43 protein-coding genes and 2 pseudogenes (1 of these 45 running past the window's edge) are annotated in these 57,671 nt (G+C 45.9%); 12 read left to right on the top strand and 33 right to left on the bottom strand.

Going from position 1 to position 57,671, the window contains the following annotated elements; translation table 11 throughout:
• The 4 genes in view from J2Z66_RS35905 to J2Z66_RS35890 are tightly spaced (each overlapping or abutting the next) and all read right to left on the bottom strand, a layout consistent with a single transcriptional unit that may run on beyond the window.
• Positions 1–980 carry the 5' portion of a DUF2357 domain-containing protein gene (locus J2Z66_RS35905; RefSeq protein ID WP_209977687.1) on the bottom strand. It extends 493 nt beyond the left edge of the window, so only the first 980 of its 1,473 coding nucleotides appear in the window; its start codon is at positions 978–980; the stop codon falls past the left edge of the window.
• A complete protein-coding gene (locus J2Z66_RS35900) occupies positions 955–3,228 on the bottom strand; it encodes an McrB family protein (protein WP_209977685.1) in 2,274 nt (757 codons plus the stop codon). Before J2Z66_RS35900 ends, J2Z66_RS35905 begins: the two co-directional genes overlap by 26 nt.
• Positions 3,158–5,635 carry a DEAD/DEAH box helicase family protein gene (locus J2Z66_RS35895; protein ID WP_209977683.1) on the bottom strand — a complete coding sequence of 826 codons (2,478 nt, stop codon included), beginning with the start codon at positions 5,633–5,635 and terminating at the stop codon, positions 3,158–3,160. Before J2Z66_RS35895 ends, J2Z66_RS35900 begins: the two co-directional genes overlap by 71 nt.
• Positions 5,619–5,945 (bottom strand): nucleoside triphosphate pyrophosphohydrolase, encoded by a 327-nt coding sequence (locus tag J2Z66_RS35890; protein WP_209977681.1) that lies wholly within the window; start codon positions 5,943–5,945, stop codon positions 5,619–5,621. Before J2Z66_RS35890 ends, J2Z66_RS35895 begins: the two co-directional genes overlap by 17 nt.
• Before the next feature lie 450 nt (positions 5,946–6,395).
• Between J2Z66_RS35890 and J2Z66_RS35885 the strand changes: the two genes are divergently transcribed.
• Positions 6,396–7,883, top strand: coding sequence for an Eco57I restriction-modification methylase domain-containing protein (locus J2Z66_RS35885; RefSeq protein WP_209977678.1), 1,488 nt, complete (start codon positions 6,396–6,398; stop codon positions 7,881–7,883).
• On the top strand, positions 7,880–8,821 hold the full coding sequence (locus J2Z66_RS35880; RefSeq protein ID WP_209977677.1) for a BsuBI/PstI family type II restriction endonuclease: 942 nt from the start codon (positions 7,880–7,882) through the stop codon (positions 8,819–8,821). Before J2Z66_RS35885 ends, J2Z66_RS35880 begins: the two co-directional genes overlap by 4 nt.
• Before the next feature lie 627 nt (positions 8,822–9,448).
• Here J2Z66_RS35880 and J2Z66_RS35875 read toward each other — a convergent pair.
• From J2Z66_RS35875 to J2Z66_RS35860, 4 genes are all read right to left on the bottom strand, one after another.
• Positions 9,449–11,092, bottom strand: coding sequence for an NERD domain-containing protein (locus tag J2Z66_RS35875; RefSeq protein ID WP_209977675.1), 1,644 nt, complete (start codon positions 11,090–11,092; stop codon positions 9,449–9,451).
• A 121-nt stretch (positions 11,093–11,213) separates the two neighbouring features.
• A complete protein-coding gene (locus tag J2Z66_RS35870; RefSeq protein ID WP_209977673.1) occupies positions 11,214–13,022 on the bottom strand; it encodes an HNH endonuclease in 1,809 nt (602 codons plus the stop codon).
• 131 nt (positions 13,023–13,153) lie between these two features.
• Positions 13,154–13,963, bottom strand: coding sequence for a uracil-DNA glycosylase family protein (locus tag J2Z66_RS35865; protein ID WP_209977670.1), 810 nt, complete (start codon positions 13,961–13,963; stop codon positions 13,154–13,156).
• A gap of 272 nt (positions 13,964–14,235) precedes the next feature.
• Positions 14,236–14,427, bottom strand: a complete 192-nt coding sequence (locus tag J2Z66_RS35860; protein ID WP_209977668.1) for a hypothetical protein — start codon at positions 14,425–14,427, stop codon at positions 14,236–14,238.
• Between the two features lie 101 nt (positions 14,428–14,528).
• Between J2Z66_RS35860 and J2Z66_RS35855 the strand changes: the two genes are divergently transcribed.
• The 5 genes and pseudogenes from J2Z66_RS35855 (at position 14,529) to J2Z66_RS35840 (ending at position 18,505) form a co-directional block, all read left to right on the top strand.
• Positions 14,529–15,596 carry a nucleoid-associated protein gene (locus J2Z66_RS35855; RefSeq protein WP_209977666.1) on the top strand — a complete coding sequence of 356 codons (1,068 nt, stop codon included), beginning with the start codon at positions 14,529–14,531 and terminating at the stop codon, positions 15,594–15,596.
• Between the two features lie 5 nt (positions 15,597–15,601).
• On the top strand, positions 15,602–17,098 hold the full coding sequence (locus J2Z66_RS35850; RefSeq protein WP_209977665.1) for a hypothetical protein: 1,497 nt from the start codon (positions 15,602–15,604) through the stop codon (positions 17,096–17,098).
• Positions 17,099–17,330: 232 nt separating this feature from the next.
• A pseudogene (locus J2Z66_RS43620) lies at positions 17,331–17,426 on the top strand (tyrosine-type recombinase/integrase); the annotation flags it as partial.
• The gene (locus tag J2Z66_RS35845) at positions 17,400–18,176 is read left to right on the top strand and encodes a site-specific integrase (RefSeq protein WP_312894945.1); all 777 of its coding nucleotides are present in this window, start codon (positions 17,400–17,402) and stop codon (positions 18,174–18,176) included. The pseudogene J2Z66_RS43620 and the gene J2Z66_RS35845, both read left to right, overlap by 27 nt.
• An 86-nt stretch (positions 18,177–18,262) precedes the next feature.
• Entirely contained in the window at positions 18,263–18,505 is a 243-nt protein-coding gene (locus J2Z66_RS35840; protein ID WP_209977661.1) for a hypothetical protein, read from the top strand.
• A 457-nt stretch (positions 18,506–18,962) separates the two neighbouring features.
• On the opposite strand, the gene rlmD is transcribed toward J2Z66_RS35840, so the two are convergent.
• The 4 genes from rlmD to J2Z66_RS35820 form a co-directional block, all read right to left on the bottom strand.
• Complete coding sequence (gene rlmD, locus J2Z66_RS35835; protein ID WP_209977659.1) at positions 18,963–20,438, bottom strand: 23S rRNA (uracil(1939)-C(5))-methyltransferase RlmD; 1,476 nt, start codon at positions 20,436–20,438, stop codon at positions 18,963–18,965.
• 93 nt (positions 20,439–20,531) lie between these two features.
• Positions 20,532–21,572 (bottom strand): diacylglycerol kinase, encoded by a 1,041-nt coding sequence (locus J2Z66_RS35830; protein ID WP_209977657.1) that lies wholly within the window; start codon positions 21,570–21,572, stop codon positions 20,532–20,534.
• A gap of 40 nt (positions 21,573–21,612) precedes the next feature.
• Entirely contained in the window at positions 21,613–22,386 is a 774-nt protein-coding gene (locus J2Z66_RS35825; RefSeq protein ID WP_312894941.1) for a sirohydrochlorin chelatase, read from the bottom strand.
• 147 nt (positions 22,387–22,533) lie between these two features.
• Positions 22,534–22,824 (bottom strand): YerC/YecD family TrpR-related protein, encoded by a 291-nt coding sequence (locus J2Z66_RS35820; RefSeq protein ID WP_209977655.1) that lies wholly within the window; start codon positions 22,822–22,824, stop codon positions 22,534–22,536.
• Positions 22,825–23,061: 237 nt separating this feature from the next.
• Here J2Z66_RS35820 and J2Z66_RS35815 point away from each other — a divergent pair, with 237 nt between their 5' ends.
• Complete coding sequence (locus J2Z66_RS35815) at positions 23,062–23,610, top strand: aminotransferase (RefSeq protein ID WP_209977653.1); 549 nt, start codon at positions 23,062–23,064, stop codon at positions 23,608–23,610.
• A gap of 1 nt (position 23,611) precedes the next feature.
• Here J2Z66_RS35815 and J2Z66_RS35810 read toward each other — a convergent pair whose 3' ends face one another.
• Positions 23,612–24,532: an NAD-dependent epimerase/dehydratase family protein gene (locus J2Z66_RS35810; protein WP_209977737.1), complete on the bottom strand. Its 921-nt coding sequence runs from the start codon at positions 24,530–24,532 to the stop codon at positions 23,612–23,614.
• A 9-nt stretch (positions 24,533–24,541) separates the two neighbouring features.
• A complete protein-coding gene (locus J2Z66_RS35805) occupies positions 24,542–25,615 on the bottom strand; it encodes a DUF3048 domain-containing protein (protein ID WP_209977651.1) in 1,074 nt (357 codons plus the stop codon).
• Positions 25,616–25,931: 316 nt separating this feature from the next.
• Here J2Z66_RS35805 and J2Z66_RS35800 point away from each other — a divergent pair, with 316 nt between their 5' ends.
• The 3 genes and pseudogenes from J2Z66_RS35800 to J2Z66_RS44225 all read left to right on the top strand — a co-directional run.
• Entirely contained in the window at positions 25,932–26,429 is a 498-nt protein-coding gene (locus J2Z66_RS35800) for a thiol-disulfide oxidoreductase DCC family protein (protein WP_209977649.1), read from the top strand.
• A gap of 96 nt (positions 26,430–26,525) precedes the next feature.
• Positions 26,526–26,681 carry a hypothetical protein gene (locus J2Z66_RS35795; protein ID WP_209977647.1) on the top strand — a complete coding sequence of 52 codons (156 nt, stop codon included), beginning with the start codon at positions 26,526–26,528 and terminating at the stop codon, positions 26,679–26,681.
• Between the two features lie 756 nt (positions 26,682–27,437).
• Positions 27,438–27,638 (top strand): annotated as a pseudogene (locus J2Z66_RS44225) (group II intron maturase-specific domain-containing protein); the annotation flags it as partial.
• Between the two features lie 572 nt (positions 27,639–28,210).
• On the opposite strand, the gene J2Z66_RS35785 reads toward J2Z66_RS44225, so the two are convergent.
• The 5 genes from J2Z66_RS35785 to J2Z66_RS35765 all read right to left on the bottom strand — a co-directional run bounded on the left by J2Z66_RS35785 (position 28,211) and on the right by J2Z66_RS35765 (position 40,838).
• Entirely contained in the window at positions 28,211–30,382 is a 2,172-nt protein-coding gene (locus J2Z66_RS35785; RefSeq protein ID WP_209977645.1) for a glycosyl hydrolase family 28-related protein, read from the bottom strand.
• 292 nt (positions 30,383–30,674) lie between these two features.
• Positions 30,675–34,763: a DUF4838 domain-containing protein gene (locus tag J2Z66_RS35780; protein ID WP_209977643.1), complete on the bottom strand. Its 4,089-nt coding sequence runs from the start codon at positions 34,761–34,763 to the stop codon at positions 30,675–30,677.
• A 277-nt stretch (positions 34,764–35,040) separates the two neighbouring features.
• On the bottom strand, positions 35,041–37,338 hold the full coding sequence (locus J2Z66_RS35775) for a helix-turn-helix transcriptional regulator (RefSeq protein ID WP_209977641.1): 2,298 nt from the start codon (positions 37,336–37,338) through the stop codon (positions 35,041–35,043).
• A gap of 93 nt (positions 37,339–37,431) precedes the next feature.
• On the bottom strand, positions 37,432–39,513 hold the full coding sequence (locus J2Z66_RS35770) for a beta-galactosidase trimerization domain-containing protein (RefSeq protein WP_209977639.1): 2,082 nt from the start codon (positions 39,511–39,513) through the stop codon (positions 37,432–37,434).
• A 14-nt stretch (positions 39,514–39,527) separates the two neighbouring features.
• Positions 39,528–40,838 carry an extracellular solute-binding protein gene (locus J2Z66_RS35765; RefSeq protein WP_209977636.1) on the bottom strand — a complete coding sequence of 437 codons (1,311 nt, stop codon included), beginning with the start codon at positions 40,836–40,838 and terminating at the stop codon, positions 39,528–39,530.
• Between J2Z66_RS35765 and J2Z66_RS35760 the strand changes: the two genes are divergently transcribed.
• Positions 40,837–41,103 (top strand): hypothetical protein, encoded by a 267-nt coding sequence (locus tag J2Z66_RS35760; RefSeq protein WP_209977634.1) that lies wholly within the window; start codon positions 40,837–40,839, stop codon positions 41,101–41,103. The two genes, J2Z66_RS35765 and J2Z66_RS35760, sit on opposite strands and share 2 nt — an antisense overlap.
• Positions 41,104–41,209: 106 nt before the next feature.
• Here J2Z66_RS35760 and J2Z66_RS35755 read toward each other — a convergent pair whose 3' ends face one another.
• The 14 genes from J2Z66_RS35755 to purE all read right to left on the bottom strand — a co-directional run bounded on the left by J2Z66_RS35755 (position 41,210) and on the right by purE (position 56,736).
• Positions 41,210–42,091, bottom strand: a complete 882-nt coding sequence (locus tag J2Z66_RS35755; protein ID WP_245376102.1) for a carbohydrate ABC transporter permease — start codon at positions 42,089–42,091, stop codon at positions 41,210–41,212.
• A 30-nt stretch (positions 42,092–42,121) separates the two neighbouring features.
• Positions 42,122–43,018, bottom strand: coding sequence for an ABC transporter permease (locus J2Z66_RS35750; protein ID WP_245376101.1), 897 nt, complete (start codon positions 43,016–43,018; stop codon positions 42,122–42,124).
• Between the two features lie 321 nt (positions 43,019–43,339).
• The gene (gene purD, locus J2Z66_RS35745) at positions 43,340–44,599 is read right to left on the bottom strand and encodes a phosphoribosylamine--glycine ligase (protein WP_209977632.1); all 1,260 of its coding nucleotides are present in this window, start codon (positions 44,597–44,599) and stop codon (positions 43,340–43,342) included.
• Between the two features lie 35 nt (positions 44,600–44,634).
• Positions 44,635–46,182, bottom strand: a complete 1,548-nt coding sequence (gene purH / locus J2Z66_RS35740; RefSeq protein ID WP_209977630.1) for a bifunctional phosphoribosylaminoimidazolecarboxamide formyltransferase/IMP cyclohydrolase — start codon at positions 46,180–46,182, stop codon at positions 44,635–44,637.
• Between the two features lie 115 nt (positions 46,183–46,297).
• Positions 46,298–46,915 carry a phosphoribosylglycinamide formyltransferase gene (gene purN, locus J2Z66_RS35735; RefSeq protein ID WP_209977628.1) on the bottom strand — a complete coding sequence of 206 codons (618 nt, stop codon included), beginning with the start codon at positions 46,913–46,915 and terminating at the stop codon, positions 46,298–46,300.
• Positions 46,916–47,956, bottom strand: coding sequence for a phosphoribosylformylglycinamidine cyclo-ligase (gene purM, locus J2Z66_RS35730; protein WP_209977626.1), 1,041 nt, complete (start codon positions 47,954–47,956; stop codon positions 46,916–46,918).
• A gap of 93 nt (positions 47,957–48,049) precedes the next feature.
• Positions 48,050–49,570, bottom strand: coding sequence for an amidophosphoribosyltransferase (gene purF, locus J2Z66_RS35725; protein ID WP_209977624.1), 1,521 nt, complete (start codon positions 49,568–49,570; stop codon positions 48,050–48,052).
• Positions 49,555–51,798, bottom strand: coding sequence for a phosphoribosylformylglycinamidine synthase subunit PurL (purL, locus tag J2Z66_RS35720; protein WP_209977621.1), 2,244 nt, complete (start codon positions 51,796–51,798; stop codon positions 49,555–49,557). The genes purF and purL overlap by 16 nt, the downstream gene beginning before the upstream one ends.
• Complete coding sequence (gene purQ, locus J2Z66_RS35715) at positions 51,776–52,471, bottom strand: phosphoribosylformylglycinamidine synthase subunit PurQ (protein ID WP_209977619.1); 696 nt, start codon at positions 52,469–52,471, stop codon at positions 51,776–51,778. Before purQ ends, purL begins: the two co-directional genes overlap by 23 nt.
• A gap of 24 nt (positions 52,472–52,495) precedes the next feature.
• Positions 52,496–52,735, bottom strand: a complete 240-nt coding sequence (purS, locus tag J2Z66_RS35710; protein ID WP_209977617.1) for a phosphoribosylformylglycinamidine synthase subunit PurS — start codon at positions 52,733–52,735, stop codon at positions 52,496–52,498.
• A 42-nt stretch (positions 52,736–52,777) separates the two neighbouring features.
• On the bottom strand, positions 52,778–53,659 hold the full coding sequence (locus J2Z66_RS35705; RefSeq protein WP_376774542.1) for a phosphoribosylaminoimidazolesuccinocarboxamide synthase: 882 nt from the start codon (positions 53,657–53,659) through the stop codon (positions 52,778–52,780).
• A 25-nt stretch (positions 53,660–53,684) separates the two neighbouring features.
• Positions 53,685–54,980 (bottom strand): adenylosuccinate lyase, encoded by a 1,296-nt coding sequence (gene purB / locus J2Z66_RS35700; protein WP_209977613.1) that lies wholly within the window; start codon positions 54,978–54,980, stop codon positions 53,685–53,687.
• Positions 54,981–55,003: 23 nt separating this feature from the next.
• On the bottom strand, positions 55,004–56,203 hold the full coding sequence (gene purK, locus J2Z66_RS35695) for a 5-(carboxyamino)imidazole ribonucleotide synthase (protein ID WP_209977730.1): 1,200 nt from the start codon (positions 56,201–56,203) through the stop codon (positions 55,004–55,006).
• A 47-nt stretch (positions 56,204–56,250) separates the two neighbouring features.
• Positions 56,251–56,736: a 5-(carboxyamino)imidazole ribonucleotide mutase gene (gene purE / locus J2Z66_RS35690; protein ID WP_209977727.1), complete on the bottom strand. Its 486-nt coding sequence runs from the start codon at positions 56,734–56,736 to the stop codon at positions 56,251–56,253.
• Positions 56,737–57,671: the final 935 nt, after the last annotated feature.

Here is a 57,671-nt window from a genome sequence, read left to right as displayed (position 1 = left end):
AACAATTTCATGACTTGCATAAAGCACCATATTTCGTACAAAGCAAACGTATCCTTAAGTGGAAAGGGATATTCGAATCCAATCCGCTCGTTACCATGCTGATATAAACCATCAAACCACCTATAACACAAACGATAAACCGGATGCTTACGAAATATTGTAGAAACTTGTATAGGTCCCTCATATGAAGTAATCTCTTGGAAAATTCCCTGTCTCAACCAATATCCTACAAGACCCCCATACTTTGCAGCTTTCTCTTCAACATCGCTTAAACCACAGTGCATATACGTAACAAGAAGGCTTTGAATCTCTAAAAGATATCTTTTTATGACCCGGTTTTCATACATATTGTAAGTGTCCGTTCGAACATACGTTAACACGTTAGCTGGAATTACACTCGAGGGATCTTGAGCATAATGTCTTTCAAGCCATTGCGAAGTTCGATTCGTAACGACTTTTATTTGTTCCCTCTTCAGAGAAGTCTCCTGGTCAGTTAATCTTTTTAACGGATGTTCCAGAAAACGCCGAATATATGATACCAAATCTTTAAACCCATGATCGATATAACTCCATTGTGCCCATGAGACATCCCTTTTTCTGCCCGATGTGCTAATTGGAATCGTAAGCCCTGAATGATCAAAACATACGGCGCCTTCATCCAAAATATCAAGCAGCATCATGTCATATTGCTCAGCAGTCATTTTTCGATCATCCGGGTATACATAGGTCCCATATGCATGTTGTTCTACTGTAAAAGTCAAATGCCCACTTTGGAATGGGGTCATAAATTGACCTGTAACTCCACCTTCTGCTTTCCTATACGTTAGAGGCACACCCTGCATAAGTAAAATAGAAAAGGATATATTCTCCCAGAACCATTCATATTCTGTCGCCTCGATTAAATATGCTTCTTTAATCGGGATCCATTCACTGCCTCTAGAACGGACTAAAAAGCTATCTCCAAAACTGAGCGGCTCCATAACGCGCGATCTCCTTTTTCATCCGCTCTACGATGCCTACGGCAGCAGAATTCGATCCAAATTTCGCTTCAAAAACCGGATGAAGTTTAGCTAACATCTCTGAAATGGAGTCATCACCGCGAACTTTAGGCAACACTTTTTCAATAATAACCTTTTCAAGGGCTTCAGTGTCATCCATCTGTATGTTGGCTTCCAAGTCTTTGTTATGTGACAACTTTTGAAGCATTTCATTCATGGAACGATAACCAAAATGAAGATAATAAGGCTTTAGAATATCATGTACTTGTTTCAGAAAGTCAAATTCCATCTGGAGCTTAAACCTTACGCCCTCAGCTGATTTATTCCAGAACGTATCGAAATCAACTTCACTTAACGTCATGAGAAAAGCTCGGTCCAACACTTTATCAGATATTGAATGAGTCGTCTCGTCTACATTTACAGTCCCAATGACATACAGGTTTGGAGGAATTGTAACAGTCTTTGGAATATCAATAAGATCAACCCGGTTATGCAAAAGGATTTCCTTCCTCGACTCCACGCCGCTCAAGTAATCACTAAGATAGTACTCCACTCGCGCCAGGTTCATTTCATCGAATACCACAAAATGCGGTTTCTCACGTTCTTGATGAGCTTTCTGCACCATTCTCAGAAACTCAGGAATCACATATCGATTTTCGAATGAGCTGTAATAACCGAATAAGGAGCTAGAGTCAGTCCAATCAGGACGTACTGGAATCACAGACATGTAGGGGTTGTCAGCCTCATACTCCAACCCGTATACAGCGTTAGCATATAGCCGTGCCAGTTGAGTTTTCCCCGTCCCAGATATGCCGCTCAAGATTACAAAATGCTTATCGTCTAGTGACGTCAAATTCAAATGGAGGTCTCGGATGATCTCTTTAGCAAAAGTAAAGCTGCTGTTAGCGATTAGCTCCAGAATGGAAGTAAGTTGGAAACTCGCCGTGTATTCCTCTTCCTCAAGCTCTCCACTTTGCTCATCACCCTCGTCTTTAATAAGTTCCATATCATCTACTGTTGGTAAGTGTAGCTTTTCACTAGCATGAGCAAATAGCAGTGCAGCAGTAATCAACCTTTTTTTGACGATATCCGCTTCCTCTGTAAAGGTTTCTGAAGCATTGTCATAAGTACCTGCAAGGTATTCGCTCTCTTTAATCTGCAGCCCATGCTGCTTTAACAGATTCATACCTGTCTCCAGTACCTCAGCGTTATTTAAGGACTGCGTGGCAAATAATTTACGGATCCACCAAGCCTTTTTTTCTGTACCGAGCAGGTAACGAACGTTTGTGTAAATATGGTTATGTCCATCCAATTGGATAGCTAAAACTTGATAGGGTGATTGCTTTTCGTGGAATTGATAATAGACAACGTAACCTTTTACGATTAGCTGCTCTTGATCTTTCAAAGAAAATTGCTGCCTGCAGACACCCGCTTTTACTTTCTCTAGAGAACCGTACTGCAGTTGATACGATCTTTGGAACAGAGTTATTCCCTGCTTTGCATCTTCAGTCTGCAGAAGTGTAAGAATATGTGCTGCTTGGACACTGATTCCTTCCTCTTCCTCCAAATAATTACGAACAGGCTCTAAGTAGTCCCAAGCTTCTTTCAATTCATCAAACAATTTTTCATTCGACCATTCACCTTCGAGCGGAAAGCGTTTTGCAAAATACATCCATGGTCTTTTCCTCGGCTTAATGCAAGATTTAATAAAGTCCTCTAGCTCTTGTCGTTGCACCAGTTCTCTTATCGTTGAAACCTTGGATTGACTTGAAACAAGTACATCTACATCAGCATTCAACTTGTTGACAAAGCCATTAATCCTATTCAACCGAACCGCTTCCCAAATCGGATAAAAATTCGTTTCAACAGAAAGTAGAATTTGCTTTTCCATCCCATTAAACTCAAGCGTAAGTGCATTTACCTCAGAGTCCCCGACTTTCTTCATGATCCGAATAAAATACTTCCGGCCGATATTGCTTTCCTTTCTTTGTTCAGCATAGTTAGGATTCAAAGCATCATGGTAAGTAGTCGTTAATGTGACACCATAGGTTTGGAGGTATAGACTAGGATCGTTAAAGCTATCCATAAATTGTTGCACGATTGGCTTTAAGGCAACTTCAATTTGATCAAGTACTCGCCTACAACGTTCGTAAGTAATGTCATGGTTGAAGATTGTTTGATATTCGTTGAGATTTATCATGATAGTTACTCCTCTGCTCTTTTCGCTCAAAATGAAGATGCAGCCGAAACAGACATATCTCCTTTGTCCATTTATGCAGGATGACGCTCTCTTCGGCCGTCGGTTCGATCCTTAAGGAAAACACCCGATCCTCGAAGGCGGTCATGCTGCCCTTGGATGAGCCCCACTTTTGCATCGGCATTCGGGCTATGAGTTGGCTGACACCGTCTTCGTCATAGGTCCAGAGGCGCTGAGCTTCCCGATCCGAGAAATCAATTCGTCTGCGATATTCTTTCTCTGTGAGATACTTATGGAAGAACGGAGCCACCTCTCGTGGTGTTACCGGCTTTGGCCAGCTTTCCACACCGCGTTCAAGCATATATAACAGTACGACCATTTTGTAGCTCTTGGCCATGACTGTTTTTTCCACATCCCGTATCCAGGCCTCATATTTATAAAAGACTTCTTTCTCTGCGGGCTCCAGACATTCTGCCCAATAGAGAAAACCGATATAGGAACCAAATTCATTTCTATACTCCAAGCTGTTGGAGCTTCCATGCAAGTGCAGTTCCAGGTAGGTTGGAACCCTCCCCAACTCGTTCTTTAAATCCAGGAATGACCGAAGTAGTTGATCCCGGTGCGGCAGCCTTCTGCGGCTAAGCTCATCGAGCAGGTTGATGACTTCTGTCTCCAGATTAATTTCACAATCTACAGGTACAGAAGGGATAATCGGCTCTTTCTTGCTGCCTTTTTCTTGCCCTTCCTGCTTGGAGAAAAGCTTTAGCTTCACATCCGCATTACGATAATTCCCAATCAAATCAATAATCGCGCAATAGTTCTTATGATCCGCCAAGCGCAGGCCGCGGCCTATTTGCTGGGTAAATACCGTTAAGGATTCCGTTGGCCGTACAAAAAGAAGCGTGTCCACACTCGGAATATCCACGCCTTCATTGAATAAATCCACTGTAAAAATAACTTCAAGGCTGCCTTCCGTGATACGACGTATCGCTTCTTCTCTTGAAATTCCCACCGTTCCCGAATGAAGGCTTAGCGAAGTAATTCCCTGCTCCTGAAAATAATGAGCCAAATAATCAGCCTGTCGGATAGAAGAACAAAAACCAATCGTCCGGGTTTGCTTATGCTTGTTCCACGCTTCATAAATCTTAGCAGCCTGACTCTCTTGGAGCTGGCTTGCAGCTAACTGCTCCTCATCGTACCTCGTCCCCATCCACCTTATCTTCGTGTAATCCGTGTCATCATAGACACCAAAATAACGAAAAGGCGACAGCCATCCGCGGCGGATCGCTTCAATAAAATGAATCTGATAAGCCACATTCCCCTCGCAGATCGCATATACATCCTTGCCGTCCATCCGATCAGGAGTCGCTGTAATACCCAGCAGGAACTTGGGTTTAAAATATTGAATCACCGTCTGGTAGGAAGCTGCCGCGGCATGATGAAATTCATCCACTACAATCAGATCGAACCGATCTGGCGAAAAAGACTCACGATGCTTCTTCATCCCAAGCGTATAAATGGAGGCAAACACGCAGTCGGCTGCCCCTTCTTTGAACTGGCCGTTGTAAATACCATAAGTGCGATCCGGCATGATGCGTTGAAAAGATTTTTGTGCCTGATGAAGAATTTCCTCACGATGGGCTATAAAGAGCACGCTAACAAACCTTTGCGCAAAAAAACCGGCCAGGTAAGTCTTTCCCAAACCGGTAGCCATAACGACCATAGCTTTATCGTATTCCTCTTCCAGCGTCCGCTCCAATTCTTCAAGAGCCGCCTCTTGGGCTTGCCTTGGCTTGATGGCTGTCCCAGAACCTTCTAACGGCTCGACCTCTTGGTATACATCATCGATGGAACGATACTCAGCCTCTTCCATTTCTATGATTTGACGGATAAGCTCCGGATTCTTTTGGTGATAATGCTTGTATTCATCTTCATAGAGCTGGATCGTATGATCGTTGAGCGGCAGCGTGGATTCGTGGTAAAAATTTTGCATGAACTTCTCGGTGGCCAATTGGAACGTGTAAGGCTCCACCTGGGCATTCATAGCCAAATTCCATTCCATACCCATTCTCATCGCAGACAGCGAAAAATTCGAAGACCCCACAATCAAGAGCCCTTCTCCATTCTCATAATCAAACAAATAAGCCTTCGGATGAAAAGAGGTTCCGGCACTGCGCCATAATCGCGCTTCTAAGCGGTCATCAATCTCTTTCAGCGCCCGAAGACCCTCCGGCTGGGAGACAAACAGGTAGTCCCCGGCAAGCATCCTGACTTCAGCGCCATGATCCAAGGCTCTCTTAAGATGTGGAGCCAATAAGCGGACACCTGAATGCATGACAAAGGATGTCATAATATAAATACCAGAGGCATTCTGCATCCCGGCAATGAGCTCATCTGCCAGATTCTCTGTAATCAGCTTTACGTTAAGCTTCGTCGACATCAATCAAATACACCCGATCTTCGAAGCCGCCGCGTGCTTCTGCTTTTTGGACTCGAATAGCTTCGAGCTGCTCCCAAGTTGCCCCATGGACCCCAGCTAAAGCCCGGATAACTTCAAGCATATCGGCCATCTCTTCCAGAGCTTCAAGCCCATTCTTTGCCTCAAAATACTCTTCAGCTTCTTCCCTAAGCTTGGTTTGCAACTCACTCCTGTACTCCTCGGTACTCAAAACGCGAGTGCGAAACACTTTTCCGTTTGCCTCAATAATCTGCGGAATTTTATCGCGAACAAGTTTGTTGTAAACTGGCATCTCTTCACCTACTTATTGGAAATTCATGATAGGTTCATTTTAACACAGAATAAGAGATTTATTGACAAAATTCTCCCCTATTTTGATAATATCTCAGCTACTCAGGTAACTTTGTCAAATGGTGTCGAAATAACTTCATTCCCATTGCAAGAAACAAAGAAGAAGTAAGCGCAGCCTGTTTATCAGTAATTTTCAGCTAAAGAAGTAGCAATTATAAGTACTTCTCTCCATTTCGATAATCAAGGGGCAATACTGTATTCCGATGTTTCTTCTTGCCAACCCCTATGTAATATAGTAAAATTGTAGATGTCCGAAAGCATCGGCAAAGTCCTCGATGGGAAGCACCCAACGAGGACTTTTATTTTTATAAGCATTGTACTATGTTGAAATGAAGCGCGGACTATTAATATTAAAGTACAGATATAAATAATGCGAGTTAGAGGAGTAAACATGACACAAATTCTTGAGACTATTGAAAAAGAACGATTGGCAGTTAATCCGTTACTAAAACGAAAATCTGAGTTAGGGCAGTTTTTAACTCCCCTAACTGTTGCTAAATTTATGGCTTCACTTTTCGATATGAGTAAGATGTCTAATCCGAAAATACTAGATGCAGGGGCTGGCATCGGTTCATTGACGAGTGCCTTTTTAGATAGACTAATAACTGAACACTTAAGTGATAGTGCTGATGTCAGTGTCGTCGAGATTGATGAGATCTTGCGGACCCGTCTTTTAGATACATTGTCCTTATTTAATGACAAACTAGAACTTCGCAGTCAAGTCATATCTGAGGACTTTATTGAATGGGCAACACGTACACTACTCGATGAAAACAGCCTGTTAGCAAATGTAGAAATCCGTTTTACCCATGCAATTTTAAATCCACCCTATAAAAAAATAATGAGTTCCTCACTACATCGTAAGTTACTGCGTGGAGTTGGAATTGAAACAGTTAATTTATACTCAGCATTCGTCGGATTAACTATAGAATTGATGGAGGAATCTGGACAAATCGTAGCTATCATCCCAAGGAGCTTCTGTAACGGACCATATTTTCGTCCTTTCCGTCAGCTTCTCCTTGAAAAAACGGCTATAAAACACATGCATCTATTTGATTCAAGGGATAAAGCTTTCAAAGATGATGAAGTATTGCAGGAAAATGTGATTATGTTACTTGAGCGAGGTGCTCATCAAACTGACGTAAAAATATCCACTTCAAAGGATGATAGTTTTGTTGACTATACAGAGAACTGCTACCCTTTTGAAAAGATCGTTCAACCGAAGGACACGGAATTGTTTATTCATATCCCTACATCTAATGAAGAGAGCTTTATTGAAAGATTTCCTACAGTTTGCTATTCACTTAAAGAAATTGGTGTGGAAGTTTCAACAGGGCCAGTTGTTGATTTTCGTGTAAAGAGTTATTTGCGTGATACCCCAGAAGAAGGTACCGTTCCACTTTTCTACCCTAATCATTTTGTTGGCACTTTGACAGAATGGCCAAAAGTAATGAAAAAGCCTAATGCGGTATTTGTAGATGAAGATATGAAGAAATGGCTATATCCCATTGGTTTCTATACAGTAGTAAAAAGATTCTCTTCAAAAGAAGAAAAACGTCGAATTGTGGCGGGGGTATTAACTCCAGAAAGTGTTGATTATACTGAGGTGGGATTTGAAAACGGTCTTAATGTCCTTCATTTTCAGAAACAAGGGATACCTGCTGAGTTGGCGTTTGGTTTGTATGCGTACCTAAGCTCAACAGAAGTTGACAAGTATTTTAGAGTGTTTAATGGTCATACACAGGTTAATGCAACCGATCTTAGAACAATGAAATACCCAAGTAGGGAAACTCTAGAAAACTTTGGTAGATGGGTGATGTCCAACTCTGGTACAATTAGCCAAGAAGAGATTGACCAGAAGTTGGAGGAGATTCTATGACAGAGCGTACCCATCCCAATATTGAGAATGCTTTGGAAATTCTCAGAGCTCTCGGTTTACCCAGAGCCCAATTAAACGAACGTTCGGCACTTTGTCTATTGGCAATATTGAATTTGACTGCCGATAAAACTTGGGCAGAGGCTGGGAACCCGATGATCGGTATTACGCCAATTATGGAATTCAGTCGGATAAACTATGGGAAAGAATATGCACCCAACACCCGAGAAACTTTTAGAAGGCAGACAATGCATCAATTTATTGATGCTGGTATCTCATTGTACAATCCTGATAAGCCAACACGAGCTGTAAATAGCCCTAAGGCTGTATACCAGATTGAACCTGAGGTTTTAAATTTGGTAAGAAAGTACGGCGCACTCGAATGGACAACCTCATTGAGCACATATCTTGCAACCAGACAAACACTAATTGATAGATACGCCAGAGAACGTGAGCAACATAGACTTCCAGTACAAGTTGCTCCCGGTAAAGAGATTCAGCTCAGTCCGGGTGAACATAGCGAGCTAATAAAGGCTATCATCGAGGATTTCGCCACGCGTTATGTGCCAGGGGGGATTCTGATATATGCTGGAGATACAGGCGGAAAATATTTCGATGAGGATTTGTTAAGTAACCTTGGAGTTACCGTTGACTCCCATGGCAAGATGCCAGACGTTGTTATTTATTTCCCAGAAAAAGACTGGTTGTTATTGATCGAGTCAGTAACAAGCCACGGCCCCGTTGATGGAAAACGACATGATGAATTAGCGCAGCTGTTCAAAAAATCTTCAGCAGGAATTGTATACGTGACTGCCTTCCCTAATCGTTCAGTTATGGCTCGTTATCTGAGTGTTATAGCTTGGGAGACCGAAGTTTGGGTTGCTGATGCTCCCTCCCATCTTATCCACTTTAATGGGATTCGTTTTTTAGGACCATATTGAGTAGTTATCTGGGTTTATAGAATTAAGTAAGAAAGAATTTTACAGTAGTAGGATTCTAAAAATCGCATTTTTTCTTTGTAAAGTATTAATGCTCTGCCCTAAGTATAGGTTAATTTTGTTTTTGTTTGTTGAGTTAACGAACAGTGTATTCATATATCATACGGCGGATTATTTTGGCCTCTCGAGGGGGACACGCGGATTATGCTATCTTCTTATAATCATTGATAAGTTGTGTTAACATAGCCAATCCGATGGCTTCCGGACTGGCTATGTTATAGACAGATTCTCTAGTTTTTGTTTACGACATTATGTTAGTAGCCCCCATTATTTGTCGATTCGATATATTAACACTACACACTCCACATGCACCGTATGCGGGAACATAGGCTAATTGGTTCCCATTTGCCGCGGAACGCTAAAGCCTTGATTTATAAGGGTTTTCTACATTCGAGTATTGTTTCTGTTTGGTTGCCGTTCACTTAAGAATGACAGCTTTCGTCCCCAATTCGTCCCCAGATTAGTGCTGTTGACTTGAATACCTGTAACAAAACATAACTTTTTCATTATCCGACTTTTTACACCATCTTGACTAAGTTATCCCTAGTTTGGGACTAAGCACTTTGCCTACTATGTCAAGTTTCTTACCCAATCTTGTAATTGTCCATATGAGACTAATTGTATCCCATTCGTATCTACCTCTGAGTCTTGTGTAGAATTATAATTTTTAAAAACAAGAACAGGCACAATTTCTGAAAAGTCACACTTCAAATAATTAATTAACTCTTTTTTGTACAAGTTAACTTGCATAATTTTTCCCTCGAAATGTTTTATAAAATTAATGGTTTTTTTTATATCACTTCTTACACCAGTTGAAGTAAATTTATAATATATATCCTTACACTCAAAAATATACAGTTTCCCCCCCCTTACCCCAATAACATCTATCTGATTATTTAGGTGAACTCTTTTTTTCTTTCCATTATTTATTATTTCAAAATCTTGAAAGTTCCACGTACAATAATCCATTTGTCGTTCAATTTTTTCTTTAACCATCTTTTCAAAATGTTCTTTAACCTTCTTTTCCACTTTACGTGGATTTTTATTCTTACATCCATCTAATAAATCATAAGTCATTTTTGTCTTTAGTATATCAATTGCAAAACGGAAAAGATTATAAGATAGTAAATAGTGCTGATCTTTGTATTCAACAATTGGATGCTCAAAAATTCTGCTTTTTAGTTTTTCTGAGGAATCATATATAAAATCTATTGATAAATCCTGTAATGTAAAATACTTAATTATATTCTCTGCTTCAGGCTTGGAGCAGTACCCTTCTTTTCTGAGTAATTCAACCAACTTTTTATATTCTATAACTATTACCTGCATTTTTTTTCTATTAAATATTTCCGATGAAGACTTGTTCTGAAATATCTTCTCAATTGTTTTAATCTTGAAACCATATTCTTTATTGAATTCAGGCTCTAAGGCACTAATAACTGAGTCATCAAAAAATAAATTTTCTTGTATTGAATCCTCTGACATTTTTTTCATTAGAATCTCTATTTTATTTTTATTCAAATCATTTATAAATTTTATTTCATTCTCTATAATATGGATTTGTCCATTTTTGTAAAATCCGCTTGTAATAAATTCTCTGTCGTTTATTAGAATAATTAAAGAAGCCGCCAATTCATATAGGTCAGAAAAACTTTTTAAATTTAGGGATTCACCCCTAATGCTTTTATTTCTACCGAACCCGTAATAATAAAGCAATGTTTGAATTATAGCCTTATCAAATCCCTTAAATGATCTAAATAAATGCGAGAGTCTATCTTTATTTCCAATAACGTAGAATAAAATTTTCTTCTCATCTTCATCAAAGAACTCGCTATGTAAAATTTTTTCAGGCAGCAGAGAGCCATTTATCGACAGTTCCATATAATAATGTATTTTTGTCATGTATGATGCCACTGAGTACAAAAAAATGACCAATTGATCCTGGTCCGAACTTACAATTACTTCCTTCAACTTATTTGATATGTAATCAATTATAGTGTTATAAATAGATACTATCTCTTTCTTATTACCACTTCTGAAATTAGATAAACCGAGATCTTTAATTGGTTCAGCAATTAATACTTTGAACTTTCTGAAAACAAAATTATCATCTTCAGAGTTAAGCCCCCAGAATTTTGCAAAAAGTACTCCTTTATAAAATTCAGTTGAAATACATGCTAAGGTCTCGTAGTCAGTTATACTATTTAATCTCATACACTTAATCCCTCATTCTTAAGCTTACTTGTACAATTAACCAGTTGTAGACTTAGCAAAACCATTCAATAGTATTTCTGGAATCATTTACACTAAACCAACATTTTTCATAATAAGGTAATCAATATTGAAAATTTAGAGCATACTTTTTCAGCATAACTTCTCTATCATGAACCTCAGTAAAGAAAATAATCTCGTTATTTATGTACTCTATATCCTCTAATGATAAATTTATTTTTTTACTTTGAAGCGCAACTAAGAAGGCTCTGAATAAGTAATCGACGCCAAAACCATTAATAGTTGTATCTTCTATTGATTCTATCAGCCCATTTATTGAATCTATCAGTTCTTCTTTAGAGTGACAATGAGAAACGTTTAATTTGCTACATATATAAAATAAATCCACATTTTTTGATCTTAAGAGACAAATAATTATAGAGTTATAGATACCTATAAAATCTCGTTTTTTAATCCTATATTTTTTATGGGGATTTATATGAAAATATCTTTGCATTAATGAAATGATTTCATATAAATCTTTTCTACAAGTAATTTTTTTGTTCTTACAGTATTGGACGTTTTCAAAAACATTGCTTTCAAAATAATTTTCCTGTTCTTTATTTAATATGCGTTTTGTTACTCTTCTACCAAGTGCTTTTGGCAACAACTCATTTACAAGCCAATTGTAAGCAATTTCAACACTCCAGTTCTCTTTCTCATTGATACTTTCTAACCCTCTTCTATCTAAATCCTCAATATATTCAAAAGTAACACAGACATCTTTTGAGACCAATTCGGGATTTAGAATCATTTCTTCGGAAAACTCCGCATGAAAAAATGCATGGTATCCTAAATCATATTTCGCATGGCTCTCATCCGTATACACTTTAATATAATGATGATTTCTGTCAAAAATATTCCATTCTGAATTTCCTGAATCCACATCATATTTTATTGTAAAATCAATTAGTTTTCTCCAATCATTGTAACTAAGAGCTATAAGTTTATAATTATTTTTTCGTTTCGATAATGAGAATGAATAAGATTTCAATGTATCTTCAATCGCACTAATACACTCGAAATATTTAATAGCATAGGAATCAACTACATCACATAATACATAAATATCCTCGCTTGATAACTTTACCCTATTACTCCCTAGACGGACTTTCACATTATCAAGATCGATTAAATCTTGATTTTTATATTTATATTGATCGAATTCAACAAATCCTCTGGCACCATACCTAGGATCTGTAAATAGCCCATCGAATAGCTGAGATAATACCATTTTATTATCCAAAACCAACATACAATCACGTGCTTTTAGCGTATTAAAATATACTACACATTCTGTTTCGAGATTATCGTACCTTGGCAGCATTGCTTCTAAACCAATTCTTTTTTTATATTTTTTAAATACTATTTCACGTTCTTTGTTATAGACTTCTTCCTGTTCAGTAAATTCATCATTTCCATTACTAATAAAGCTAACAATATCAACCAAAAGCCGCTCTCTTTTTCTCTCATCATTTTCAGAATCTACATGAGTTTTGAGCATTGATAAATGTTCATCGTAATTTCTTTTCTTCTTTAAGCTTAAAATTGTCTTCTCAATTGCAGGAACCTTTTTCTTAACCAAACCAAGCCAGTAAAGTAACGTAACTGTGTTAAATTCCAAGTCACTTTTCCTAATATTATTAAATTTACTAGTAGGTACCAGATTATATAGACTATTTAGCTCGAAAGTGTCAGCAAGCTTACAATCACTAAGAATCCTATGTAATTCATCCGGTTTATCTTGATAACTTGCTGGAATAATATGATCTAACTCCATATCGGAATATTCCAATGGCGACCCAGTATAAAAACATTTCGAATTATAAACTTCCCAGATTGCTCTCCTAATAAATTGATCCTTTAAATTCAACCCCACTGCTCCCTTAACTTAAGATTTTCATTGTCTTGGAGTTTCTACAGTTCTTACAAACAACTTGAAATCTCACTGGTTCACTGACTACAATAGCAAATGACCTTACTAAAATTATGAGAATAAGTCCCCTATTCATTAAAAATTCCCAATAACTTCCGTTTGATCCGTGATTTTAATTCTGGGTAGAGCCTCTTTGATTTTTCGTTTAAATTTGTATTCGATGAGGGATGAAGTTCAGGAATGATAAGGGTAGTCCCTGCTCTGTAAGATAAGTCTCTTTCAATACAATCACATAGGCTAGGAATATCCTTCAAACGTATATTGTTTGAACCAGCAACATCCATAATTCTAACTACCGCATTAAAAGACTTTGCTCCTAACGTGAGAATATATTCAGGTTGAATTGCTTCAATCTGCTCTTTTAAAAATTTTTTACAGTTATTCTTCATTATAGTACTTGGCCCTATAACACCCGTTCCCCTATCGTTAAGTGGTACGCATAGAGATGCATTCGTTAGGTAAAGTTGACTGCAAAAACTCTTGAGATCTACGTCAAGGACATCAGCAACATCACAAAAAACATCATAGAGGAATTCCGCAGAATCCTCCCGCTGAAAGTTGATAAATGTACGATGATAATTAGGCAACTCAAGATCGCTTACTGCATTATACTCAGAGGTAAATGCTATTCCACTGAAACCACAACCATCTAGACCGGGTGCTTCTCCGATTACCATAATCTTAACGTTATATCTAGAAGAAATATAATCTAGAAAAAAGTTTTGCCTATTGAATATGTCTATTTGTGGTCGACTAGATTGATGCCTAGGATTCGCTTCACAGTAAGGATTGAAAAAATTTGTATTATTCCTAGAAGTTCTACACTCAGTGCAGGAAAAAACATTCTGTTGAAAAAGCTCTCTTATCACTGACAACATACTCGCCCACCTCTTCCAATATTATACCATTTTCATATTATTGACAGCTTATTAAATCCGTAAATTAATTTTAGATAATAAGCGGCGGTGTTTCGTTAGTTTTTACGTTTGGGAATATTTATGCAATTGTATTTTAATTAAATTCGCTTTGCAACGCCATTTGCTCCAATATAAATAATGAATCCCCACAGCTTTAGTGGGGGTTTCATTATTTATATTCACAGGTCCTAAGAACTAAAAAACAATAGTACCTGATGGAGAATTCTGGTATATTAGCTATTAGAAAGCTCTTCAAATTCCATGTTTATAAAAGGTAGTTCTTCCTCTTTGAATGAATAATTTTTTATGAGCTCATTTTTTGATGAGCGAGCAAGTTCTAGTGCCATCTCGCCATCACTCGCCTTAAACGTCCCAAATTCTTTCCATGTATCATCGTGCTCAATAAATACTTTGAATTGTCTCATGACAACTTCACCGTCCTTTTCTAATTATTTCCTATTATACTTCGATCCATTAAATCTATACCCGGCGCAAGTTGCTAAATAAGGAGAGAACACAAAAATATATGTTAAAAGTTGAACAGCTTCGAATTCATTCGGCTATGATACACCGCCTTGATAATCAAAAGGAACAAAACGCAGGATTAGATCTTTCCGATCTCCCATTAAATATGGATGACGAATTAAGAACTGTACTTGAGACTCACACCAAGAATGGTTTTGAGGACGGAAGAATCCGTTACGCTTACTTTTCTGATTCAGATATGAATCAAGTATTAACAGAAAGCTACAAAATTCTTGATGACTCACAAAGTCAATTTGTCTCAGGTTCGAAAATCTTGGCTAGGCTCCTTTTTAATGCAATGACTAATAAAACAATATCAGCAGCAGATGTTGCAATTTGTCTTGCGAATTGCAATGGCATTGAATATATTTGTCTGCTTAAACTAGATTATAAGGATAATTACATATCTGAGGCAGTTGATACACCAAGTGGAAGATATATCGGTATCAAGAAATTAGGGAGTGGTTGGCCCCAGTTAGGATCAAAACTTCAAAAAGCTGCATTTATCAAACGATCCAGCGATGAATACCAATTAATTATTCTAGACAGACAAAAGAGCAAATCGGATGAAGCAGACATATCTCAATTCTTTCAAAGGAAATTCCTGAATGTAGAATTGATTGATGACTCCAAAACCAATACCACAGGCTTCATAAAAGGTGTCAGGCAATTTGTCGAAACTGCTGCAATAACTCCTCAAAAGAAAAAATCGATTTTTGACAATGCGGTTAATTTGGTCGTTAACACTGAGAATATAAAAGTAGCCCAATTTGTAGAATCCCAATTTAGCGAGGACTTACCTGAATCAGAGAGAAAGCTATATATCGACTCGTTGATTGCAGAGTTCGAAAGAAATGGTGTTAGACGTTTAGAATTTGTTAAGTCCCAAGAAATCGCACAGGTGTATTCTAGAAAAAGGCAAATATTTCTCGAAGGAGCACGTCTTGAGATTGACCCTGCAATTTACAATGACTCCGATAAATTCATACTAACAAGACGCAGGGATGCCTCGGGTGAAGAAGTAGCTGATATTACTATTAAAGGACTGAAAATAAAGAAAATGGACTGATCTATATGGAATGGTTGGACTTATTAAAAACAACAGGCTTTTCACATAGGAGCGAAACTCGGAGTAACGTTGTTTATTCAAACCGTCTCCAAAAGGTTAAAATTGACCAATTTGTATCTGAGTTCTCAACTGTATGGGGAACAGATTACTCTTTGTACCTTGATGATGAATATATTCTCTTATTACCTTTGGAGAACACATTACTAACGAGTACCGTAGACTTGTGCAGTGACATTGTTGAATTAAAAGTTGAACTTAAGAAATCGGGTATGATCTCTCCAACTCTATCAGCTGATTATAATGTCCACACCTATTCTCAAGGAAGTATATTGTTGGACAACTTACAAGATTTGAGCTTTGTTGGTCTTGAACACTTTGTGTTTAATAATCGTAATCAGCTAACTTATATTGTTATTTATGATGATCCTGGGTACTCGACTGTTATTTCGAACAAGTTTATTGCAATAGGCGATATAAATGTTCTTGAAACTCCCTTCGATGAGCCAGAGAAACTTTTCAAAGGTACTCTTGACAAAATAAAAGAACGGAATGAAAATATTCGCTGGAATCGGGAAATAAGCTTTCTTCCACCCGATGTGTTTTATTTTAATGAGAACAAAACGAATGCACTAAGTGTATTCTTAAGTCAGAAGGCTGCCGCGATGTGCATCGCATTTACAGCATTGAATACAGAATACTTAGATGAAAAGAAGTTGTATCAATCAACGTACTCCGGACTTAAACAAACAAAATTCCAACTTGTTGTTCCTGATTCATGTGAAAAGGAACAAATTGATAGAATATTTTCCCTCTACGAGTGGGCTTATAGTGAAAAGACAGCAGACAAGATTGGATTGATCCAAAATATAATTAATCTACACATAAAAGAAGAAAACAATCCGAACATGGAATCGCTGTTACAAAATGTTTCTGAAGTATTTGAGATGGTAAAAGAGAATTACCGAGTTTACATTCAAAAAAGCGTAAAATCATACCTAGATGAGAGAAAGCAAGTTGAAGATTTTATTAGAACAACTTCTAACGAAATTAACAAACAACTATCTGGGTTAACTGATATTGTAACAAAGAACTTGTTTGGTTTGCTCGCTACCGCCATCACTGCTGCTATAGGCTTTAATAAACCAGATAACCAAGCCTATATTCCTTGGATTCTCTACGTTTACAGCTTTTTCTCAATTGCACTTACCATCTATTACAGTACACTTGCGAATACCAATAAGAAAGCCATCATTGAGGTATATGAAAAACGAGTTACAGACTACAAAAAGATTTTCCTTGAAGATCGAATTGATACTATCACAGGAAACAGTATTGAGAGGCAAACTAACATATTCAGGAGGTATCTCCATTGGACTGTTTGGCCGAGCATTGGGATTAGCTTAATTACAATTATTTTTGGTTTAAAGCTCCATGGAGTAATTAGTTGGCTGTATTCTCATTTCCAACAGTTCATTAACTGGATAATAAGCTTGGTAACATAAGAGAAACCTATACACTATCTGTGAGGAAATTGAGCTTTACTGTTACTAAAAAATAAAAAGCTTATGTTCCTTCTTCACCCTGTAGATTCATTTCAGACCTTCTGAAAAGGTACAATTTTCGCGAATGATTTGTCCTATACTCGACATTTTATGTCCAATTTATTATAAATTATAGTGGTTTTTTGGTATTTCGGAAACGAGCCACGGCTAAAAGTAGCTCGCCGAAAAGACTTTATACACGTACAAATCTAACTTGAAAAATAGAATCTTACCAACATTCGGGCATTTTAAGTTGGACCAAATCAAAACCATCCACATTGTAAGCTTCCTCGACTCTTTAACCAAGGATGGCGCGAGACAAGGCTTTAGAAAAGGAAACCTATCAACCGGTACGATAGAGATTAATCACCGTGTACTGAAGAACATTTTTTCAAGAGCCGTTGAATGGAAGTTACTTAAGCTGAACCCACAGTTACTCAGAGCTCTTCAGAAAGAATCGATCCATTGGCGGACCATGATTACCCTTGCCCTGACTACGGGACTACGCCGCGGCGAACTGCTTGGATTGGAATGGCATCATATTGATTGGGAGATGGGCGTTCTTAGCGTAATACAAAGCGTTTCTATGTCTCCCGCGGGTATCGTTCATGTAAAGGAGCCCAAGACCAAAGCGTCAAAACGAAAAGTCGCTCTCCCCCCTTCCATGCTGGAAGAACTGAAGGATTATTATTCACACAAACTTGATGAAAGAGATAAAGTTGGAGATCGATGGCAAGGTGGCAAATACAATTTTATGTTCTGCCATCCGGACGGCAAAGCGTTCCATCAGGAACGACCTTACCTGTGGTTCCGTGCTTTTCTCAAGAAAAACAATCTCAGGTACATTAAGTTCCACAGTCTTCGACATACTAGCGCTACATTACTGATCAACCAAGGAGTTCATGCCAAAATCATTTCTGAGAGACTGGGCCATGGAAATATTCAAGTAACTATGAACATCTATGGATTCGCCCTTCGTTCCGCTGATAGGGCTGCTGCTGACAAATTTGAATCCTTCCTGACCGGAAGACAGGAATGAACCGAATAATACTCACACCACCCTATTAGCCCCTGAAAGTATGGTATAATGAAGAAAGAAAATACCCGTTAGCGAGGTGTTATGCTATGCAATGGCAAGAGGTTCGTAATATTTACCCCGATCAATGTGTCTTTCTTGAAATCCTGAATTCTCATACAGAAGATAGTGTTCAATATGTTGATGAAGTCGCATTAGTTAAAGCGATTCAAGATCCAGATGAAGCAACCAAGGAACTGTTGAAATGTAGAGATAACAACATCGTCTATCATACTGGTCAAGATAAGATAGCTATTGAGATTATAAGAAATCCCTTCTACAGGAGCCGATAAGATGCAGATGGATTATCTCGATGGTTTGCTTCAAGCATCCTTAACGATCTGTTATAGAGGACACTCGTTAACAATCGACAATTTAATAATTGATACTCGCGGCGCATTCTCTTCTATCTTCTGATATTGTATCAGAGATCGGCATCAAATTCGAAAATGGCGATATACTTGTGCGAAGCTTTGGGGTGGGTGGAGACGAATACTCGTTTCGAAAACGAGTTGATCAAATTCACCTTGGTGATCTAATCATGACAGATATCAGCATAGATAGATTTTGGCGTGTTCCATGAAGACATCAATTACATAAACGGCCTCATCGGTTTAGATATCCTTAAAAAGGGCAACATGATCATCGACCTTCATCAAATGGAAATGTATTCGGCAAACTCCAAATAGTATTGAAATGGGGACGCGAATTTGCTCGCGTCCCCATTTCGTCCCCAACTCCCCCACTAACTCACTCAAAACCCTTATAGATCAAGGAACAGACGCTCTCGATATGTGTCGTATGCGGAAACATATCCACAGGCTGCACCTCCACTGTCCGGTAGCCGCCGTTCTCGAGCACGCGCAGATCGCGCGCCAGTGTCGATGCGTTGCACGACACATATACCACGCGCCGCGGCTGCAGCTCGAGGATCGTCTCAAGCAGCGATAGCTCGCAGCCCTTGCGGGGCGGGTCCACCACGATCACGTCAGGCTTAACGCCCTGACTTTTCCAAGCGGGTAGGACCACTTCCGCAAGGCCTGCCTCGAAATGCACATTCGTTATGCCGTTTAACTCGGCATTCTTCCGTGCATCCGCTATCGCTTCCTCGACGATCTCAACCCCATACACTTGTCCCGCCCGCTGGGCTAGGAACAGTGAAATCGTGCCGATGCCGCAGTAAGCATCGACTACTGTCTCCCCGCCGGTTAACGCGGCGTACTCGAGAGCTTTACCATAAAGCAAATCCGTTTGCACAGGATTCACCTGAAAAAAAGAGCGCGGCGAAATCGCAAACTTGATCTCACCTATATAATCATAAATGACCTCGCTTCCCCACAAGACGCGGGTAACATCACCGAAGATCACATTTGTCTGTTTCGTATTTACATTGTGGCATATGCTTTTCACACCAGGGACCGCCGCGCGTATGCCCTCGACCCATTCCCGCTCATGCGGAATACGTGTTCCATTGGTTATAAGCACAACCATAATCTCGCCTGTCCGAAAACCCACTTTAACCACCACATGACGTAGCAAGCCTTGATGAGTCTCCTCCCGATACGCACTAATACCAAGCTGCTTACCGATTTTCTTAACCTCAGCAACCACATCATCATTAGCCTCATGCTGTATCAGACATTTCTCCATATCAATAATCCGATGGCTTCCCTGCGCATAAAATCCGCCAATCAGCCCGCCCTCTTCTTCACCAAAAGGAACCTGAGCCTTATTCCGATACCTCCATGGATCATTCATACCAAGAGTCGGATGAACAATTATCCCTTGACCTTGACTTTTATCTTGTCCTTGCTCTTGTACTAAATCCTCCCGAAAAACCCGAAGCTTCCCAATCCGCTCTAAATTATCAACAACCTGCTGCCGCTTCACCTTCAGCTGCGCTTCATAGCTAAGATGCTGCAATTGGCACCCGCCGCACTGCTCATAAATCCCGCAATCCGGCTTCACGCGTTCTGGACTAGCTTCAATAATACGCAGGAGCTTCCCATAACCGTATTGCTTCTTAGTATGAACAACCTTCAGGAGCACCCGCTCACCCGGCAGAGCACCCGCGACAAAAAGGGTAAAGCCATTCACACGGCCTACCCCTTCACCATCATGGTTAATCCCCACAATTTCTGCTTCGTACTCTACGTTCTTTTCCACCGGCAGACTACTGCTTTTATGTTTATCCGGTCGTGTGCCGGTTCCATTTTTCCGCTTCATAATACTCCTTAAAATAGTAATTCGATTCCTTCTCGATCTTAGCACTAGTCTTTTTCACTAATCATCCCATTCGCCCTACTAACTCACCCAACACTACTTCCCGCCACGCCCGCTCTCATCCTCACGCTCCTCAGCATCCTCGTCCTCCTCAAAGGACTCATAATGCGTCTCCTCATGCCCGTGACCGTTGTGCTGGAATGGCTTGGTGATCGTTTCCATGAGTGTCTTCTTATAGGTGGACTGGCCGGATTCATCTACGATGACCTGGAGGTGATTTTGCAGATTAGTGACAACACAGGGGAGAGTTCCACCGAATTCACCGTCAAGATTGAGCTGCACGTAGTCCGGGGAGCTGACTTCGATATGACGCGTTTGAAAATGGATGATATTAGGGTCATTCAGATGCTCGCCGCGCAGCGCCATCGATACGACCCGGATGAATTCCGCCAGATTGCAGCGTTTGAGAATAATGACATCGAAGAGTCCATCATTCAAGCTGGCATCGGGAGATAGCTTCTCGAAGCCTCCGACTGAATTGCTGTTAGAGATCAGGAACATCATGACCTCTTCGTGTAGCGTCATTTCCTCCGACTTTATGTAAATTTCGGTAGGTCTTAGCCGCGGCAGCTTCTCAAGGCCCTTCATATAGTAAGCGAGCTGGCCGATCACTGTTTTCAGCTTGCTGGGCACTTCGTAAGTTAGCTCTGTCATGGAGCCGCCGCCGGCAATATTGATGAAATAGCGGTTGTTCAGCTTCCCAACATCGATATCGCGCGAGTACTGCTTCACAATAATGTCGCATGCCTGTTCCCAGTTCTTAGGGATATTTAAAGCTCTGGCAAAATCGTTCGTAGTCCCGAGAGGAAGAATCCCCAGCTTCGGACTATGCTCCCGCTCCGCCATGCCGTTTACAACCTCACAGAGCGTGCCGTCGCCGCCTGCTGCGATAATTACGTCAAATCCTTCATCCACTGCTCTCGAAGCCGCCAGCGTGGCGTCTCCTTCTCCTATCGTGGCATGCGTGGAGGTTTCGAGTCCTCCCCGCTCCAGCCGCTGGAGAATATCCGGCAGACGCTTCTTCATCTCTTCCCGGCCCGAAGTTGGGTTATAGATTAATCTTGCTCTTTTCATCATACTTCATCGTCACCCGCCCGAAATTGTTAGTCCGCTTATGCTAGCTTTGCTTACCTAAGAAAGGCTCGGCCTGACGCCGGATCCACTGCGAAATCAACGGGCTCGGCAGCAGCGCCTGGCCATTGTAGCGATAATCGAAGGTCTCCATTCTTGCCGGAATCACCTTCCTGGTGAAATAACCTTCACTTAAAAAAAGCGGTGCAACGATAACCGCATGCTCCGGCTTTCGTGTGCTCCACCAGAGCATCTTGCGCTTCACCTGATCCGGCAGCAGCATAGCCACGTCTGTTTCGTCGAAGCCGCCAAGCGCTTTAAGCCGCTGAGCCAGCTTCTCAAGACCTCTGCGCCATTTGAGGTGAAAGCCCTTCTCAATGCTTCCATGACCGACGAGCAGCACAACTTCACGGCCCGGGTTCACGGACAAGGCTTGAATGTTCTCATAAATAATGTCGGCAATGATCGGATCGTCATCAATCGGTGAAGTGAAGTGAATGCGCGCCTGAATGTCAAAAGGTCTCATATCCGTCTCCAACGTCGGCTCGGGAATAACGCCAAGCGAATAGCTGATCTCATCAATATGCGTGCTTCCAGATGAAACGAAGAGAGGAACCACAATAATATCCGTCACATGCTGCGCTTCTAAGGTGTTAATGCCGTCTTGAATGAGGCGGCCTTCGACCAGCTCAAGATACGAGGCGGCAACAGGCACTCCAATCGGCATTGGAACCGCACAAATAGCTTCATCTACAAGCTTTACCCAATCGGAATCTCTTGATCCATGACTAATGACCAGGACCCCGAATTTTTGCATCATCTGTTCTCACCCGTTCCACAAACAATTCCTTCTATGCTAATGCTACCCGAACGAGCTCACAGCTGTCAATGAGACGAGAAAAAACCTTGCTTCACCAAGGCAAAGAAGGATTTCCTCATGCTTTTTGGAACCGTGGTTTAAGCCTGCTTAGCGATCAAGTCGATCCAGAGTCAGGATATAGCCATCATTGCCGTAGTTCAAGCAGCGCTTGACGCGTGATATGGTTGCCGTACTGGCCCCTGTTTCCGCCTCAATTTGATTATATGTGTGACCTTTGCGCAGCATGCGTGCAACTTCAAGCCGCTGGGACAGCGATTGAATTTCATTAACCGTACACAAATCGTCAAAAAATACGTAGCACTCCTCCAGATCCTTGAGCGTCAAAATCGCTTCAAATAGCTGGTCAATAGCTTTATCATCTAGTTTTTTCAGTTGCATTTCATTATCAACTCCTGGAAGAACGTGTAGGATTGGCTTGCGTGACAAGCCTTGCTTTATCCTTTCGACACTCGCCTGCAGAATTCCTTCCTTTAAATCGGCAAAACGTTAAAATTTCTCTGCGTTAATGAGTTAAATCGTGATAAATACATAGAAATCGGGACATTCGTCCAATCCAAAGTTAGGCTGCTCACATAACCTGTAGTAGAAAATTCAAGTAAAGGGTTGTGAATCCACGTGAATTCAAACAGAACAATGCTTGACAGCGAGCAAGATGCATATATACGAAGCTTCACCAGCCCACCTGCTGGAGGCTTTGGCGGCTACCCGGGACTTGGGGGAGATTCTTTTGCTGAGCTTTCACAGGGCATACCGCAAGGATTTCCGCAAGGCGTATCGGGTCTGCCCGTCCCTTATGAAGGTGGAACCGCATTAGGAACAGGAGCCTCCACGGGATCCGGCATACTAAACGGCCTCAACTTTAATCAGATCAAAGGCTTTGTGGAACGCATGGGCGGCGTTGAAGGGATCGTAGGAACGATGACCAAAGTTCAAAAAGTAATGTCCAGCTTTCAACAAATGGCTCCCATGCTCAAAGTGCTGTTCAACAGCTTCACCGGAGGCAAAGCCAAAACTGCAGAAAAATTCCGCTACGGCAAGCTTCCCAAAAGAAGGCGCAAACGCAGCACCAAACCCGGCGCAAACAGACGCCCCTACAGCAAAGGCAAAGGCCTAAGCACCAACAAACGCATAACCACCAACAAAACCATCGGCAGACGCCGCTAAGCTACCTCATTATTTTGCTATAATAACCACAGGTTTCCGTTAATCCGCGGAGAAGCGAGTAATCCGGCATCCACCCCAGCTTCTCCGCGGCAAGTGTATGATCCAAAAGACTATGACCGATATCTCCAGGCCTGCTCTCTTCATAAGAAGGAACAGCGGAGCATTCCAGAATTTCGCACAGCATCCGGTAAATTTCATGAATACTGGTCGAACGATTCGAGCCTATATTCAGTATGGACCCGCTTCCCCTCGTTAATGCGGCCAGATTCGCGCTGACCACATCTTTTACATATATAAAATCCCTCGTTTGCTCGCCATCCCCATAAATCACAAGCGAAGCCTCACGGAGCAGCTTATCGATAAAAATAGAGATCACCCCACCCTCCCCATAAGGGTCCTGCCTGATTCCATACACATTGGCATAACGCAGAATGGTGTAATCCAGTCCGTACAGCTGCGCATACATTTGAATATAGGGTTCCGCAGTAAACTTCGATATCCCATAAGAGGATTGCGGGTGAATCGGATGCGCCTCATTAATCGGCAGGTAGTGTGGAGCTCCATAGACCGCCGCGGAAGAAGCGTAGATCAATTTGCGAACCTGATATTTCCGGCATAATTCCAACATATGTATCGTTCCGAGAATGTTGACATTGGCATCATGCAGCGGATTCTTAAGCGAGGCGCTCACATCGACCTGAGCAGCATGATGATACACCACTTCTGGCTTAAAAGAAGCAAATACTTCGGCCAGCCTATCGTCAGTCACATCAAGCTGATACAGCTCCGCCTTGTCATTCACATTGGCAGCATGCCCGCTGCTTAAATTGTCGATCACAACGACGCTATGCCCTTCTTCGACTAAAACGTCCACCAAATGCGAGCCGATAAAACCAGCCCCACCAGTGACTAAAATATGCATAGGATTCACTTATTCCACCTTAACCGCCGAGTTGATAGGAACAATCTGTACCCAGGTCGTGCCTGGCAGCAGCCGTACTTCATTGGCTCCATCGTATGCGCGTATAATTCCATTTTTCTGCTCCCAAGTTACTTCAATCTGTTTGCCCTGCTGCAGCATAATGCCCTTACCCGGTCCAAAAATATCAACATTGCGCCGCCCCGCATTATCCAGAATTTGATGCTTGCTCTCAAGCACCAGCAAATTGGTCGCAGTCAGCTGCTTTTCGCTTTCTTTATCAAGATGCGGCTTGCCAGCCATCGTACGCTTATATTGACCACTCTCGACATCATATTCATACGACACTACATACCCACTTATATAGGGGATTTCTATTTTTGTTGCACTGGTTGCTGCACTGCTTGTCTGAAAAGTACTTTTACCATCCTTGGCAAAAGAAAGCACAGGCCCCTTCCATTCCTCACGGAACTTGCGCGTCTCTGCCCCCAGCTTCATTTTTTCCACAGAGGTATACAGATTATGCGGAGCTTTACGATCCTTATCCCGCCAATAAAAAGCATCATCACCATAAACCTGATCCAAATGCGCAAGCTTCCGTCCCACCAAAATATTCATCGCATCCTGGCTCCAGCCCGCATGTACAATCACAGCATCCAAACCCGCACCAATTTCCACAAAATACGGCCTAATGCTCCGAACCGGACCTATCACCTTCGCATCCTGACTTTGATATACAGCCACAAACCTAGTAATTTCGCCTTCAGCTAAAATCTCATACACAATATCAGCCTGATCCAGACCCGTTTGCGGCCTTGCTTGCGGAGAATTTTCCACCATAACAATAAAAGGACGACTTTTCACTTCCTCTTGACTAGGCATCCCGGTAAACGGAAAACTATAAGGAGCAGGCACAGGTGTAGGTGAAGGAGCCGTTGTCGGAATCGGCGTAGAAGTTTCAACCGGCCCTGGAGTAGGTATCGCCTTTAAAGTTCCACCCCCACACCCCGTAATTACAGTTCCTGTTAATCCAAGCAGCAATAAAACACTGATCGTCTGTTTACGATAAGCTTTCAACAACTTCATATGTAGGCACCTCTTAACACAAATTCGTCTAACAATTTTCATATGGCAACTTTATGTATCGACTTTCGAGACAACTGAGACAACTCTTCTGGTTTAATAAACTCCCTAAGTAGTTCGCTTTCCCATAGAAGATTCCCTGCTTCTGGAATTGAAAACTCAAATTCACTACAATATTCATATTTACTTTTCAAATTCACTATCCGAAATCACTATTCAAAATAACTATCCATATTTACTTTTCATACTCACTATCGCCAGCTATGTTTGCTATAATATAAATATCAGAACATCCGTGTATTACAAGGGGGCATGCCGCATGACAAAAGCTTCGAACCAGCCAGCTACGATACTTTTTGACGGCGTCTGCAATCTTTGTAATGGAGCCGTCCAATTCATCATCCGCCGGGACCCAAAAGGACATTTCCAGTTCGCCGCCCAGCAATCCACAACCGGACAAGCGATCCTGCAGCAGCTTGCTTCCTTAGATCCAACAGATCCAACAAAACCAGGAGCTTCTTTAGACCCATTGAAACCGTTGGATTCGTTGAATCCCTCGCATCCGCATAAGTCTGATGAACCTAACACAATCCTTCTTATTGAAGGAACGAACTGCTACACCCGCTCATCTGCAGCCCTGCGCATCGCTAGACGTTTGCGTGGAGCCTGGCCATTGCTCTATATAGGAATTCTTATCCCACCCTTTATACGCAATGCTATTTATGACCTTATTGCCCGCAACAGATACCGCTGGTTTGGCCGCCAGGAACAATGCATGCTCCCTACACCAGAAACAAAAAAACGGTTTCTCCCATAAATTCAACAAATTCAACCCAAATCAACCAAAGCCATGCATGAATGCCACCGCACCAGTAAAAAATAGGCTAAACGCCTGCAAAAGGAGAACAAACAAATGAACACCGTATGGAGCTTTCTTTCTCAATACTGGCTTTCCATCATCCTAATAATCGGCATTCTACTGGCTTCTTGGTCCGTATACAAACACAGGGACAAACTGTTCTACAGTGAAAAAGAAGAAGACGAACAACCCCAGGAATTAAAAAAGTAAAAAAAAGATATCAAGGCCAACCTGACCCACCTTTTTCCTGAGCATAGGGGATAGTGATTATATAAAAAAATATGTCAAAAAACATATATCAAATCCTATCTCGATAAAATGAACAGAGTCTGCACCAACAAAAAGATCCCCGCCCACCATACACATTCAAAAAAACTGCAAATGCAAACACCAACTTTGAGCGAAAATTCCTGCACTTTTTGCAGTTTTTAGGTATAGCCTCGTTCCTAACTCTTTAATAGAGCTAATCATTTAAACAATTAATAAAAAATTGTATTAAATACTTTCACCTTCATCTTTCTGAGCCAAAGGGATAGTGATCATAACAAAATTTAAGCTACTCAAAACCCCGTCCTCTAACCGTTATCCTCTCCCCCCAAATTTAACACTTTACCCTACTAATCCTTTAAAGCAAATAGATCTCCTCATCCACGCTGTTTAATATGTTACGGCTTCCCTCGTGAGTAACATATGTAACATCCGTAAAATGTGCAAAATGTGAATAACATGTGGATAATTAGCCGTTTTCTTGTGGGTGGTATGTGAGTAAGTTTCAATTTTCTGTGTGTATCCCCGTGAATACTGTGGATATCTTGTTGATAACCTGTGGTTGAGTAATTTGCACCCTTGCATAACTGTATGATTTGTGGGTAAGCATGCCCTGACATATTCAAAAAAAATGATTTATTAAAGACATGCGCCGCCCTTCATAAATAAAAAAACCTTTGTTCCAACTCATACAAGGACAGAATCTGGAAGGTTACCCTAAGACAACAAGGGAACAACCTTGGAGAAATGCTCAAGAAACTAAATGAAGTTGCACGAGGATTTGGAAACGATTTCGGTATAGGGAATGTAAAAAGCAAGTTTCGAGAATTAGATGGATGGACTCGAATGAGGGTGCGAGCCTTTATGTGGAAAAAGAAGTCTATGGTTCAAATTCGCTGATTCCAAACAAAGTATTGGAATCGGCAGGAATGGTGTTTCTAACAAACTTACTCACCGCACGTTCCTAATTCAGGAGGGAAATAGGCAATCTTGTGACGGATGAAGAGAACTCACTCCTGAAGATGGGGAACTGACGAAGGAAAGCCGTGTGCGGGAAATCCGCATGCACGGTTTGACGGGGAGTCAGGGGAAGTAATTCCCCGTTTTCCCCTACTCTTAATTCATGCGGTGTGTTTTTGCTACATCCCGAATGCTATCTTTGATCTTTACCGGAATATAGTATATCAATCAATAGTTCCCTTGACTATAACAGCCAGTTTGTTCCCGCCATCAGCCCTTGTTCCCAGTGGCATTGATGGAATAAATTTTCCGTAGCCTGTTTGGCATAAACATGATACTCGCTTACCACTCCTTCGATGGAAAAAGCGATTATTATTAATGCCGTTGATCCCATTGCCGTTCGCATCAATATGGACACCGGTCTCTGATCGTCGGTATAAAGAAGTTGACGCAATCGGCGTCGATGGTCGTTTCGCAACCTTCGCCCGACGCAGGAACCCGTTGATTCTATTCTATGCCGGAGCAATAGTTGTCACTGTCCCGTCGGCTCCGCGCACCTTAAGAGCGCCTCCGTGCGCGTATATATACACACCGCCAACCGGATTCGTCGAAGGTTCGACAGCGACATTGGCGACAAATACGCCATTCGTTTTATCGACAGTCAGATTGGCCGTACCTCCGCCCATATAGAGACCGAACTGCGCTCCGGTCGCAGGCGCATAACAGACGACGCCCTTCGGCAATTCCGTTCCCGTCCCTGTCCCCTGAATGACTACCTTTCCAGAAGCAAACGCACCTAATGTCGTATTGGCTGCGGGAAAATAACCAAAGGAAGCGCTTCCCAAGTTGCTAGCATTGGCCCCGGCCTTCGTCCTGAATTGCGAGCTCGCGGAAGTGCCGCTATTCGTGTTCGTATTTTGAATCAGGCTCGCCGAATTAAACGATATACTTTGCTGAAGCGATCCAGGGTCCGCAGGTCCAAGATTTTGCTGATCGATTCCAAACTGACCGGCGGTTGTGCCGTTCCATCTGAGCTTACCGCCCGCCGAAATTCCCATTCTCCATTTGATTGGGTCTGAGTACGGATCTTGAGAATAGATGGTCAGCGCATTTAATGCCGCTCCGGCCGTATTCGAAACAGCCAGTGTACCGAAATCATTTGTTTTCGCTTGATCGATCGCAAACCGCTGACCGACAGTGCGCAGTTGATTGCTGGAGGCCAGAACGCCGTTATACATGATTTCCTGCGCATTCGGATAGGAGTAGGTCCCCCCAATGATTTCATTATTGCTTGCCTGATAGTATCCTGGAGGGCCGTCGAAAAAAAACCTTACAGGAAGCGTGAACCGAACGGTGCTGCCGGCAGTAGTAAATGTTTGCGGACTCGTGTCGCTGGGCGAAGTGGAAAGCTGGAACGAACCGGATGTGGAATTAATAACATAATAAGCTTCTCCATTAGTCAACCCGGCCGGCGCGGTTGAAGATGCGAGCACAACTTTATCCCCGTTATTAAATGCCCTGTAGGTAGGCTGCGAGAACGAGTTGGAAGGACTTGGGGTTGCGACAACGTCAAACCAGTTGCCATAATTGCCTGGGGCTTGATCCGGTACGAGTCCGGCTTCCCAGCGGCAATGATCGAAAAAACAATATTGAGCGCCGTTGGCGTATACATGATATTCGCTCGTATACCCTTCAAAATCTGTGCCCCTGAATCTTACGTTCGTAATGGTAGAGACACCTGTGCCGTTAAGGACAACATGCCGCCATCCGGAAGTCCTGACCCCATACACGGTTCCTACTTGCTGTATCGAACCGCCGATGAAATCCAGTTCGTTGCAGAACGAATCGTTTATAGGACCGGTCGGCTGAATCAAATAGGCGATTTTGCTATTCAAGATATATCCCCCATAAATTCGGTTAAAGACATTCCCTTTCCCGATGGAATCGTAATGCTGCCCTGTTTCGAAATAATAGATGCGGCCTGGATAAAGATCGGAGTTCCACACGTTCGCGATTCGTATACCCTTGCTTCCTCCCGTTAGCACAGGATTTAACGGCTTTTTCAAATCCGGCAGCGAAATTGTAGCGTTGATCAGAACATTGCTGCTATCCGTACCGCCAATTGTGACCGCAGTTCCGGCAAAGTTATCCGGATACAGGAACACCGCTCCACGCGCTTCTAGATGACAAAACACGGTGAACGGCTGATTGACGTTGTAGGTGCCTGGAGGGACAATCAACTTGGCGCCAGGCGATTGGTATACGGGGTTGACAGCCGCATTTTTCAGCGAATTGCAGTAATCCAGCGCCGCCGCGATGGCCGCTGAATCGTCCGTAACCCCGTCGCCTATCGCGCCGAAGTCTTTCACGCTGACGATTTCGCGCAAGCGGTCCCCGACTGTCCGCACCGGCTGATCGTCGGTATAGCGGAAGTTGACGCAATCGGCGTCGATGGTCAGATCGCATCCTTCACCGCCGTAAACCGATTCGGTGACGGTCGATTCGCCGCCAACCGCTTTGGCGACCGAGCTCGAAAACAAGCCGCTTGCCGCAATCGCCACACCCGCAGTTCCGAGCGTGGTGAGCAGCGCTCTCCTGCTGATTTTCTCATTGCCGGCGGCTTGCGTTTGGTCCTGATGCTGTAAATCGTCTTCGTGCCTGGAATTACCGGATGGATGGGTCATAGAATGAATACCTCCCTGGATAATGGATGAATTTGTATGGAAATCGTTGGTGGAATAGGCAAGAGGATTTCTCTCACATCAGTTGACGCTTACAAATACTGCAATTATTAACTTTCGATCCCATAGGCGAGACGCATTCGCGTCTTATTCACGCTGCCGATCATGTCAAAATGGGTTCGACAAGGACTTTGGCGTAACCACGACATTCAATTCGTCTGTATTGCAAGGCATCACAGCCGACATTTTCCTTAAAACAGGGGACGACCAGCGCCCCCCGTAATCTGTTTAAAGCTTAGTCTGCCAGCTTATACAATGAGAAATCATCGATATAAAGCTTATCTGTCGTTTTGAAGTCTCGGAGCGCTACACAGACTTGCAACTGAGCAGGCGCAACCCCGCTATAATCAGGCTTGACCTCGAAAATATACTCCAGCTTCCGCCACTGCCCTATCGCCCAAGATAAAGGTATGACGTCAGTTCGCACATCGGAAATCTTCACTCCTCCAGACTTGAGAATGTTGGTCCAGAGTTGAATCGAGCCTGGCGTAGTTGCATTCGTTGGCAAGTAGTAGTACAGGACGGCTTTATACTTGCCAGGTGTAATCACTCCGGTAGTATACTGATAAGGTCCGGCAGCTTGATCGACTCCGCTGGTCACAAGGCTGTAGGTGCCTGTATGCGCGTATTCATACGTGCGTTGTGTGACCGTAGTTCCCCACTGTCTCCAAGGGAGTGTGATTTCACTAGGTTTTTGCGGATTTCCTAGCTCAAATGATGAATTTTCCAAATAATTGGTCGGTTCTACAAGATGAACAGGTCTGAAGCTGTCATCCTTCCAGGGCGCTCCTCCGCCCCAGCCTAAAAATTTGGTGGACCCGTGATAAGCCCGGAAGAAGAAGCCCATCAGGGTATTGGTCTGAGCCAGATCGACGCCTATGCTGGAGAACGGAATGACCTGAATCGTATTCCAGCGGTCGATTCCGATTTGCGCACTTGCTTGCCATTGGGTAGTCGGATCCGGCGCCGGGCCTTTCTTGTAGACAAACTTGACGGCGTTAGGATTGGTGAAAAATCCTTTATAGCCTGCTGACACATCGCCTGTCACATAGGTTTCGACGGAATCGTCCTGGCCGCTTTTCCACCAGTTATTCGGCGCCTCGGTGCTCTTAATCAATTTATTCGTGGTCACTTCACTGTCAAAGTTTTCATACCCGACATACAGGTTCTCGTTATCCCACAACAAGTACACTTTCGTTTCTACAGGCGCGCCGGCGTTGGAGCCCATAACAGTAAACTCGGAGAATGGGATCGCTGCTGTCCACGCTCCTTGACTGAAATCGAGCGATTGCAAAATGGTCTCTTTGCTGGCCGTTGTTTTGACCGCAGATGCAGTAAGGTTGGTGTAGGAGTCAATTCCACTCAATACGTTGTAGAAACGCGGTCTTACATTTCCGTTCGCCGGTTCCGTATCTACATAACGCTGTACGGCGGCAATAAGCGTGCTCTGCAAGCCATTCCATGCGCCGGCGTAAATATCTTCCTTGAGTGTTCTATCGAGAATAAGATTACTGGTGAATTCGTTCAATAAGCTTTTCCGTTTTTTCGCCATCGCGTAGCTTTTCTCGATATCGTCCAACATCGTCATTGCTGCTTGTTCATTCGCAGGCGTGTTGACCGTTCCTTTCTTCGGATAGCTTAGTGCCGACGCTTCATAGTATTCAAATGTGCGGAGGAGCAACTGGGCACGCGTCTTCTGCTTTCCTGCCCCGGCATTGACAACGGCGAGCTCCAGCAGGCGACGGCTCTCGGCCATGTCTTCCTTCGTCACGATTTCCAGATAGCTGTGGTCGAACAGATTCAGGTAATTCCGCTTATTCGTCGCATTGACCCATGCCAGATACCAACTTGACTGGAAAATGCGCGTCGTCCAGAAGGTTTCCCAATACTCATAGTACTGCTGCAAATAGGGAGCTGCTGCTGCGCCTACCGCTCGCTCATACCATTCGCTAGTCAATTCATTGACATCCAGGTTCGGATTCCATTGCAATTTGGCTGATACCCAAGGTTTTGGGCCTTCCCCAAAGTTCGGATACAGCTCCGCGACATGAGCGATCACCTTGTGATCTTGAGCGTATTTGTAGTTTTCCGCCATTTGTTGCATGTAGATACGAGGCAGATTGTACGGCGCTCCATATAAATATTCATAGAATCCAATATTTGTCGCCTTAGCTTCCCAGAGCGCGGTTTGTCCTTTTCCGGCCGTCTCGTGTTCCGGCAGTATCCAGGTCATACGATCGTCCGTGATAAACGGAATGACGCGTGGGTTTAATGGAACGGTCGGCGGGTCATAAACATTCAAGTAGGCCAGCAATCCAAAATATTTATCCGGATGTACAGCCAAAACCCCTTCAGCTACTTGGTTAACCCAAGGATAATAGATGTCTGACATATTCAGTACACCCATAGAATTCATCTTCCCTGGATAATTAGGGTGATTCGGGTTGGATTCACAAAAATTGTCTTGTTTGTCGTTAATACCTAGCGAGTAGGATTTCGCAGTAGGATTTTGATTAAAATACTGGATAATTCTCGCGATCGCCGCTTGCACCGTCTCGTTCGTAAAACACGGCTGCCAATCGTAAGAATCAGTAGGAAGAACTCCGTTCGGATAAAATTCGGGATGATTGGCAAAAACAGCAGGATCAAACAAGACGTTCATGTTATGGTGGAAATTAATCGTTTGCTGCATGCGATTATCTCTACTCCAGTCGCCTTGAATAGCCATTCCGAAGAAGTGGCGGGAAATGGCGGCTGGTTCATCTTTTACCGGTTCAAAGGGAACCGTCAGATTTGCAGTCAGCGGCACATCCTCGCCGTCAGGTCCAGGCAGCAACCAACGAATACCCACATAGCGTTCAAGGAATTCGTCCACGCCATATTCCGTCCCCCAAGCGGTCGGTCCCATGATAGAAATCGATTGCTCAAAAGGCCATATCACAAATCCGTGATCCCCTAGTCCTTGCAGTTCGCCCGTGATCGCGGTTTGTGTCTGAGGAGCCTTCGTTCCGACATAGATCCGTACTTTGTTGTCATACTGACTGCCAGACTGGCTCAGTTCTGTCGTCGTCAAGACCGGCAGAATGGCGTTAGTGGACTTCTTGACATACGCGGCTAATTTATTTGCTGCCGTTTTTGTCTGATTATCAGCGTTCGGTTCCATGATAATTAATGACTGTGCCTGGCCATTCGCCACAATACTCAGGTCCGGCATATGTTCAAGGGTAACGTTAACTGCCGCCGTTCCGCTGTTCGTAACCTGGAATGAACTTGATTGGTATGGGGCATATCCCTTCTTTGTTACGATAACGGTGTGACTGCCGACATGCACATCGTGAATCGCATAAGCGCCTGTGCTGTCTGTAGTAGCCGATCGAGAGGTACCCGTTACCTGGACGTTGGCTCCCGCAAGCGGCGAACTGGCTGTGTCGGCTACAATACCGGCTATACTGCCAAGCATAGGAGTCGGCTCTGGTGACGTGCTCGGCGTCGCAGTTGGCGCTGTAGTTGGCGCTGCAGTTGGCGCTGTAGTCGGTGCCGTGGCTGGTGCTGAAGTCGGCGCAATAGTCGGTGTTGCCGTAGGTGCGGCAGTTGGCGATGCGGACGGCATTACCGTTGGTAAAACTTCTTCAGCTTGCTCGATGTATTCGTCCAGCTTGGATACGAATTCAAAAGCAAGCCGGGCGATCGCCTGCCGTTCGGCGCGGCTTTGCGGATCGAAACGGAGCGAACCGTCAGGATTGGCAATGCCGCGTACGAAGCCGATTCGATATCCGAAGTCGATGTACGCTCTGGCCCATTTGGATATTTGCTCTGTATCGGACCAAGTAACATTCGATTCCCATTGAAGCGCTTTCTTTTCCAATCCGAAAGCGCGAATGAAGAGCACGATCATTTCTTCCCGCGTAACATTCGAATCGGGCGAGAACGCTGTTTCGGAGACGCCCTGCGTAATGCCTGCTTCGACGAGTGCTCCGACGTAACCGCGATACCAGCTGCTTTCTGACACATCCTGGAAGTCGCTGGCCTTCTCGGGTTTTGGCTCCAGTTTCAGCATAGAGGCAATGATCTTGGCCAATTCGCCGCGAGTGATCGGATTTGCCGGCGCGAAGGTTCCGTCCTCATAGCCGGAAATGATACCGGCTGCGCCCAGTTCCTCGATTTCTTGCTTGGCATAGGACGCATCGATATCGTTAAACCGCGTTTGGGCTTGAACCGCTTTGACAGGAGCCCATCCGTTCAACTGCAAGACGGAAGCGAGTAAAACGACAACCAGAAGCTTTGCTACCAGAGTTCTTATCTTTCGACTGATTTGAATCAACATATCCATATCCTCCTGCTACCATAGAATAAATTGAAATAAATTTAAAATTATGAATTTATTTGCTTTCATGGACGAAAAAATCTAACCTTCGTCTTTTTCGTCCATATGGTCAAAATGTCGCTGTAGCCAAAGAATCCCTGCATCATCCTGGAGTTCCACGCTGCGCCTTCTGTTCCAGACGAACGCCTTTATTCATCGTCGCCGCTCCCAACTATGCAAGCGCTTGCGGTTTAGGAACTGGCGAAATGCGAAGCATTTCGCCAGTTCGCCTTTTATGTCAGTCCCGCAAGCTTTGTCGATATTGTCCGGGGGTGATGCCGACCATTTTTTTGAAATAGCGAATAAAATTTTGCGAATTTTGAAAATTGAGCTGCTGCGCAATGTCCGATATCGTCAATTCCGTATTTTCGAGCAGTTCCTTGGATACGTTGAGTCGATGCTGGGCCAGATAGTCGCTGAAGCTCATGCCGGTCCCTTTGCGGAACACCCGCCGTAAATAATCGGGATGGTATCTCAACTGCTCCGCGCATGTTTCCATCGTAAGATCGGTTTGATACTGCTCGTGAATCATTTTGCGCATCTGCTCGGTAATGATGTAGTACTGCTTCTGCGACTGCTCTTCCCGCCATTGAATGAACGGCTTGAGCACTTTCCCGACGATCCAGTTCTCGATTTCATCCAGGGAGTTCAACTCGAACAGTTGATCGAAAATCGTCTTCTGATCATTCAACAGCTGGGACAAAAACTCGTCGGAATCGAGCGAGTCCGTCAACAGCGTGACGAGCAAGCGCACCAAATATAGCTGCAGCTCGCGGTAACTGACGTTGGCCTCCAGCAAATACCGGGAAATCAGCCGTAAATTTTCCTTCGCCTGCTCATAGTCGTTCTCCTCGATCGCTTCAATGAGCGCTTTCTCCAGCGCCGCAGGATATTTGACCCGGATGATCCGGTCGGGCGCCAAATCCTCGAAGAAGAAAAGCGATTGCTCGATGATGACGCTTTTTTGCTTCAGCGCTTCCGTCGCTTCCAGATAGGCGCGGTTCGCTTCCTTCAACGAATGAATCGAACGGCTGATTCCGAAAATAGCATCCAGCTCCAAATAGCGTTCGACGGCTTTGCGAATCATCACAATCAAAGACCCGACATATTCCCGAAATTGCTCAGGCGTCTCGTGCGTGCTGCCAATAACGACAACCTGACTCAGTCCGATGGTAACGGCAGGCAATCTATTGGCGGCAGGAATCAATTCGCCCATCATATTTTTGACGGCCATCATCATCAGATCCCGATCGCCTTCCTTGTACCGCGAGCGTTCCCAATTGCTAATTTGCAAGGACACGACGCAAAACTGCTTCCACTGCGCATTCAACTCGTAATGGGCCGATTTGGACCCTACTTCCGCAGGGTTAACCTCGCCGATCAGCAGCTTAAACAAGAACAGTTCCCGCAATTGGCTGACCTGGCCCGCGATATATTCATCCTTGCCGATCTGTGTCTCCACAAGCGATTCCAGACGCGCTTCAATCAATTCAATTTCGTTGTAATTACCTGCGGCTTGCGAATCGGACAAGCGAACGACTGAATCGTACAGCTTGCGGATCGGCTTATACAACCGGCGATTCATAGCCATCGCAATCAGAAGCGTAAGCAAGAGGACGCAGAAGCAAATTATAAACATCGTATTCCGAATCGAGCGGGCGTCTTTGGCAATTTCGGCATTCGAATAGATGGACACATAGTACCATCCGTTATAGGCTGACCGATTGACAACCGCCAAATGCGAATCATCGAATGTGAACGTTGCCGGACTGCCCGGCTGAACCATCTCCTGGAGATGGGCGGTAAACTCATCAGGCAGCCGGCTCCACTCGGAGGAGAAGGATTCTGAAGCCGCCAAAATGTGCAAATCGGCGTCGATCATAAGCTTCGCATCGCGATTGCCGCCGGAGGACAGCCGGCGCTCGATTTCGTAACGCGGAATCTGCACGCCCAGCATGCCGGTCGGCTTCATCGCGTGGAGAGGCGTTCGCTTCATCAGAATAACGGCGGCAATATCCGCCTGCGACTTCGCTCCTTCTTCGTCCGCCGTGACCTTTTCCGCCTGCTGCGTCACCCAGAACGACTTTTCGCTCCTTTCGGAATAGCCTATGTACCGGTCGCGATCCGGATGCTCGCTGAGCAGGAACGCCCCATGGTTGTCCAGCAGCCAGCCCTTGGCAAAGTTGATGTAGAACACATTGCTAATTCCCATTTCCAGACTTTGCAACTGGTACAAATGCAAGGACAGCTCGTTAAACGACTGAAAGCGGCTCCCGGAAAAGTCCCATTCGACCGCGTCTTGCAGCAAGGTAGCGTTGGCCAATTGCGTAAGCGAGAAATCGATGGTCGTATACAATTGCTCGAGACGCATCTGCGTTTCCGTGAGAAGCTGGCTGTTGCGTTGATTGACCTGATGCGCGACCCGATCCATAAATAAATAGTAAGAGAAGCTGCCTAACACAAGCACGGGAATCGCTCCCACGAAAATACTGATTACCATAAGCCGCACCAATAATCGCGGGGGTCTACGCTTCATGACAACCACCTCCTCACAGATGCATAATCGATCGCGCGGGAACAGCTCACCCGCACGGATACAGAGTCGATAAATTTGGTTCCGACGCGCGTTTTACACCGATGGCTCGATTATCTCAATTACTACGGCGGCATGCAAGCCGAACGGCGGGACGACAAACGAGATGCGGTCCGACTGCCTGCTGACGGCAAGCTCGGTTCCATCCGGGATCAACTGGACACGGCCTGCATCCAGCCGCAGCGAAATTTCGACTTCCCCGACCGGATGAACCTCTTCGATGAATGCCCTCGAGCCTGCCGCCGTTTCTTCACGCACGTTGATCAAATGGACGATCACGCGCGACTGGCCAGGCTGCCGCATCACGTTCACCTCGACGGAAAGCGGTGCGTGCACGACGATTCCCGGATCGGGATTCAGTACCCGCAAGCCGTTGAGATACAAATTGCGGAGCCAGGGCGAGCCGCTGCTCCAATATCCCGCCTCCAGCGGCAACGGGATGTACATACAGCTCCCTTTGCCGAATGCGTTGATCACAACGGACGGATGGGGCGTCTCAACTGCCGGATGGGCGTGCTGATGGTACACATGACGATGAACTTTCGTCTCGACGGCCGGCTCCATCAGCCCGGAAAGCTTCGTCCCGGTTGTCGGCGACACTTTCAGAGAAGGCAGTGCCGGATTTTTCAGCAGCAAAGGCATATCCGGAACGTTGCCCGACAGCGCGGCATCGACCGGGTACAGGTATGAGACGCCATACAGCCACATGTCGTGGAAGTCGGCTCCAAACACATCGCTTAGTCCGAAGTTTTCGCTGCGCTCTCCGTTCGCTTGATACAAGGAGGTCCGTCCAGTGGCTAGCAGCTTGCCGCCGCTCTGCACATAGTCCCGTACTTTGGCTTGCAGATCTTCGCTCAAATATGCTTGATCCGGCAGGATTAGCATTTCGTACCGACCGATATTCGCCGCTAGCCCGTCTTCGTCGAGAAAGTCGAAGTGGATATGCCCTTCTGACAAGATCCGGTGTACGCCTTGCAGGGTCCCTTCGTCCAGGCTGCGAGGCAGGGCCGACGCCTCCAGCATGCGCTTGTTGCCGATACTGAACAGCACGGCGACGGAAGGCTCGCTGACCGCCTCTAGCAGCCACGGCTCGAGCGATTGAACCCAATCGTTGGCATACTTAACCGCCTCCATGACCGGCTGCGGCACGCTGCCCTTCAAGGCGCCGGACGGATAGGCGACGTGTCCGAAGCTGATCGAGCCTCCATTCGCCACGGCGATGGCCGCCGTCGTGCGCAGCGTTTCCGGCGGCGCGACTGTCCATTCCCCCCAGCTTCCCATCTCGCTGGGCATCATTAACTCAAACGGCTTGCCGAACGACCGCTTCCAGCGCGCTAGCAGGCTGCCGTACATGTAGTGCGGCGGATGGAACTCCGAGGTGAAATAATCCGCATACCGGTCCGCCTCCACTTGGCCGAACCGGGGATCGCCCGCATGATTCCAGCCGATCAGGAAGTCCGGACGAATCGCCTTCAGCCCGTTCGCTGCGTCCCGCAGAAACCGGTAGCGAATGTCGCGCTGGAACGTCTGCCACTGTGTCATTTCCTTCGTACCCGGCACCGGCGTCGCGGACGCATCGCAGCCGAACCGGTTCCGGTACGCCGCGCGGCAATATTCGCAGTGGCAGCAATTGTCCCACACATACGTGATGTCGAAGAAAAATCCGGCCACCTCGTAGCGTTCCGCGATTTCGCGAAGCTGACCGTACACATAATCCCGATAAGGCGAATTCATGCAGAGCAGATCGTAGAAGCCGAATGCTTCCTGAATCGGGGTCTGATCGGCGTCACGCTGCCGGTAATCCGGGTTGGCCCCGGCGACATGGCTGTTTAGCCCGACATTATAATAGGCGATGATGGCGATGTTATGCTTCTTGGCCTCGGCTATAGCTTCGGCGAGCAGGTCGCCGTTCAGCTTCACATTTTTATGACCGATCTGCGTGTCGAAGTAGCTGTTGCCGAATGCATCCTTGGTCATGAAAGTAATGGTCTGCATGCCCGCTTCGGCAGCGGCCGCGAAATACTCCGCTGCGTTCAACCGCACCTCCGGAACAGCTTCCCCCGCGTGGAAGTCAAACAGCCCGCGGCGTATCGTTTGACGGTACAACTGGTTTTTCATCCGTAATCACTCCATTACTTCTTGTTGATTTTCGCGTAATCGGCCGAGAATTCTGCGATAATTTGATCGCCGCCGTTTTTGCGCCATGTTTCAAGCGCTTGCTGCCATCCGGCTTCATCCAATTCGCCCATAATGAATTTGCCGCGGGCGTCCGTCACTTGCTTTTGCAATTGGGCGCCTTTCTCCACGTTGGTTTGTGAGATTAAAGGATTTGTCGGATTGGATACGCCTTTCTTTTCATTGCTGGCGACGATTTCTTTCCATTTGGTTTCCATTGGCGTATCGCCTGGCTTCGGTCCGAAGATGCCTAATTTGACCATAATCTGATTCAGCGGGTTAATCTCTTTATTATATAAGTCGGTGTTCACTTTCGGCACGCCGTTCTCCATCGTATACGTATAGCCTTCGACGCCGAGCATCGTCAAATCGATCATTTGCTTGTCCGTCATTTTGTCGAAGAATCCCAAAATGTTTTTCAAATCCTGCTCGGTCTTGACGCTGCTCTTCGGAAACATCAGGAGTCCCGCGTATCCCGGATCGGCTTGAATGAATTCGCCCTTCGGCCCGCTGACGCCAGTAGCGACATCCAGCTCGGCTTGCGGATTCAGCTTCTTCAGATCAGCGAACAGCGCGGTCGTTACCGAATCCACTGCCGTGAACAAGAAGCCTGCTTTCCCCTGATTGATATTGGCTACATAACCGTCCTTCGCAATCAGGAAGTCCTGGTTGACCAGTTTCTCGGTGTACAGCTTCTTATTAAACTTCATGGCCTCCAAATATTCCGGCGCCATGAAGGAAGGAATCAGCTTGCCGTCCGGCTGAACGCCCCAGTTCAGCGGCGCGCCGAAATAGATGGCCAGATTGTCGATTGCGGCCCCTTGGTCGCTCAAGCCGAATGTGTCGTTCTTGCCGTTCTTGTCGGGATCATTGAGCGTGAAGGCTTTCAAAACCTCATACAACTCGTCGATCGTTTGCGGCACTTTCAAGCCGACATTGTCGAGCCAGTCTTTGCGGAACAAGATGCCCGCGCGCGAAAGCGGCCGTGTTCTCGGTAAGCCGTACACTTTGCCGTCAAGCGAGATGTTGGTCAATATTTGCGGATTCAAGCTGGCCAAATTCGGATAATCCTTCAAGTACGGCCCAACTTCCCAGAACATGCCCGAACGCACGGCGTTGACGATATTGGCGCTCTTGTTGTCTGGAATGACGAGCACCTGCGGCATCGAGCCGGAGGCGATCGTCGCGTTCAGCTTCTCTTCATAGCCGGCGCCGACCACCCAGTTGATGTCGATGTTGTAGTCGGTAAAATCGCGAATCTTCTGCATGCCTTGGCTATCGGCTTTAACCGGCTCCGTCGTGTACTGCGGCACCATCATCGAGATGGTGATCGGCGTTTTGCTTGGGGCGGTACTCGGAGCCGTTGAGCCGGGTGTGGCCGGAGAGTTGGAAGCAGCAGGCTCTTTCGGTTTCTCGCTGCTGCAGGCTACCATACTGCAAAGCGCCATAACCGCAACGATGCTCCCGATTGCCGATTTCCTCACCACTGTTGAGAACATTGTCATAAATGTGTTGACCTCCTTTGTAATGTAAAACAGTGCTCTATATTTTACTTGACCAAGGCGGTATTCCGCCACTGCCGTTTCGCAACCTCTATCCTCCTTCACAAGCGGCGCGATTGCCTTGGCCAACACTGTTATCAGCCTTTAACCGAGCCGAGATAAATCCCTTTGGTGAAATACGACTGGATGAACGGATACATACACAGCATCGGAATCATCGTCACGACGATAACCGCCATCTTGATCGTGACCGCAGGCGGAACGACAAATTGATCCGTGAACAGGCTGGAATCGCCGATGCCCCCTTGCGAGAGGATAACGATTTGCCGCAGCAGCACTTGAACCGGCCATTTGGTCGAACTGTTGATGTATAGAATGGCCGAGAAGTAGCTGTTCCAATGCGCAACTGCATAAAATAACGTCAATGTGGCGAGCGCAGGTTTCGAAAGCGGAACCACAATCTTATAGAAAATTTGAAAGTCGTTGCAGCCGTCGATTTTCGCCGATTCCTCCAGGCCGTCGGGAAGCTGCTGGAAAAAGTTTTTCAGAATGATTAAATAAAATGCGCTGATTGCGCCGGGAATCATTAAGGACCAATACGAATCGATCAAGCCGAACGATTTCACAACGAGAAATGTCGGGATCATGCCGCCGCTGAAAATCATCGTAAACGTAGCCAGAAGCATGATCGGCCGTCTGCCGGGCAAGTCCCGTCTCGCCAGCGGATAAGCCATAATGCCGGTCATGAACAGATTGATTGCGGTGCCGACAACTGTGATCCAGGTGGACACCCACAAGCTTTTCATCACGGTATCGGTCGAAAAAATATAACGATACGCCGTCCAGTCGAACCGATCCGGAAACAGAATAAAGGTCTTCCGCAGCACCTCTTCAGGAGCGGCGAGCGATCCGGCAATAATATAGAGGAATGGCACCAGTGTCACCAGCGACACCAGGAGCAGCATTCCTATATTGACTGCATCGAACAAGCGGTTTCCCAGCGATTTGTCATGAGTCAACGTATTCCTCTCCCCTCTGGATGCAAACGGTCAAAAGATGCCGTCCTCTTCATTTTTCTTGGCCAAATAATTCGCAAGGAATACAAGGATAGCGCCAATAACGGACTTGAACAGTCCGACGGCCGTGCTGTAGCTGTAATCGCCTTGCTGAATGGCGGCCGTATATACATAAGTATCAAATACTTCGCCGACTTCGCGGTTTAACGCGTTCAGCATCAGGAATATTTGCTCGAACCCTGTATCCATAAAGCTGCCCAACCGGAGAATCAGTAAAATAATGACCGTACTGCGAAGAGCCGGCAGCGTAACATGCCACATACGGCGGAATCTTCCGGCTCCGTCGATCGTAGCCGCCTCATATTGCTGCGGGTCTACGCCGCTGATCGCCGCCAGGAAAATAATCGTTCCCCAGCCTGCTTCCTTCCATATTACTTGAGATGTAATCATCGTTCGGAACCATTCCGGACTTTGCAGGAAATCGACCTTTTCCATGCCGGCGGCCGTCATTAAATTCGGAACAACCCCATCCTGAATCGTAAAGAATGTATAGAACATGCCTACGACGACAACCCACGAAATAAAATGGGGAATGTAGACGATCGTCTGCACCACTTTTTTGTACACTTCCAGCCGCAACTCATTCAGCATCAACGCGAGGATGATCGGTAGCGGAAAGAAGAAGACAATATTGTAGAGGGCCAGCAGCGCCGTGTTCCGAAACAGCTTGAAAAATTCCGGATCATTGAAAAATCGGTCGAAATGACGGAATCCTACCCACTCGCTTCCCGTTATGCCCAGGAATGGCTGATAATTTTGGAATGCGACGACAAGCCCCCACATGGGCAAATATTTGAATACTAAAAAGTAAACGATTCCAGGAACAAGCATCGCGTACAGCCATCGATTTCGCATCAATGTTGATATCATGTTAATCGCCTCCTTTCTGTTCGATGGTAGCTTCATCATAGGGAGAGCCGTACCATTCCGTCTATAATCCGAACCGGACTTATGTGCAACAAACGCAAAAGCCCACGGTTTCCGGGGGCTTTTTCTTTGTATATTCAGAATTTCTTGGTCGAGTAGGCGGGATCTCCATCGTGGATTTGAGTCCCTACCCCTCACAGATCCGTACGGGCGCAATTTACACATAAGGCTCTTCACATTATCATTTCAACAAAAAAAAGCAGCCTCTACAGGGAACTTACCCCGCAGAGGCTGCTTTTTATATATTTCATATACAACTCAACTTTAACGCAAAGCCTTCATCGCAATATCCGAACGGTAATGCTTGCCTTCGAATTGAATGCGTTCTGCATCCGCATAAGCCTTCTCACGGGCTTCTGCGATATCTTTGCCAAGACCTGTAATGCCGAGCACACGGCCTCCATTTGTCACAAGCTGACCGTCCTTAAGCGCGGTACCCGCATGGAAAACAAGTGAATCCGTAACCTGATCAAGCCCGGTAATGGCAAGCCCCTTCGGATAGGAAGCCGGATAGCCGGCTGAAGCTACAATGACGCACACCGCCGCCTCGTCGCTCCATTCAATGGGCTGCTCGGCCAAGGTTCCATGAACGACCGCCAGAAAAATATCCAGCAGATCTGTTTTCAGCCGCGGCAAAATGACCTGCGTTTCCGGATCTCCAAAACGAGCGTTAAACTCAATCGTCTTCGTTCCTTGCTCTGTGAGGATCAAGCCGGCATAGAGAACACCTTTGAAAGGTCTTCCTTCCTTCACCATCGCTTCAGCCGTAGGCCTCACGATAGTCTCAATCGCCTCCTGGACGACGGATTCAGGAATATGTGGCAGTGGTGAGTAAGTCCCCATGCCTCCCGTATTCGGGCCTTCATCGTTGTCATACACGGGCTTGTGATCCTGAGATGGCACCATCGGACGCACCGTGTTGCCGTCAACAAAAGCCAGCAAAGACATTTCCTGCCCCTGTAGAAACTCCTCGATAACTACTTTTGCTCCAGAAGCCCCAAAAATCTGCTCCACCATAATATCATGCAGCGCTTTTTCCGCTTCTTCAAGTGTCCGGGCAACGGTCACACCTTTACCCGCGGCCAAGCCGTCGGCTTTGACAACAATCGGAACCGATTGGCTGCGCAGATAAGCAAGGGCTGGCTCGTAAGCCTCGAAGCTTTCGTAAGTGGCGGTTGGAATGCTATATTTTTTCAGCAGATCCTTCGTAAAAATCTTGCTTCCCTCAATAATCGCCGCATTGGCGCGAGGACCAAAAGCCAGGATGCCGCGCTCTTCCAGATAATCTACCAGACCTTCAGATAACGGATCGTCTGGCGCTACTACAACCAGTCCGATCTGCTCATCTTGGGCAAACTGGCCGATCTCAGCGAACTGCAGCTCTTGAATCGGCACACATTCGGCCAAAGCCGCAATGCCGCCATTACCTGGAGCACAGAACAGCTTGCTCACCTTGGGGCTCTTGCTCAGAGCCCAGACGATAGCGTGCTCCCGCCCGCCCCGTCCAATTACTAGGATGCGCATCGATGTTTCCCCTCTTTCTATATGAAATTATGAAATTAATGCTTGAAATGACGAACGCCTGTTTTAATCAACGCCATCCCATTCTCATTGGCCACACGGATCGAATCCTCGTCCTTAATGGAGCCACCCGGATGAATCGCTGCAGTAACGCCTGCTTTCGCTGCCATTTCCAGCGTATCTCCCATTGGGAAGAAAGCATCCGATGCCAGTACTGAAGCAACAGCCTTTTCACCAGCTTGCTCGATAGCAATTTTGGCCGCGCCTACTCGGTTCATTTGCCCAGCGCCAACACCAACCGTCATATCGTTCGACGCAAGGACGATCGCATTGGATTTAACGTGCTTAACAACTTTCCAGGCAAAAAGCAGCTGCTTCAGCTCCTCGTCAGATGGAGCACGTTCCGTTACCACTTCAATATCTGCCTCAGTCAATTGGTAAGCGTCGCTGTCTTGAACCAGCATACCGCCCTCAACAGAGGTGATTACATGCTCCGGCTGGCGTTCAGCCGCTTGATCTAGACCGCTTATTTTCAACAAGCGAATATTTTTCTTTTTTGTCAGGATTTCCAGCGCTTCAGGACTGAAATCCGGAGCCAAAATAATTTCCAGGAAGATCTCACTCAGCAATTGTGCGGTAGCCGCATCAATCGTGCGATTTGCAGCAACGATACCTCCGAAGATCGAGGTCGGGTCAGCAGCGTGAGCTTTTTGAAAAGCTTCCAATACATTCACGCCGATACCTACTCCGCATGGATTCATATGCTTGATCGCTACGACCGCAGGCTCGCTGAATTCTTTTACAATTAGCAGTGCAGTGTTAGCATCGTTGATATTGTTGTAAGAAAGCTCTTTGCCATGAAGCTGCTCGGAAGTCGTAATTGTACCTGCCTCAGCAAGCGGCTTGCGATAGAAGGCTGCCTTTTGGTGCGGATTTTCTCCGTAACGAAGCTCTTGCACCTTTTCGTAAGTAACGGTATAACGCTCTGGAAAAACCTCGCCAACCTGCTTGGACAAGTAATCGCCAATCAGTGCATCGTAGGAGCCAGTATGACGGAACACTTTTGCCGCAAGACGCTTGCGCGTTTCCAAATTTGTATCCCCGCCTGCACGAACCTCTTCAAGCACCTGTCCATAATCAGCAGCATCGACCACAACGGTAACGAAAGCGTGATTTTTAGCAGCAGAACGGAGCATTGTAGGTCCACCGATATCGATGTTTTCAATCGCATCCTCATAAGTAACACCAGGCTTAGCAATCGTCTCGGCAAAAGGATACAAATTCACAATTACCAAATCAATATAATCCAGACCCAGCTTCTTCATGGACTCCTGATGCTCTTCATTGTCACGTACCGCAAGCAGCCCGCTATGTACTGCAGGATGAAGTGTTTTAACCCTGCCGTCCATAATTTCCGGGAAGCCAGTGACCTCTGAAATTCCAATAACCGGGACACCTTTATCCTTCAAAAGACTTTGCGTTCCGCCTGTGGAAATAATTTCCACACCCAACTTAGCCAGCTCTCCTGCGAACTCAACAATTCCGGCTTTATCGGAAACGCTAATTAGTGCTCTTCTGATCGTCATAATTTCCTCCTTGGTATCTTTGTGTCAAGCGTTACTCTTATTCGCTACTCTTACTCGTTACTTTTACTCGTTGCTTTTACTCGTTACTTTACTCGTTACTCTTATCTGTTACGCCTCACTCAACTTCTTTAACCGTCACCCTGCGGCCTTCCAGACTCACCCTGCCAGCCCGAAGCCAGTCGATAACCTGCGGCAGCAAACCATGCTCAATGGCATGAATACGCTGCGTCAAAGCAGCTTCGCTCTCGCCTTCACCGATCTCAATGCTGCGCTGGGCAACAATCGGCCCCGAATCAAGCCCGCCATCGACAAAATGTACCGTAACCCCAGTCAGCTTAACGCCGTATTCATAAGCCTGGGTAATCGCTTTAGTGCCGGGAAAAGAGGGAAGCAGCGAAGGATGTATATTAATCATCCGGCCATAAAAAGGCTCAACGAGCACATTCGTAATGATCCTCATATAACCAGCCATCACAATCAAATCAACCTTGCGGTCGCTCAGTTCTTTTAAAATCAAAGCCTCATAGGCTTCCCTGCTTGCATACTCCTTAGGCCGAAAGGTGAAGACAGGCACATTCGCCTGTATCGCCCTTCCCACCACGAGTGCATCCGGACGGTCACAGACAAGAAGCTCGATGCTAACATCAAGCTCCTTACTTTGTACACAGTCCACAATCGCCTGAAAATTCGACCCGCTGCCCGATGCAAAAACAGCAATGCGATAAGGCTGCATCTATACCACCGCTCCTTGAAAAGTCACGACACGCTCGCCTTCCGTCACAACCCCGATCCGGTAAACCTGCTCGCCCGCGGCTTCAGCAAGCTGTACAGCCTTCTCTGCCTGATCGGCACCAACCACGACAACCATTCCGATTCCCATGTTAAAGGTGCGGAACATATCCTGATTGCTAATACTGCCTTCACGCTGCAAAAGCTCAAAAATCGGTAAAATCGGCCAAGAACCATAATCAATCTGCACATTTACATGCTCAGGCAGAACGCGCGGAATATTCTCAATAAAACCGCCACCCGTAATATGGGCCATTCCTTTAATTTCCAATTGGTCCAAAATCGACAATACGGGCTTCACATAAAGCTTCGTCGGAGCCAGCAAAACGTTCCCAAGCAGATCCCCAAGCTCATCGATATGATCATGCAAACTTAGACCCTTCTCCTCGAGCAAAAGCTTACGCACAAGCGAGAAGCCATTGCTGTGCACTCCGCTGGATGCTAATCCCAGCACAACATCTCCAGGACTGATCGTCTTGCCGTCGATGATTTTCTTCTTATCCACGATGCCTACAGTAAAGCCGGCAATGTCATACTCCCCTTGTGCATACATCCCTGGCATTTCGGCAGTTTCTCCGCCAATCAAAGCACAGCCTGACTGCTGGCAGCCATCTGCGATGCCTTTGACGATCGCTTCGATTTTCTCAGGAATCACCTTGTCACAGGCCAAGTAATCGAGGAAAAATAACGGCTCTGCGCCTTGAACGATAATATCGTTCACACACATAGCAACCGCATCGATACCAATGGTATCGTGCTTATCCATAGCAAAAGCAATTTTCAGCTTTGTGCCTACGCCATCGGTTCCAGATACGAGCACTGGCTCCTCGTATTTGTCCTTGTTCAAGCCGAACAGTCCGCCGAAGCCGCCCAGATCGGTCATAACCTCAGGGCGAAACGTCCGCTTGACGTGCTTTTTCATTCGCTCAACAGCATCATTGCCCGCCGCGATATCGACACCGGCTTTTTTATACGCATCCGACACTTCGCTTCCACTCCCTATAAAATAATCTGAACTTCAGTTTATTATTTGATCAGTAAATTAGCTAATCATCTTATTACTCAACTAATCAATGACTCAGTCGCAGCCGCAGCCGATCTTGGCCTCATCGACAATTTCTGTCGGATATTTGTTATCGAAGCATGCCATGCAGTATCCGCTGGCTTCGCCCTGTGCGCCTTCCCCCATAGCCTCAACCATTCCCTCTTGACTGAGAAAATGCAAGGTATCAGCATTGATGGCTACACGGATTTCTTCCACCGTTTTTTGCGCGGCTATTAGCTCCTTGCGGTTCGGTGTGTCGATGCCGTAATAGCATGGGTTCATAAAAGGAGGTGAAGTAATGCGCACATGCACTTCCGTCGCTCCTGCTTCACGCAGCAGATTGACAATGCGCAGACTTGTCGTCCCACGCACAATCGAATCATCAATCATGATTACACGCTTGCCTTCAACCACCTTGCGCACAGCGCTCAGCTTCATCTTTACACCCTGTTCGCGCAGTTCCTGGCTAGGCTGGATAAACGTTCTCCCCGTATAACGGTTCTTGATCAGTCCAAGCTCGTAAGGAATTCCCGTTTGCTCGGCAAAGCCGATTGCAGCGGAAATACTGGAGTCCGGAACACCTGTAACCAAATCCGCATCCATAAAAGCTTCCATAGCCAGCTTCTTCCCCATCCGCTTGCGCGCTGAGTGAACGTTAATCGTATCAATATCACTATCCGGTCTGGCAAAATAAATATATTCCATTGCGCATACAGCCCGCTTGCCGCCTTCTGCGAAACGGTCTTCATGGAAGCCGTCCCGGTCCAGCACAACAAGCTCTCCCGGATTCATATCGCGTAAATAGGTGCCGCCAACAGCATCGAAGGCGCACGTTTCAGAAGCAAACAAATACGCATCGCCTAATTTACCGATAACGAACGGGCGCAGACCATTAGGGTCAAGCGCAGCTATCAGCTTATCCTTCGTTAAAATCAGGAATGCATACGCCCCAACTACCTGGCCTAGTGCATCTTTTACTGCTTCCACAATATCGTCGTGCTTGGAGCGCGCGATCAGATGAGCCAGCACTTCCGTATCACTCGTCGTCTGAAAGATCGAGCCTTGCTTCTCCAGGTTACGTCTAATAATGGCTGCATTGTCAATATTACCATTCGTAGCAAGCGCCAAATCGCCTTCGCGATATTTGAAGATCAGCGGCTGGGCGTTCGCCAGCTTGCTCTCACCTGCGGTCGAATAGCGCACATGCGCGATGCTGTTACTACCGACAAGCGGAGCCAGCATCTCGTTTGTGAACACTTCCTTCGCCAGTCCCATACCCCGGTGATAGTTGAAATTATCCTTGTCTGCCGTACAAATACCTGCGCTTTCCTGGCCGCGATGCTGAAGGGCATGAAGCCCGTAATAAGAAAGGGAAGCTGCATCGGGATGACCAAACACCCCGAATACACCGCACTCCTCGTTCAGCTTGTCGAATAATCCGCCCTGGCCGCCTATACCCTCGTTGTAATATTCACCTGTCCAAAGCTCCTGGTGGTTACCCGTCAGTGCGTTCAGCTTGGTTAGCGTGGATTTGGATTTCACTGCATCAGACATGGGATCGCATCCTTCCAAACCTGTTCCAGCTCAGCTATAGGAGCATGGATGACTTGCGCTGCGTCGATTTCAACACTTAGCTCGCTGCCAGTAACCGTTCCAAGCACCTCATAAGGCACTCCTTGTGCAGCGATCCAATGTTTTAAAGCATCTGCTTTGTCTGGAGCAGCACTAAGCAGAATCCGTGATTGGCTCTCACTGAATAAAGCGATGTCCTTGCGCAGTGGTGTCCGCAGTGTTACTTTGGCACCAATTTTGCCGCTTATACAGCTTTCAGCTAAGGCTACAGCAAGACCGCCCTCAGATAGATCATGCGCGGAAGCAACAAGCCCTTCTTGAATAGCCGTCAGTACAGTCTTATGCAGACGCTTCTCTACTTCTAAATCCAGCGCTGGAGGACGTCCTTCCGTTACACCATGAATCACATATTGAAATTCACTGCCGCCGAGCTCTTCTTTGGTCTCTCCCAGCAGGATAATCGTATCGCCTTCATGCTTAAAGCCTTGCGTTGTAATATGATCAAGATCATGCACAAGCCCAACCATCCCAATAACAGGAGTAGGATAAATGGCACCTTTGGCATTCTCATTGTACAGCGAGACGTTACCGCCGATTACCGGCGTTTCGAGCACACGGCAGGCTTCCGCCATACCGTCAACAGATGTTTCCAGCTGCCAGAAAATTTCCGGCTTCTCCGGGCTGCCAAAGTTAAGGTTGTCCGTAACCGCTAGCGGCTCAGCACCTGAGCATACAATGTTGCGCGCCGCTTCACTTACCGCGATGCGTCCGCCTACCTCAGGATCCAGATACACGTAGCGTCCGTTGCAATCCGTAGTCATTGCGAGTGCCTTGCGCGTGCCGCGCAGCGATATCACTGCTGCGTCCGAGCCCGGGCGCACGACAGTATCGGTACGAACCATATGGTCATACTGGTTGTACACCCACTCCTTGCTCGCCACCGTCGGCGAGGCCAGCACTTGCTTCAGCGCATCCGTAAGCTTCGTTACCTCAGGGTAACGGTTCGTATCGATGCGTCCGTTCTCTTCATAATAAGCCGGCACCTGGCTTGGCTTATTGTACACCGGGCACTCATCGACGAGTGCGCCTACAGGCATATCCCCCACTGTTTCACCGTGGTGGATCAGACGCAGGCGACCATCGTCGGTCACCTTGCCAACCTTCGCGCAGTGCAGACCCCAGCGCTCAAAAATCTCCTTCGCCTGAGCCTCATGCTTCGGCTCAACGACGAACAGCATGCGCTCCTGCGACTCTGACAGCATCATTTCATATGCCGTCATGCCTTCTTCGCGCTGCGGCACTTCATCAAGGTAAAGCTCCATGCCGTTGCCCGCTTTACTAGCCATTTCAGCGCTGGAGCAGGTTAGCCCCGCAGCGCCCATATCTTGAATTCCGAGCACGATGCCGGAATTAATAAGTTCCAAGCACGCCTCCAGCACGAGCTTCTCCATGAAAGGATCGCCCACCTGCACCGCAGGACGCTTCGCCTCCGACTCCGCCGTCAGCTCTTCTGATGCGAAGGTGGCGCCGTGAATCCCGTCGCGGCCAGTTGCCGGGCCGACGTAGAACACCGGGTTGCCGACACCCTTGGCAACCCCACGCTGGATCATATCGTGGTCAATAATGCCCACGCACATCGCATTGACGAGCGGGTTCCCTTCATAGCTCTCGTCGAACATCACTTCGCCGCCGACCGTCGGAATGCCGATACAGTTCCCGTATGCGGCAATGCCTGAGACGACGTGCTCGAACAAATACTTCACGCGGTCATTCTGAAGTTTACCAAAGCGTAAAGAATTGAGCACGGCAACAGGACGTGCACCCATCGAGAAAATATCACGGATAATGCCGCCAACTCCCGTAGCTGCGCCTTGGAAAGGCTCAATCGCCGAAGGATGGTTATGACTTTCTATTTTAAATACAACCGCTTGGTTGTCTCCAATATCTACAATACCTGCTCCTTCTCCAGGTCCCATAAGAACGCGTGGGCCCGTTACCGGAAATTTGCGAAGCACCGGCTTGGAATTTTTGTAGGAACAATGCTCTGACCACATTACGCTAAAAACGCCGATTTCCACATAGTTCGGATTACGTCCGAGAAAGCCGCAAATCTTGGCAAACTCCTCATCGGTAACGCCCATTTGCTTATATATCTTCTGCTCGGCAATTTGCTCTGCCGAAGGTTCCTTAACGGATAGCTGCTGCGCCATGTTTCTCCCTCCAAGTGCTCAAGATCGATGTAAACATTCTTTTGCCGTCCGCGGAGCCAAGAAGCTCATGAACCGCCCGCTCTGGATGAGGCATCATGCCGACTACGTTGCCCGCCTTGTTGCTGATACCTGCGATATCGTCCAGCGAACCGTTCGGGTTATTGCCTGCCTCATAACGGAAAATAATTTGCTTGTTAGCCTGAAGCTCCTGAAGTGTTGCCTCATCACAATAATAATTGCCTTCACCATGCGCAATCGGGATATTAATCAATTCGCCTTGCTCATAATCCGTAGTAAAAGGAGTGTTATTGTTCTCCACACGAAGAATCGCCGGATGACAGCGGAACTTCATTTCCTTATTGCGCAGCAAAGCGCCCGGAAGCAATCGTGCTTCGGTTAACACCTGGAAACCGTTACAGATACCCAGAATGTATTTGCCTTCATCGGCAGCCTTGACCAAGGCCTTCATCACATTCGTGAACTGGGCAATCGCTCCGCAGCGGAGATAGTCTCCATAAGAGAATCCGCCCGGAACGAGAATACAGTCATATTTCGATAAATCATCAGCCGTATGCCAAACATACTCCACCGACTGCCCAATTGTATCTTCAACCGCTTTAAAGCAGTCTATATCGCAGTTCGAACCCGGAAATACCAGAACCGCAAATTTCATGGCATGAATCCTCCTCAAGTTAAATTACACCAGCTCGTATCTGTAATCCTCAATAACTGTATTGGCCAGAAGCTTTTCGCACATTGCTTTAACGCGTGCTTCGGCTTCAGCTTTATCACTAGTATTTAGCTCTAACTCCAGGTATTTACCGATTCTGACCTTCTCTACTTCTTCAAATCCCATGGAATGAAGAGCACCTTGTACTGCGTTGCCCTGAGGGTCTAAAACACTTTGTTTAATCGTCACATAGACGGTTGCTTTCATGAAGAATCGTTCCTCCTAAGAATTAGTGTACTTACCTCAAATCTAATCGACCAAGCGGTGAAGAATTTCTTTATAACGGCGGGACGTTTCTTCCACGACAGCAGCAGGAAGCTCATCCGGCTCGCTGTTCTTATCCCAGTCGGAGCCCGCCAAATATGCGCGAACAGGCTCTTTATCCATAGAATCGATCTCGATATCGAGCGCATACTTGCCTTGCTCCCAATAACGCGAAGAATCAGGTGTGAAAATTTCATCGATAATAATAATTTCATTTCCAATCAAGCCAAACTCGAACTTCGTATCGGCAAGTATAATACCTCTTTGCTCACAGAACTTATGCGCCAGCTTATAAAGCTCAATGCTTCTCTGCTGCAGTTCCCGGGTCAGCTCTTCGCCAACCAAAACACTCATCTGCTCGATGGAAATGTCCTCGTCATGGCCCACATCATTTTTCGCCGCGGGTGTGAATATTGGCGCTTCAAGCTGCTGGTTTTTACGCAAGCCCTCAGGAAGCTTAATACCATTAATCGCTCCGTTTTGCTGGTACTGTCTCCAGCCGCCGCCTGTAATATAGCCGCGAACGACACATTCGATGGAAATGCGCTCTGCTTTTTTCGCGACGATAATCCGGTCTTTAAGCAGCTCACGCGCTTCAGCATCAGGAATAACCTCTTGCAAAAGCTCCACATTCGTATGAACCACGTGGTTATTCATGAACGAAGCCGTTTGCTCGAACCAGAACTTACTCAGTGTATTGAGCACATAACCCTTATCAGGTACGCCTGGACTCAGAATATAATCAAAAGCGGAAATGCGGTCCGTCACGACAATCAGAAAATGCTCGCCAAGATCATAAAGCTCACGCACCTTGCCTTTATGAACGAGCGGCGCTTTGACCAAATCTGCCGCCGTATCTAGTGCTATGCCAGCCATCAGTTCCACTCCCCTTCTATGCTAGTCCCAGACGGTCAAAAATAGTATCCACATGCTTCAAATGCCAAGTAGGATCAAAACAGTCAGCAATCTCTTCTTTACTAAGCGCATCCGTAATCACCGAGGCATTCTCAACGATATCGCGGAACGAGCGCTGCTCTTCCCAAGCCTGCATAGCACGCGGCTGTACAGTATCGTAAGCCTGCTCACGGCTGAAGCCCTTATCAATCAGCTTGGTCATTACCCGGCCGGAGAAAGGCACATCATACGTTCTTTGCATATTGCGCTTCATATTGTCAGGGAATACTGTCAAATTCTTAACGATATTGCCAAAACGATTCAACATATAATTCAATAAAGTCGTAGCATCCGGCAAAATAATCCGTTCCACCGAGGAGTGGGAAATATCACGCTCATGCCACAGCGGCACGTTCTCATAGGCAGTAAGCATATGGCCGCGGATTACACGGGAAAGACCGGAAATGCTCTCACACCCGATCGGGTTGCGCTTATGCGGCATCGCCGAGGAACCCTTTTGTCCTTTGGCAAACGGCTCTTCCACCTCGCGGAATTCACTCTTTTGCAAAGCACGGATTTCCGTAGCAAATTTATCGAGCGATGATCCAATCAGCGCCAGTGTAGCCATATAGTCAGCATGACGGTCGCGCTGCAGCGTTTGTGTGGAGATCGGTGCCGCCTTTGTGCCAAGCTTGCCGCACACATATTCCTCTATAAAAGGATCAATATTCGCATAAGTGCCTACAGCTCCAGACATTTTACCAAACTGTACGCCATCAGCAGCAGCGCGGAAACGCTCCAGATTTCTTTTCATTTCTTCATGCCATAGCGCCATTTTCAGACCGAACGTTGTTGGCTCAGCATGCACACCATGCGTTCTTCCCATCATAGGCGTGTGCTTATACTGCACAGCTTTGTCTTTTAGAATAGCAATAAATTGAATGATGTCTTTTTCTAAAATTTCATTGGCCTGCTTCAGCAAATAACCTAATGCCGTATCCACAACGTCTGTGGAAGTCAGTCCATAATGTACCCATTTACGCTCAGCGCCCAAAGTTTCCGAAACCGCTCTGGTGAAAGCAATAACGTCATGGCGGGTTTCAACCTCGATTTCATAAATGCGGTCGATGTTAAAGCTGGCATTCTCACGAATCGTTTTTACATCCTCCTGAGGTATAATTCCCAGCTCCGACCATGCTTCACAGGAAAGAATCTCCACTTCCAGCCATGCTTTGAATTTGTTTTCCTCGGTCCATATGCTTGCCATCTCTGGCCTGCTGTAGCGTTCTATCATTGCTGTTCCTCCATTATTATCATTTACTTACTTTCCCATATAGCTGAGCGTTCTATCCATGTAAGTGCCCGTGCTGTATCGGAAGCAAGCAGATTTACATGCCCCATTTTACGATTATGCTTAGCTTCATGCTTGCCATATAGGTGTATCTTCGCGCTAACTCCCAATTCTTCATCCTCAAAACCTGGCTGATCAAGAAGCTCCAGCAGAGGATCGACATGTTGGCCCAGCAAATTCACCATAACGACAGGCGTCATCAGCTCCGTTGAGCCAAGCGGCAAATTACAGATGGCCCTGATGTGCTGCTCGAATTGTGAGGTTCTGCAGGATTCCATCGTATAGTGACCCGAATTATGCGGCCGCGGCGCGAGCTCATTCACATACAGCTGCCCATCCGGTGTTAGAAACAGCTCCACCGCAAGCAAGCCGATCACACCCATTGATGAAGCAATGCGAACAGCCAATTCTTCAGCTTCCTTTTGAACGGAGGCCGGGATTCTAGCCGGTACGATGGAAAGGTGAAGAATATTGTTTACATGAATATTTTCCGCTGCCGGAAAAGCTTTCACTTCGCCTCCAGGACTTCTTGCAGCAATGACGGATAATTCTTTATCAAAATGTATAAACTGCTCCAGCACAAGCTCGGCTCCACTTTTGATTAAAGTATCAAAAGCTTCCTGTGTTTCGTCCAAAGAACGAATAACCCATTGTCCTTTGCCGTCATAACCCCCTGTAGCTGTCTTCAGCACACAAGGTGTACCAAAACGTTCAACAACCTCACGGAGCTGTGCTGCGCTTGTAATTTCTTCATATGGAGCTACAGGCGCTCCAGCAGCCTCGATTGCCTTCTTCTCGCGAATGCGATGCTGTGTTGTATATAAAAGCTGGCTGCCTTGAGGCACATAAGCTTCTTTCATTAAAAGCTCTGTCACCTGGGCATCCACATTTTCGAACTCATAAGTAATGACTTCCGCTTGCTCCGCAAGCTTCCGCGCTGAGATCACATGATCATAACCGGCAACAATCTGCTCATCCGCCACCTGCCCGCAGGGGGAATCTTCAGTTGGATCAAGCGTAACAAAGCGGTACCCCATATTGCGCCCGGCAAGCGTCAGCATACGTCCAAGCTGCCCGCCGCCTAGAATACCGATGGTAGCCCCTGGTTTAATAACCTTGCCGAAGCCAGTTGCTTTGCCATTTAATTGCCCACTATTTCCATTCATTTCATTCATTTCACTCATTCCGCTATTTCCGTTTACATCCACATCCGTCATAGCAGTTCACTGCTTTCTATCACCGTCTGACGAATGCGTTCGCGGCGTTCTCTGACTCTACCCTGCAGCTCTTGATCAAAAGCTCCTAAAATCTGCGCTGCAAGCAGCCCGGCATTAGCCGCACCCGCCTGCCCGATTGCCACAGTTGCCACAGGTATACCTGCAGGCATCTGAACAATGGAGAGCAGTGAATCCATCCCATTAAGGGTGGAAGTCTTCACCGGAACACCAATAACCGGAAGCTCAGTTTTGGCTGCTACCATACCAGGTAGATGCGCCGCCCCTCCAGCTCCGGCTATAATAATTTGAATACCCCGACCCGCCGCCGAGGAAGCATATTCGAACATGAGATCCGGAGTACGGTGCGCGGAAACAACCTTTTTCTCATAAGGCACTCCCAATTCCTCAAGCATATCGCAAGCGTGCTTCATCGTTTCCCAGTCGGATTGGCTTCCCATAATAACACCAACACGTACAGTCATCATAAACCTACTTTCTTAACATAGAAAATGATAATGCCCATTTAGAAAACACACGATCCTGTAAGGCGAACAGCAAAAGAACCGAATGCAAAAAGACCATGTTATCCATATGGTTCCTTCATTCGTTTTCTCATAGTCCAAAAAATTTATTTGTATCGGTTAAAACCTTCATTCAGGCATGCTACCCGACTTGATACTAACTTGATGCCCTAAATCGACATTCGTGACATTCCGTGACATTCGTGTATATTCGGTATTTAAGCTTCGAAATTTCAATGCCCGGAGAATACCTTCCCGGCTCTCTTAGTTTAACAGCAATTCACATGTCGTGTCAATTTCAAAAAAGCGAACATTTTAAGGACATACAAATAAAAAAGTTCGCTTTTGAGAGCCGAGTATATCCTTTAACACGCAGTAAATCATGATGCGACACCAGATAAGGTATCTCTTTCCAAACTATCCGCATCCCAAGTACACCCCTAGATTACTCCCAGTTCGCCGATATCTACACTATGTATGCCCCCGTATAGCCATTCTTCTATCGTGCTAAAATCCGCATATATATCCATCATTCTACATTTTTTATGCAACTCGCTTCTTTCAATTTGGTTGTCTGCTTTCTGTATGCTGTGTGCTGTATGTCTACTAACTGCCTAATGCCTGCCTGCTGCAAACTGTTTGCTGTATGTCTACTATCTGCCTAATGCCTGCCTGCTGCTAACTGCTTGCTGTATGTCTGCTAACTGCCTAATGCCTGCCTGTAGCAAAATGCCTGCCATCTGCCTGCTGTCGGCCTATCACCAACCTGTCGGGGAACCTCCATAGCTTAGTTAACGATATAAAACAGTTACTACTTAGGTAGGCTAAAAGGAAAATTGTCCGCGATAAGCAGAAGTCAAAGAGGAAAGAAGAGGAAGTTTTTGTTTAAGGAGCGT

It is taken from the genome of Paenibacillus eucommiae, assembly GCF_017874215.1.
Classification (GTDB): Bacteria; Bacillota; Bacilli; order Paenibacillales; family NBRC-103111; genus Paenibacillus_AI; species Paenibacillus_AI eucommiae.
This window is presented reverse-complemented; position numbering and strand designations above follow the sequence as displayed.

Coding starts and splice junctions, on each gene's coding strand:
- purS (WP_209977617.1), bottom strand. CDS start 52,735: ATGAAAGCAACCGTCTATGTGACGATTAAACAAAGTGTTTTAGACCCT.
- J2Z66_RS35795 (WP_209977647.1), top strand. CDS start 26,526: ATGAACACCGTATGGAGCTTTCTTTCTCAATACTGGCTTTCCATCATC.
- purK (WP_209977730.1), bottom strand. CDS start 56,203: ATGAATGGAAATAGTGGGCAATTAAATGGCAAAGCAACTGGCTTCGGC.
- J2Z66_RS35840 (WP_209977661.1), top strand. CDS start 18,263: ATGCAATGGCAAGAGGTTCGTAATATTTACCCCGATCAATGTGTCTTT.
- purE (WP_209977727.1), bottom strand. CDS start 56,736: ATGACTGTACGTGTTGGTGTTATTATGGGAAGCCAATCCGACTGGGAA.
- J2Z66_RS35825 (WP_312894941.1), bottom strand. CDS start 22,386: ATGATGCAAAAATTCGGGGTCCTGGTCATTAGTCATGGATCAAGAGAT.
- J2Z66_RS35810 (WP_209977737.1), bottom strand. CDS start 24,532: ATGCATATTTTAGTCACTGGTGGGGCTGGTTTTATCGGCTCGCATTTG.
- J2Z66_RS35780 (WP_209977643.1), bottom strand. CDS start 34,763: ATGTTGATTCAAATCAGTCGAAAGATAAGAACTCTGGTAGCAAAGCTT.
- J2Z66_RS35895 (WP_209977683.1), bottom strand. CDS start 5,635: ATGTCGACGAAGCTTAACGTAAAGCTGATTACAGAGAATCTGGCAGAT.
- J2Z66_RS35875 (WP_209977675.1), bottom strand. CDS start 11,092: ATGAGATTAAATAGTATAACTGACTACGAGACCTTAGCATGTATTTCA.
- J2Z66_RS35860 (WP_209977668.1), bottom strand. CDS start 14,427: ATGAGACAATTCAAAGTATTTATTGAGCACGATGATACATGGAAAGAA.
- purH (WP_209977630.1), bottom strand. CDS start 46,182: ATGACGATCAGAAGAGCACTAATTAGCGTTTCCGATAAAGCCGGAATT.
- J2Z66_RS35890 (WP_209977681.1), bottom strand. CDS start 5,945: ATGCCAGTTTACAACAAACTTGTTCGCGATAAAATTCCGCAGATTATT.
- J2Z66_RS35865 (WP_209977670.1), bottom strand. CDS start 13,963: ATGTTGTCAGTGATAAGAGAGCTTTTTCAACAGAATGTTTTTTCCTGC.
- purF (WP_209977624.1), bottom strand. CDS start 49,570: ATGTCTGATGCAGTGAAATCCAAATCCACGCTAACCAAGCTGAACGCA.
- J2Z66_RS35830 (WP_209977657.1), bottom strand. CDS start 21,572: ATGATGAAAAGAGCAAGATTAATCTATAACCCAACTTCGGGCCGGGAA.
- purN (WP_209977628.1), bottom strand. CDS start 46,915: ATGCAGCCTTATCGCATTGCTGTTTTTGCATCGGGCAGCGGGTCGAAT.
- purL (WP_209977621.1), bottom strand. CDS start 51,798: ATGGCGCAGCAGCTATCCGTTAAGGAACCTTCGGCAGAGCAAATTGCC.
- J2Z66_RS35770 (WP_209977639.1), bottom strand. CDS start 39,513: ATGAAAAACCAGTTGTACCGTCAAACGATACGCCGCGGGCTGTTTGAC.
- J2Z66_RS35760 (WP_209977634.1), top strand. CDS start 40,837: ATGCCTTGGCTATCGGCTTTAACCGGCTCCGTCGTGTACTGCGGCACC.
- J2Z66_RS35775 (WP_209977641.1), bottom strand. CDS start 37,338: ATGAAGCGTAGACCCCCGCGATTATTGGTGCGGCTTATGGTAATCAGT.
- J2Z66_RS35820 (WP_209977655.1), bottom strand. CDS start 22,824: ATGCAACTGAAAAAACTAGATGATAAAGCTATTGACCAGCTATTTGAA.
- purB (WP_209977613.1), bottom strand. CDS start 54,980: ATGATAGAACGCTACAGCAGGCCAGAGATGGCAAGCATATGGACCGAG.
- rlmD (WP_209977659.1), bottom strand. CDS start 20,438: ATGAAGCGGAAAAATGGAACCGGCACACGACCGGATAAACATAAAAGC.
- J2Z66_RS35785 (WP_209977645.1), bottom strand. CDS start 30,382: ATGACCCATCCATCCGGTAATTCCAGGCACGAAGACGATTTACAGCAT.
- J2Z66_RS35855 (WP_209977666.1), top strand. CDS start 14,529: ATGTTAAAAGTTGAACAGCTTCGAATTCATTCGGCTATGATACACCGC.
- J2Z66_RS35750 (WP_245376101.1), bottom strand. CDS start 43,018: ATGATATCAACATTGATGCGAAATCGATGGCTGTACGCGATGCTTGTT.
- J2Z66_RS35885 (WP_209977678.1), top strand. CDS start 6,396: ATGACACAAATTCTTGAGACTATTGAAAAAGAACGATTGGCAGTTAAT.
- J2Z66_RS35880 (WP_209977677.1), top strand. CDS start 7,880: ATGACAGAGCGTACCCATCCCAATATTGAGAATGCTTTGGAAATTCTC.
- purQ (WP_209977619.1), bottom strand. CDS start 52,471: ATGAAATTTGCGGTTCTGGTATTTCCGGGTTCGAACTGCGATATAGAC.
- J2Z66_RS35850 (WP_209977665.1), top strand. CDS start 15,602: ATGGAATGGTTGGACTTATTAAAAACAACAGGCTTTTCACATAGGAGC.
- J2Z66_RS35805 (WP_209977651.1), bottom strand. CDS start 25,615: ATGAAGTTGTTGAAAGCTTATCGTAAACAGACGATCAGTGTTTTATTG.
- J2Z66_RS35800 (WP_209977649.1), top strand. CDS start 25,932: ATGACAAAAGCTTCGAACCAGCCAGCTACGATACTTTTTGACGGCGTC.
- purD (WP_209977632.1), bottom strand. CDS start 44,599: ATGCGCATCCTAGTAATTGGACGGGGCGGGCGGGAGCACGCTATCGTC.
- J2Z66_RS35765 (WP_209977636.1), bottom strand. CDS start 40,838: ATGCAGAAGATTCGCGATTTTACCGACTACAACATCGACATCAACTGG.